Annotated in this window: 54 protein-coding genes (2 of these 54 only partly in view); 34 read left to right on the top strand and 20 right to left on the bottom strand. The window is 67.5% G+C overall.

Annotated features, from left to right (window positions below; translation table 11 throughout):
- Both ACSFBF_RS19885 and ACSFBF_RS19880 read right to left on the bottom strand, forming a co-directional pair.
- A protein-coding gene (locus tag ACSFBF_RS19885; RefSeq protein ID WP_435469908.1) for an NAD(P)/FAD-dependent oxidoreductase crosses the window boundary here: on the bottom strand, window positions 1–481 show its 5' portion. 422 nt of this gene lie to the left of the window's left edge; 481 of the gene's 903 nt are visible here — the first part of the coding sequence; its start codon is at window positions 479–481; its stop codon lies beyond the left edge, outside the window.
- On the bottom strand, window positions 471–932 hold the full coding sequence (locus tag ACSFBF_RS19880; RefSeq protein ID WP_258351981.1) for an RrF2 family transcriptional regulator: 462 nt from the start codon (window positions 930–932) through the stop codon (window positions 471–473). Before ACSFBF_RS19880 ends, ACSFBF_RS19885 begins: the two co-directional genes overlap by 11 nt.
- A 118-nt stretch (window positions 933–1,050) precedes the next feature.
- On the opposite strand from ACSFBF_RS19880, the gene ACSFBF_RS19875 reads away from it, so the two are divergent.
- The 3 genes from ACSFBF_RS19875 (at window position 1,051) to ACSFBF_RS19865 (ending at window position 3,904) form a co-directional block, all read left to right on the top strand.
- Complete coding sequence (locus ACSFBF_RS19875; protein ID WP_435469906.1) at window positions 1,051–2,148, top strand: AraC family transcriptional regulator; 1,098 nt, start codon at window positions 1,051–1,053, stop codon at window positions 2,146–2,148.
- 107 nt (window positions 2,149–2,255) lie between these two features.
- Complete coding sequence (locus ACSFBF_RS19870) at window positions 2,256–3,284, top strand: alpha/beta hydrolase family protein (RefSeq protein ID WP_435469904.1); 1,029 nt, start codon at window positions 2,256–2,258, stop codon at window positions 3,282–3,284.
- Window positions 3,285–3,460: 176 nt separating this feature from the next.
- Window positions 3,461–3,904 carry an adhesin gene (locus tag ACSFBF_RS19865; RefSeq protein WP_435469902.1) on the top strand — a complete coding sequence of 148 codons (444 nt, stop codon included), beginning with the start codon at window positions 3,461–3,463 and terminating at the stop codon, window positions 3,902–3,904.
- A gap of 73 nt (window positions 3,905–3,977) precedes the next feature.
- On the opposite strand, the gene ACSFBF_RS19860 is transcribed toward ACSFBF_RS19865, so the two are convergent.
- The 5 genes from ACSFBF_RS19860 to ACSFBF_RS19840 form a co-directional block, all read right to left on the bottom strand.
- Complete coding sequence (locus tag ACSFBF_RS19860) at window positions 3,978–4,421, bottom strand: MaoC family dehydratase (protein ID WP_435469900.1); 444 nt, start codon at window positions 4,419–4,421, stop codon at window positions 3,978–3,980.
- A 10-nt stretch (window positions 4,422–4,431) separates the two neighbouring features.
- Entirely contained in the window at window positions 4,432–5,724 is a 1,293-nt protein-coding gene (gene boxA, locus ACSFBF_RS19855) for a benzoyl-CoA 2,3-epoxidase subunit BoxA (protein ID WP_435469898.1), read from the bottom strand.
- 50 nt (window positions 5,725–5,774) lie between these two features.
- Window positions 5,775–7,202 carry a benzoyl-CoA 2,3-epoxidase subunit BoxB gene (boxB, locus tag ACSFBF_RS19850; RefSeq protein WP_093174765.1) on the bottom strand — a complete coding sequence of 476 codons (1,428 nt, stop codon included), beginning with the start codon at window positions 7,200–7,202 and terminating at the stop codon, window positions 5,775–5,777.
- Between the two features lie 31 nt (window positions 7,203–7,233).
- Window positions 7,234–8,910, bottom strand: coding sequence for a 2,3-epoxybenzoyl-CoA dihydrolase (boxC, locus tag ACSFBF_RS19845; protein WP_435469895.1), 1,677 nt, complete (start codon window positions 8,908–8,910; stop codon window positions 7,234–7,236).
- Between the two features lie 139 nt (window positions 8,911–9,049).
- Window positions 9,050–9,994: a helix-turn-helix transcriptional regulator gene (locus ACSFBF_RS19840; RefSeq protein ID WP_435469893.1), complete on the bottom strand. Its 945-nt coding sequence runs from the start codon at window positions 9,992–9,994 to the stop codon at window positions 9,050–9,052.
- Between the two features lie 163 nt (window positions 9,995–10,157).
- Between ACSFBF_RS19840 and ACSFBF_RS19835 the strand changes: the two genes are divergently transcribed.
- The 11 genes from ACSFBF_RS19835 to ACSFBF_RS19785 all read left to right on the top strand — a co-directional run bounded on the left by ACSFBF_RS19835 (window position 10,158) and on the right by ACSFBF_RS19785 (window position 22,088).
- The gene (locus tag ACSFBF_RS19835; RefSeq protein ID WP_435469891.1) at window positions 10,158–10,649 is read left to right on the top strand and encodes a DUF4863 family protein; all 492 of its coding nucleotides are present in this window, start codon (window positions 10,158–10,160) and stop codon (window positions 10,647–10,649) included.
- On the top strand, window positions 10,646–12,196 hold the full coding sequence (locus tag ACSFBF_RS19830) for a 3,4-dehydroadipyl-CoA semialdehyde dehydrogenase (RefSeq protein WP_435469889.1): 1,551 nt from the start codon (window positions 10,646–10,648) through the stop codon (window positions 12,194–12,196). The genes ACSFBF_RS19835 and ACSFBF_RS19830 overlap by 4 nt, the downstream gene beginning before the upstream one ends.
- Window positions 12,197–12,230: 34 nt before the next feature.
- Window positions 12,231–13,784 carry a benzoate-CoA ligase family protein gene (locus ACSFBF_RS19825; protein WP_435469887.1) on the top strand — a complete coding sequence of 518 codons (1,554 nt, stop codon included), beginning with the start codon at window positions 12,231–12,233 and terminating at the stop codon, window positions 13,782–13,784.
- Entirely contained in the window at window positions 13,781–14,587 is an 807-nt protein-coding gene (locus ACSFBF_RS19820) for an alpha/beta fold hydrolase (RefSeq protein WP_435469885.1), read from the top strand. The genes ACSFBF_RS19825 and ACSFBF_RS19820 overlap by 4 nt, the downstream gene beginning before the upstream one ends.
- Window positions 14,584–15,768, top strand: coding sequence for an ABC transporter substrate-binding protein (locus tag ACSFBF_RS19815; protein ID WP_435469883.1), 1,185 nt, complete (start codon window positions 14,584–14,586; stop codon window positions 15,766–15,768). Before ACSFBF_RS19820 ends, ACSFBF_RS19815 begins: the two co-directional genes overlap by 4 nt.
- 105 nt (window positions 15,769–15,873) lie before the next feature.
- Entirely contained in the window at window positions 15,874–16,746 is an 873-nt protein-coding gene (locus ACSFBF_RS19810; RefSeq protein ID WP_093057064.1) for a branched-chain amino acid ABC transporter permease, read from the top strand.
- On the top strand, window positions 16,743–17,702 hold the full coding sequence (locus tag ACSFBF_RS19805; RefSeq protein WP_435469881.1) for a branched-chain amino acid ABC transporter permease: 960 nt from the start codon (window positions 16,743–16,745) through the stop codon (window positions 17,700–17,702). Before ACSFBF_RS19810 ends, ACSFBF_RS19805 begins: the two co-directional genes overlap by 4 nt.
- Window positions 17,699–18,448 carry an ABC transporter ATP-binding protein gene (locus tag ACSFBF_RS19800; RefSeq protein ID WP_435469879.1) on the top strand — a complete coding sequence of 250 codons (750 nt, stop codon included), beginning with the start codon at window positions 17,699–17,701 and terminating at the stop codon, window positions 18,446–18,448. Before ACSFBF_RS19805 ends, ACSFBF_RS19800 begins: the two co-directional genes overlap by 4 nt.
- A 1-nt stretch (window position 18,449) precedes the next feature.
- Window positions 18,450–19,151, top strand: a complete 702-nt coding sequence (locus ACSFBF_RS19795; protein ID WP_435469877.1) for an ABC transporter ATP-binding protein — start codon at window positions 18,450–18,452, stop codon at window positions 19,149–19,151.
- A gap of 41 nt (window positions 19,152–19,192) precedes the next feature.
- Window positions 19,193–20,071: a helix-turn-helix domain-containing protein gene (locus tag ACSFBF_RS19790; protein ID WP_435469875.1), complete on the top strand. Its 879-nt coding sequence runs from the start codon at window positions 19,193–19,195 to the stop codon at window positions 20,069–20,071.
- 106 nt (window positions 20,072–20,177) lie between these two features.
- Window positions 20,178–22,088, top strand: a complete 1,911-nt coding sequence (locus ACSFBF_RS19785) for a tannase/feruloyl esterase family alpha/beta hydrolase (protein ID WP_435469873.1) — start codon at window positions 20,178–20,180, stop codon at window positions 22,086–22,088.
- 15 nt (window positions 22,089–22,103) lie between these two features.
- On the opposite strand, the gene ACSFBF_RS19780 is transcribed toward ACSFBF_RS19785, so the two are convergent.
- Both ACSFBF_RS19780 and ACSFBF_RS19775 read right to left on the bottom strand, forming a co-directional pair.
- Window positions 22,104–22,814, bottom strand: coding sequence for a Crp/Fnr family transcriptional regulator (locus ACSFBF_RS19780; RefSeq protein WP_435469871.1), 711 nt, complete (start codon window positions 22,812–22,814; stop codon window positions 22,104–22,106).
- Between the two features lie 51 nt (window positions 22,815–22,865).
- Window positions 22,866–23,252: a DUF1090 domain-containing protein gene (locus tag ACSFBF_RS19775; protein ID WP_435469869.1), complete on the bottom strand. Its 387-nt coding sequence runs from the start codon at window positions 23,250–23,252 to the stop codon at window positions 22,866–22,868.
- A gap of 154 nt (window positions 23,253–23,406) precedes the next feature.
- Here ACSFBF_RS19775 and ACSFBF_RS19770 point away from each other — a divergent pair, with 154 nt between their 5' ends.
- The 4 genes from ACSFBF_RS19770 (at window position 23,407) to ACSFBF_RS19755 (ending at window position 28,645) form a co-directional block, all read left to right on the top strand.
- Window positions 23,407–24,327: a beta-keto acid cleavage family enzyme gene (locus ACSFBF_RS19770; RefSeq protein WP_435469867.1), complete on the top strand. Its 921-nt coding sequence runs from the start codon at window positions 23,407–23,409 to the stop codon at window positions 24,325–24,327.
- A gap of 43 nt (window positions 24,328–24,370) precedes the next feature.
- Window positions 24,371–25,579 (top strand): ABC transporter substrate-binding protein, encoded by a 1,209-nt coding sequence (locus tag ACSFBF_RS19765; RefSeq protein WP_435469865.1) that lies wholly within the window; start codon window positions 24,371–24,373, stop codon window positions 25,577–25,579.
- Window positions 25,576–26,523: a 3-hydroxyacyl-CoA dehydrogenase NAD-binding domain-containing protein gene (locus ACSFBF_RS19760; RefSeq protein ID WP_435469863.1), complete on the top strand. Its 948-nt coding sequence runs from the start codon at window positions 25,576–25,578 to the stop codon at window positions 26,521–26,523. The genes ACSFBF_RS19765 and ACSFBF_RS19760 overlap by 4 nt, the downstream gene beginning before the upstream one ends.
- A 310-nt stretch (window positions 26,524–26,833) precedes the next feature.
- Window positions 26,834–28,645, top strand: a complete 1,812-nt coding sequence (locus ACSFBF_RS19755) for a feruloyl-CoA synthase (protein WP_435469861.1) — start codon at window positions 26,834–26,836, stop codon at window positions 28,643–28,645.
- Here the strand turns inward: ACSFBF_RS19755 and ACSFBF_RS19750 are convergent, their stop codons facing one another.
- Window positions 28,646–29,563, bottom strand: coding sequence for a LysR family transcriptional regulator (locus ACSFBF_RS19750; protein WP_093057074.1), 918 nt, complete (start codon window positions 29,561–29,563; stop codon window positions 28,646–28,648).
- A gap of 118 nt (window positions 29,564–29,681) precedes the next feature.
- Here ACSFBF_RS19750 and ACSFBF_RS19745 point away from each other — a divergent pair, with 118 nt between their 5' ends.
- From ACSFBF_RS19745 to ACSFBF_RS19735, 3 genes are read left to right on the top strand one after another with little or no spacing between them, the layout of a single operon-like run.
- A complete protein-coding gene (locus ACSFBF_RS19745; protein WP_435469859.1) occupies window positions 29,682–31,049 on the top strand; it encodes an MFS transporter in 1,368 nt (455 codons plus the stop codon).
- Between the two features lie 12 nt (window positions 31,050–31,061).
- Window positions 31,062–31,571 (top strand): GAF domain-containing protein, encoded by a 510-nt coding sequence (locus tag ACSFBF_RS19740; RefSeq protein ID WP_435469857.1) that lies wholly within the window; start codon window positions 31,062–31,064, stop codon window positions 31,569–31,571.
- Window positions 31,568–32,827 (top strand): metal-dependent hydrolase family protein, encoded by a 1,260-nt coding sequence (locus ACSFBF_RS19735; protein ID WP_435469855.1) that lies wholly within the window; start codon window positions 31,568–31,570, stop codon window positions 32,825–32,827. Before ACSFBF_RS19740 ends, ACSFBF_RS19735 begins: the two co-directional genes overlap by 4 nt.
- 4 nt (window positions 32,828–32,831) lie before the next feature.
- Here the strand turns inward: ACSFBF_RS19735 and ACSFBF_RS19730 are convergent, their stop codons facing one another.
- Window positions 32,832–33,638 (bottom strand): PaaX family transcriptional regulator, encoded by an 807-nt coding sequence (locus tag ACSFBF_RS19730; RefSeq protein WP_435469853.1) that lies wholly within the window; start codon window positions 33,636–33,638, stop codon window positions 32,832–32,834.
- A 77-nt stretch (window positions 33,639–33,715) separates the two neighbouring features.
- On the opposite strand from ACSFBF_RS19730, the gene ACSFBF_RS19725 reads away from it, so the two are divergent.
- Window positions 33,716–34,498 carry a crotonase/enoyl-CoA hydratase family protein gene (locus tag ACSFBF_RS19725; protein WP_435469851.1) on the top strand — a complete coding sequence of 261 codons (783 nt, stop codon included), beginning with the start codon at window positions 33,716–33,718 and terminating at the stop codon, window positions 34,496–34,498.
- Here the strand turns inward: ACSFBF_RS19725 and ACSFBF_RS19720 are convergent.
- Window positions 34,488–35,873, bottom strand: coding sequence for an aminotransferase-like domain-containing protein (locus ACSFBF_RS19720; protein WP_435469849.1), 1,386 nt, complete (start codon window positions 35,871–35,873; stop codon window positions 34,488–34,490). The two genes, ACSFBF_RS19725 and ACSFBF_RS19720, sit on opposite strands and share 11 nt — an antisense overlap.
- 137 nt (window positions 35,874–36,010) lie before the next feature.
- On the opposite strand from ACSFBF_RS19720, the gene ACSFBF_RS19715 reads away from it, so the two are divergent.
- The 3 genes from ACSFBF_RS19715 (at window position 36,011) to ACSFBF_RS19705 (ending at window position 39,248) form a co-directional block, all read left to right on the top strand.
- Window positions 36,011–37,297 carry a hydroxymethylglutaryl-CoA reductase, degradative gene (locus ACSFBF_RS19715; protein ID WP_435469847.1) on the top strand — a complete coding sequence of 429 codons (1,287 nt, stop codon included), beginning with the start codon at window positions 36,011–36,013 and terminating at the stop codon, window positions 37,295–37,297.
- Window positions 37,298–37,410: 113 nt separating this feature from the next.
- Window positions 37,411–37,863: a hypothetical protein gene (locus ACSFBF_RS19710; protein ID WP_435469845.1), complete on the top strand. Its 453-nt coding sequence runs from the start codon at window positions 37,411–37,413 to the stop codon at window positions 37,861–37,863.
- Window positions 37,863–39,248 (top strand): tripartite tricarboxylate transporter permease, encoded by a 1,386-nt coding sequence (locus ACSFBF_RS19705; protein ID WP_435470067.1) that lies wholly within the window; start codon window positions 37,863–37,865, stop codon window positions 39,246–39,248. Before ACSFBF_RS19710 ends, ACSFBF_RS19705 begins: the two co-directional genes overlap by 1 nt.
- Here the strand turns inward: ACSFBF_RS19705 and ACSFBF_RS19700 are convergent.
- On the bottom strand, window positions 39,232–40,584 hold the full coding sequence (locus tag ACSFBF_RS19700) for a hypothetical protein (protein ID WP_435469843.1): 1,353 nt from the start codon (window positions 40,582–40,584) through the stop codon (window positions 39,232–39,234). The genes ACSFBF_RS19705 and ACSFBF_RS19700 overlap by 17 nt on opposite strands.
- 93 nt (window positions 40,585–40,677) lie before the next feature.
- Between ACSFBF_RS19700 and ACSFBF_RS19695 the strand changes: the two genes are divergently transcribed.
- The 5 genes from ACSFBF_RS19695 to minE all read left to right on the top strand — a co-directional run bounded on the left by ACSFBF_RS19695 (window position 40,678) and on the right by minE (window position 44,551).
- On the top strand, window positions 40,678–41,100 hold the full coding sequence (locus ACSFBF_RS19695) for a hotdog fold thioesterase (protein WP_435469841.1): 423 nt from the start codon (window positions 40,678–40,680) through the stop codon (window positions 41,098–41,100).
- A 94-nt stretch (window positions 41,101–41,194) separates the two neighbouring features.
- Window positions 41,195–42,478, top strand: a complete 1,284-nt coding sequence (locus tag ACSFBF_RS19690) for a solute carrier family 23 protein (protein WP_435469839.1) — start codon at window positions 41,195–41,197, stop codon at window positions 42,476–42,478.
- A gap of 129 nt (window positions 42,479–42,607) precedes the next feature.
- Window positions 42,608–43,381: a septum site-determining protein MinC gene (minC, locus tag ACSFBF_RS19685; protein ID WP_435469837.1), complete on the top strand. Its 774-nt coding sequence runs from the start codon at window positions 42,608–42,610 to the stop codon at window positions 43,379–43,381.
- A 72-nt stretch (window positions 43,382–43,453) separates the two neighbouring features.
- Window positions 43,454–44,269, top strand: coding sequence for a septum site-determining protein MinD (minD, locus tag ACSFBF_RS19680; protein WP_435469835.1), 816 nt, complete (start codon window positions 43,454–43,456; stop codon window positions 44,267–44,269).
- 3 nt (window positions 44,270–44,272) lie between these two features.
- Window positions 44,273–44,551, top strand: coding sequence for a cell division topological specificity factor MinE (gene minE / locus ACSFBF_RS19675; protein ID WP_093057088.1), 279 nt, complete (start codon window positions 44,273–44,275; stop codon window positions 44,549–44,551).
- On the opposite strand, the gene ACSFBF_RS19670 is transcribed toward minE, so the two are convergent.
- Both ACSFBF_RS19670 and ACSFBF_RS19665 read right to left on the bottom strand, forming a co-directional pair.
- Entirely contained in the window at window positions 44,508–46,169 is a 1,662-nt protein-coding gene (locus tag ACSFBF_RS19670; protein ID WP_435469833.1) for a rhodanese-like domain-containing protein, read from the bottom strand. The two genes, minE and ACSFBF_RS19670, sit on opposite strands and share 44 nt — an antisense overlap.
- Before the next feature lie 19 nt (window positions 46,170–46,188).
- Window positions 46,189–47,169 (bottom strand): Bug family tripartite tricarboxylate transporter substrate binding protein, encoded by a 981-nt coding sequence (locus tag ACSFBF_RS19665; protein WP_435469831.1) that lies wholly within the window; start codon window positions 47,167–47,169, stop codon window positions 46,189–46,191.
- 157 nt (window positions 47,170–47,326) lie between these two features.
- Here ACSFBF_RS19665 and ACSFBF_RS19660 point away from each other — a divergent pair, with 157 nt between their 5' ends.
- Window positions 47,327–48,262 carry a fatty acid desaturase gene (locus ACSFBF_RS19660; protein WP_435469829.1) on the top strand — a complete coding sequence of 312 codons (936 nt, stop codon included), beginning with the start codon at window positions 47,327–47,329 and terminating at the stop codon, window positions 48,260–48,262.
- 9 nt (window positions 48,263–48,271) lie between these two features.
- Here ACSFBF_RS19660 and ACSFBF_RS19655 read toward each other — a convergent pair whose 3' ends face one another.
- A complete protein-coding gene (locus ACSFBF_RS19655; protein ID WP_435469827.1) occupies window positions 48,272–49,189 on the bottom strand; it encodes an alpha/beta fold hydrolase in 918 nt (305 codons plus the stop codon).
- A gap of 218 nt (window positions 49,190–49,407) precedes the next feature.
- Window positions 49,408–50,010 carry a TetR/AcrR family transcriptional regulator gene (locus ACSFBF_RS19650; protein ID WP_435469825.1) on the bottom strand — a complete coding sequence of 201 codons (603 nt, stop codon included), beginning with the start codon at window positions 50,008–50,010 and terminating at the stop codon, window positions 49,408–49,410.
- A gap of 169 nt (window positions 50,011–50,179) precedes the next feature.
- On the opposite strand from ACSFBF_RS19650, the gene ACSFBF_RS19645 reads away from it, so the two are divergent.
- Both ACSFBF_RS19645 and ACSFBF_RS19640 read left to right on the top strand, forming a co-directional pair.
- The gene (locus ACSFBF_RS19645) at window positions 50,180–51,124 is read left to right on the top strand and encodes a CysB family HTH-type transcriptional regulator (RefSeq protein ID WP_435469823.1); all 945 of its coding nucleotides are present in this window, start codon (window positions 50,180–50,182) and stop codon (window positions 51,122–51,124) included.
- A gap of 127 nt (window positions 51,125–51,251) precedes the next feature.
- Complete coding sequence (locus ACSFBF_RS19640) at window positions 51,252–51,515, top strand: hypothetical protein (protein ID WP_081269719.1); 264 nt, start codon at window positions 51,252–51,254, stop codon at window positions 51,513–51,515.
- A gap of 89 nt (window positions 51,516–51,604) precedes the next feature.
- Here ACSFBF_RS19640 and ACSFBF_RS19635 read toward each other — a convergent pair whose 3' ends face one another.
- Window positions 51,605–52,042: an RcnB family protein gene (locus ACSFBF_RS19635; RefSeq protein WP_435469821.1), complete on the bottom strand. Its 438-nt coding sequence runs from the start codon at window positions 52,040–52,042 to the stop codon at window positions 51,605–51,607.
- A gap of 133 nt (window positions 52,043–52,175) precedes the next feature.
- The gene (locus ACSFBF_RS19630) at window positions 52,176–52,766 is read right to left on the bottom strand and encodes a dihydrofolate reductase family protein (protein WP_435469819.1); all 591 of its coding nucleotides are present in this window, start codon (window positions 52,764–52,766) and stop codon (window positions 52,176–52,178) included.
- A 114-nt stretch (window positions 52,767–52,880) separates the two neighbouring features.
- Here ACSFBF_RS19630 and ACSFBF_RS19625 point away from each other — a divergent pair, with 114 nt between their 5' ends.
- Window positions 52,881–53,303, top strand: a complete 423-nt coding sequence (locus ACSFBF_RS19625; protein WP_435469817.1) for a winged helix-turn-helix transcriptional regulator — start codon at window positions 52,881–52,883, stop codon at window positions 53,301–53,303.
- A 39-nt stretch (window positions 53,304–53,342) separates the two neighbouring features.
- Here ACSFBF_RS19625 and ACSFBF_RS19620 read toward each other — a convergent pair whose 3' ends face one another.
- Window positions 53,343–53,938, bottom strand: partial view of a VOC family protein gene (locus tag ACSFBF_RS19620; RefSeq protein ID WP_435469815.1) — the 3' portion only. The gene runs 307 nt beyond the window's last position; the window shows 596 of its 903 coding nt (coding positions 308–903); its start codon lies off the right edge, out of view — the gene reads right to left on this strand; its stop codon occupies window positions 53,343–53,345.

The following is a 53,938-nucleotide window of genomic DNA, read 5'->3' as shown; positions in this document are numbered from 1 at the left end:
TCAGCAGCGAATGGTCCGGTGGGTGTCCGCTGTGAAAGAGCACGCCCAGTGGACGCCCGCTGAACTCGTAGCCGTGGCAGTAGGGACAGTGCAGCACGCTCGCGCCCCAGCGCTCGCCGATGCCGGGAATGTCCGGCAGGCCATCCTGGATGCCGAACGCCAGGAGCAGCTTGCGGGTCTGGATCTTCTCGCCGTTGTTGAGGGACACCGTGAACCCCTCGGCACCCTCGGCATTCGCGGCCACCGCACTGGCGCAGACGAACTTGACTGACGGGTACGCAAGCAGCTTGTCGCGCGCGTCGGCAATCATCTTCAAGGGCGGCACGCCGTCCTGCCCGAAGAAGCCGTGCGACGCCGCGGCGAAGCGGTTGCGCGGTGCGCCCGCATCGACGACGCACACGTTTCTTCGCGCGCGAGCCAGCTGCATGGCAGCGGAAAGGCCGGCAAAGCTGCCGCCCACGATCAGAGCGTCATAGCGCATGTTCAATGTCCTTCGATGTGAAGCCGCCGCCCGTCATGCGGCGATGAAAGTCCCGGGAAAGATCGGCCAGCGTGATGCTGTTGAAGCGCTTGAGCAGCAGCGCCTCGGCCTCGTCGCATGCACCGTCGAGCGCCGCGTTCACGGCCTGCTCGACGATGCAGCCCGGGCTCTCGGTGCGGTTGCCCATCGCCAGCAGCGCGGGCGCGCCGACGGCGTTGTGGATGTCGCCCAGCGTCACCGCCGCCAGCGAACACGACAGCACCCAGCCGCCGCCATGGCCCTTGGCCGAGCTGACGAACCCCGCCTGCCGCAGGCCGGCCATGAGGCGGCGCACGACAACCGGGTTGGTGTGCATCGCGGCCGCGAGCGACTCGGATGTGACGGGGTCGTTCATCTCGGCCATGTGCAGGAGCACGTGGAGAACGGCTGAAAGCTTGCTGTCTCGTTTCATGCAACATTATGAGTTGCATATGTTTGCCATGGCGAGCCGAAGGGTCTTGCAGGGCCGGAATGCCCGTCGGTTGTCACGACACAGAGGTGAGAATCGGGCCGGCCGCACCAACCCCACCATGACGCCCGCCCCGACGACCCTGCTCGACGCCGCTCTGCGCGGCGTGCTGCTGGCGTTGCTGCTCGTGCTCACGCTGGTCCTCGCCCGCGACCGCCCTCGCCTGCCGGTCGCGCGCGCCGGCGTGCTGCTCGCGCTGGGCCTGTGCATCCAGGTCATCGGCTCCGCGCCAGCATTCGAGGCACTCGTGCCGCGCCTGTGGCAGTCGCCACTGGTCGCGGTGGCGGTCGGCAACGCGGTGCTGTTCTGGGTATTCGTGCAGGCGCTGTTCAACGACGACTTCAGGCTGCGGCCCGTGCACGTCACCGCGTGGCTCGTGGTGGCCGCGGTGGCGGCGCTCAACTGCGCGATCGTGGCGGGCAGCGCCTCGGTGCTTGCGCCGGTGACGATGGGCGTGCAGCGCGCCGTGCCGCTGGTGTTCGCGGCGCTTGCCGCGATGGCGGCAGCCTCGCAGTGGCGGGCGGACCTGGTGGAGGGGCGGCGCCGGCTGCGCGTGTTCATCGTGGTGACGGGCGTCGGCTACAGCGTCGGGATGCTGGTCGTCCGGTTGGCCTCGCCGCACGGGCAGCTGTCCAGCCTGTCGGCGACGGCCGACGTGGCAATGCTGCTGCTGATCGTGGCGGTGGTGGCTTGGCGGATGGTGCGGCTGGCGGGGTCGGAGCTGTTTCCGGCCGCGGTGGTGATTCCGGATGCGCCGATCCCCACGGTCGAACCGACCCCTGTCGGACCTCCGGCGCCCGACCCCGCCGAAGACCGCCTCGCCGAATCCTTGCAACACGCCATGGCCGTCGACCGCGCCTATCGCAGCGAAGACCTGAGCATCGCCACCCTCGCCGCCCGGTTGTCGGCGCCCGAGTACCGCCTGCGCCGCCTCATCAACCAGCGGCTGGGCCACCGCAATTTCAACGCCTTCGTCAACGGCTTCCGGCTGGCCGAGGCGATGGCGGCGCTGGCCGACTCCTCGAAGCGCGAGCTGCCGGTGTTGACCATCGCCTTGACCGCGGGCTTCCAGTCCATCGGCCCGTTCAACCGCGCGTTCAAGGCGGCCACCGGCCTCACGCCCACCGAATTCCGCAAACAGAAGCTGGCCGAATCCTGAAATCTCTTGCCGAAAGCCGCGCTTGCGGCTTTCGGCAAGACGTGGCCGGCACGCCGCGGCATCGTCCGGGTCGCCGGGGGCATGGGCCTCCGATGACAAGGAGTTCGATGCGACGACGTTTCTATTTCATCTTCCTGCTGGCCTTGTGGTCCGGATGGGCGCAAGCCTCGATGGGCATGGCGGAGCTTGCGGCCGCGGCCGATGACGGCCCGGTCACGGTGTTCTATCCCTCCGCCGACGCTGCCCAGCCAACCCGGCGCGCCCGTTTCACGCTCGACGTGGCGGCGCAGGGCGCGCCGGTGCGCGGCAATGGCCGGCTGGTCGTCGTCTCGCACGGCTCCGGCGGCGCGCCGTGGGTGCACGTGGACCTGGCGCGCAGCCTGGTAGACGCCGGCTTCATCGTCGCCATGCCCGAGCACAAGGCCGACAACTACAAGGACGACAGTAACCCCGGCCCCGACAGCTGGGCGATACGCCCGGCCGAGGTGTCGCGCGCCATCGACGCAGTGGCGCGCGACCCGCGCTTCGCGCCGCTGCTGCAGCTCGACAAGGTCGGCATGTACGGCATGTCGGCCGGCGGGCACACGGCACTGAGCCTCGCGGGCGGGCGCTGGTCGCCGGCCGGGTTCAAACAGCATTGCGAGGCGAACCTGGTGGACGACTTCCAGTCCTGTGTCGGCCTGATCACGCGGCTGACGGGCGGGCCTTTCGACGGCCTGAAGAAATGGGCCGCGATATGGGTCATTCGCCATCGCTTCGACGACGATACCCCGCGCGAGCACACCGACCCGCGCATCGCTGCCATTGCGGCGGCTGTGCCTTCATCGGCCGATTTCGACATGGCCTCGCTGGCCAACCCGCGCGTGCCGCTGGGGCTGATCACCGCCCGGCAAGACCGCTGGCTGATTCCGCGCTTTCACAGCGACCGGGTGCTGGTGGCCTGCCTGCCGCGCTGCGAACTGATCGCCGACTTGCCCACCGCCGGACACGGTTCGCTGCTGTCGCCACTGCCGCCGGGCCTCACGGGGCTGATCGGCGACATGCTGAACGACCCACCGGGTTTCGACCGCGCCGGCGTGCTGCCGGAAGTGAACCGCAAGACAGCGGCTTTCTTCAGCCTGCATCTGCTGCCATGATGCTGGCTGGGGCCAACGCATGAGCCCCCGATCCCGCCGACAGCCGATTCCCACACGCGTGGGCGACTGTCGCGCACATGGCGACAGACGGCGGCCCGGCCATGGTTGCACCCGAACCAGCCGAACCTCGGTCGGTTCTTGAAATCGTGACCATGCTACGAAAGGAACAGTCACCCATGAAGCAACAACAACACAATCGCATCCTCCTCGGCGCCGTGCTCGCAGGCATCCTGGCCACCGGCGGCGCAGCCCAGGCGCAGAGCGTCGGGGTCGGCGTGGGGGTCAATGCAGACGTGAACACCTCGGGCGCCGTCGGCTCTCCACAGCGCAGCACCGCGGCAGGCGTCGGTGCCACGGGTACCGGCACTGCCGCCACCGACGCGGCCGGCAACCAGACGGGGGGCGTGGGTAACGCCGTTGGTGGTGTGCTGGGTGGCGCCACGGGCACTGTCAGCGGTGCCACGAATGCGGCTGGCGGCGTGGCAAACACCGCGGGAAGCACGCTGAACGGCGCAACCGGCGCCGCTGGCTCGGCCACCGGCGGCCTGGCGCCGATAGGCGCCGGCGGCAAGGCCCGCGCCAAGGCCCAGGGCTCGGGCGCTGTCGACGTCAAGAAGTAAGCAGCCAAACGGCCGAGCCAGAAAAAGCCCGCAGCGCTGGTGCGTTGCGGGCTTTTTCTTTTTTGATGAGACCTCAGTCGGCCAGCTTGAGCTTGAACAGGCTGGTGACTTCCGCGTCGAGCACCACCAGTTCACGCTGGTTGAAGAGCCGCCAGCGCCAGCGCAGGATGCCGAGCGTGGGACGCTTTTCGGAGCGGCGCACCTCGATCACGTCGGCCACCAGCCGCAGCGCGTCACCGGGCCGCACGGGGTTGGGCCAGCGCACATGCTCGAGTCCCGGCGATGCAAAAGACTCGGAGCCGGCGAGCGCCGCGCCGACCACCAGCCGCATCGCGATGGAGCACGTGTGCCAGCCGCTGGCGATCAGCCCGCCGAACGGGCTGCCGGCTGCGGCATCTGCATCGGTGTGAAACCACTGCGGGTCGTAGGCCCGCGCGAACTGCAGGAGCTCGGCTTCGGTGAGCACGTAAGGGCCAGCCTCGATGACCTGGCCCGCATGGAAGTCGGCGAACTTCATCCGCCGCAGCTTAGTACGTTTCGAGGTGCAGGCGGCCTTCGCGCTTCAGCGCGGCGCCCACGGTGTCCCAGTCGAGCCCCGCTTCCTTCGCCACGTCACGCAGTGCGAGCACCACGCCCTCTTCCATGCTCTTGAGGCCACAAACGTAGAAGTGGCTGCTGCCGTCTTTCAGCAGCGCGGCCAGGTCGGCAGCGCGCTCGCGCATCAGGTCCTGCACATAGCGCTTGGGCTGGCCCGGCGTGCGCGAGAACGCGAGGTTGATGTCGATGAAGTCCTTGGGCAGCGACTGCAGCGGGCCGAAGTACGGCAGCTCCTGCTGCGTGCGAGCGCCGAAGAACAGCATCAGCTTGCCACCCTCGAACTTGCCGCTCTTGCGCAGCCGGCGGCGCCATTCGGTCATGGCGCGCATCGGTGCGCTGCCGGTGCCGGTGCAGATCATCACGATGTGCGACCTGGGGTGGTTCGGCATCAGGAACGAAGCGCCGAAGGGCCCCACCACCTGCACCGTGTCGCCCACCTTCAGGTCGCACACGTAGTTGGAGCACACGCCGCGCACCGGCTCGCCTTCGTGGTCTTCGGTCACGCGCTTCACGGTGAGCGACACGTTGTTGTAGCCGGGCCGCTCGCCATTGCGCGGGCTGGCCACCGAGTACTGGCGCGCATGGTGGCGCTTGCCGATGGCGTCCACGCCCGGCGGCACGATGCCGATCGACTGGCCTTCGAGCACCGGGAAGGGCAACACGCCGAAGTCGAGCACGATGTGATGGGTCTCGCTGTCGAAGCCGGCCTCGGTGCAGTTGAAGTTGCCGACCACGGTGGCGGTCGTCGGTGTCTTCGGCGGAAAGAGGTTGGTGTAGGCGTGTGCGGCCGACCAGGGCGGCACGGTGGCGCCGTACTGCGCGGAGTTGAAGGCCGGCTCCACGGATTCGACCGCGGCCTGGGCTTGCGCCTGGGTCTGTGCGGGCGCGGCGGCCTCGGCATCGCCAGCGGCTTCGGCGGACACGCCGGCCGCTTCCAGCTCTTCGGGCGAGAGCTCGGCGGGCAGCGATTCCCAGGTGAGCTGTTCCTCGATGGTGTACGCGCGCACAAGCGGCATCGTGCGCCAGTTGTCGATCGAGCCCGTCGGGCACGGCGAGATGCAGGCCATGCAGCCGTTGCAAACGTCGGCACGCACGACGTAGTTGTTGTCGTCGTGCGTGATCGCGTTGACGGGGCAGGTGGCCTCGCAGGTGTTGCAGCGGATGCAGATCTCGGGGTCGATCAGGTGCTGCTTGATGACCCCGGCTTCAACGGCCATGTCCATGTTGTTCTCCATCCCCTCGCCGTGGGGACGAGGGATTCATATCCAGGCGCTCAGCCGAAACGCACGTATTCGAAGTCCACGGGCTGGCGGTTGATGCCCATGACAGGCGGCGAGATCCAGCCTGCGAACTTGCCCGGCTCCACCACGCGGCCCATCAACGATGCCACGAAAGCGAAGTCTTCGGCGCTCGGCAGCCATTCGTCGCGCTTGGCGGCCCATTCGACTTCGTTCACCACGCGGCCTTCGGGCGACATCTTGATGCCGGCGAGCGCGCCGATCTGGCGGTTGAAGGCCTTGTGCGGCACGACCAGGCGGGTCGGGATGCCGGCCTTTTCCAGCACCTTGTTCCAGCGGCCGACGCCGGCCACCGAGTCCTTGATGAAGTCGTCGCGCAGCACTTCGTTGAGCGCGTTGAGCATCGGCACGTCTTTCTCGACGAGCTGGCCTTCCTTCACTTCCAGCACCTTGTAGGTCTGGCCCTTGAGGATGTGGTCGTCGGTGCGCTTGCCTTCTTCGTAGCGGCCCTTCAGGCCCGAGCTGTAGAAGATGGCGGCGTTGCTCGACTGGTCGGCGCCGAACAGGTCGATGGTCACGCTGTAGTGGAAGTTCAGGTAGCGCTGGATGGTGCCCAGGTCGATGCAGCCTGCGGCGCGCACCTTCTGCGCGTCGTCGGTCTTCAGCTCGTTCATGACCTGCGCGGTGCGCGCGATGACGCGCGACACGCCGCTCTCGCCCACGAACATGTGGTGCGCTTCTTCGGTCAGCATGAACTTCGTGGTGCGCGCCAGCGGATCGAACGCGCTTTCGGCCAGCGCCGAGAGCTGGAACTTGCCGTCGCGGTCGGTGAAGTACGTGAACATGAAGAACGCGAGCCAGTCAGGCGTGCGTTCGTTGAAGGCACCCAGGATGCGCGGGTTGTTCTCGTCGCCCGAAGTGCGCTGCAAGAGCGCTTCGGCTTCCTCGCGCCCGTCGCGGCCGAAGTGCTTGTGCAGCAGGTAGACCATCGCCCACAGGTGGCGGCCTTCTTCCACGTTGATCTGGAACAGGTTGCGCAGGTCGTACATGCTTGGCGCCGTGAGGCCCAGGTGGCGCTGCTGCTCGACCGAAGCGGGCTCGGTGTCGCCCTGCGTCACGATGATGCGGCGCAGGTTGGCGCGGTGTTCGCCGGGCACGTCCTGCCAGGCCTTCTCGCCCTTGTGGTCGCCGAAGTGAACTTCGCGGTTGGCGTCGCCCGGGTTCAGGAAGATGCCCCAGCGGTAGTCGCGCATCTTCACGTGGCCGAACTGGGCCCAGCCCTGCGGGTCGACGCTCACGGCCGTGCGCAGGTACACCTCGTGGTTGGTGGAGCCTTCGGGGCCCACGTCGTCCCACCAGTTGATGAAGTTGGGCTGCCAGCCTTCGAGCGCGCGCTGCAGCGTGCGGTCTTCGCCGAGGTTGACGTTGTTGGGGATCTTCTCGCTGTAGTTGATCGTGCTCATCGTTGTTCCTTGGGTTGTACGGACTGCGGTATCAGACGCGGTTCATGTCGAAGCCGGCTTTCTCGCCGGTGCCGTAGACCTTGAGCGCACCCTTCTCGCCAACGGCGTTGGGGCGGTTGAAGATCCAGTTCTGCCAGGCGGTGAGCCGGCCGAAGATGCGGGTGGCCATGTTCTCCTTGCTCGCGAAGCGCAGGTTGGCTTCGAGGCCGGTAAGCGCGTCGGGCGACATGGCGGCGCGCTCCTCGATGACGATGCGGATCTCGTCGTCCCAGTCGATGTCGTCAGGTGCGGCGGTGACCAAGCCGAGCTTCAGCGCCTCATCGGCATCGAGTGCCTTGCCGGCGGCGGCGCGAGCGGCTTCGAGCGGCGCGGCCTCTTCATAGAAGCGGCGCTGCAGGCGGCTCTGGTCGTTCACCATCGGGAAGAAGCCGAAGTTGAATTCGTTCAGCACGAGCTTCGGCGCGCGGTCGGCATCGTCGGGCAGCGCGAGCATGTACGTGCGGTCAGCCGCGAAGGCCAGCTCGGCCAGCGTGCCGGCGAAGCACGAGCCGGCTTCGACCAGCGCGAACAGGCTGCGCGAAGAAACGTCCAGGCGCGCCAGCGTGCGGCGCAGCGCGCCGATGGTTTCGCGCACCAGCCAGTGGTCCTTGTTGGCGAGCATCACGGCGTCGGATGCGAGCACGGCGGCGGCGTCGCCTTCGGTCTTGAGCAGCCACGTGCCGATGTCGAGCTCGTTGGTGCGCAGATTGAGGATCGCGTCGTCGAGTTCGCGGCACACCGCGAGCGGCCACCAGGCGGCGCCCGCGGCTTCGATGGCGGCGATGTCCGCCGGCTGCGTGCCGGCCGGAGCCTTCACGGTGATCGTGGCGGTGCGCTTGCTGCGGTCGATCTGCACGTTGACGTGCGAGTAGGCGATGCCGTCTGCGCTGTCGGTGCGCTCGAGGCGGGTCAGGGCCACGCCCTTGCCGCCGGCCGGGCGGTCGCTGCCTGCGGCGAGTTGCGAGGCGCGCTCCTGCACAGCGGCAGCGAACTGCGCGGGCTTGGCCACGGCATCGACCAGGCGCCAGTCGACCGCGCGCTGGCCGCGCACGCCTTCGACGCTGGTGCAGAAGATGTCGGCGAGGTCATGGCGCACGTGGCGCTTGTCGGTTACGCGGGTCAGGCCACCGGTGCCGGGCAGCACGCCGAGCAGCGGCACTTCGGGCAGCGACACGGCCGAAGAGCGGTCGTCCACCAGCAAAATTTCGTCGCAGGCCAGTGCCAGTTCGTAGCCGCCGCCAGCGCAGGCGCCGTTCACGGCCGCGAGGAACTTCAGGCCCGAGTGCTTCGAGGAGTCTTCGATGCCGTTGCGCGTTTCATTCGTGAACTTGCAGAAGTTGACCTTCCACGCATGGCCCGAGACGCCGAGCATGAAGATGTTGGCGCCCGAGCAGAAGATGCGGTCCTTGCCGCTGGTAACGATCACACTGCGCACTTCGGGGTGCTCGAAGCGCACGCGGTTGAGCGCGTCGTTCAGCTCGATGTCCACGCCCAGGTCGTAGCTGTTGAGCTTGAGCTTGTAGCCGGGGCGGATGCCGCCGTCTTCCGCAATGTCGAGCACGAGGCGCGCGATGGCGCCGTCGAAGCTCAGCGACCAGTGGCGGTACTGGCCGGGTTCCGTGCGGTAGTCGACGCGCGGAGGCGCCTGGAGCGTGGTGGTGTCGGTCATGCGGAAGTCTCCTGTGGGGCAGTGTTCGGAAACCGTGAACAGGAAAGATAATGCACTTTCTTGCTCCGATGACATGCATCATGCTGCATGCGATAAGGCAAGTCAATGCCTGTAGCGCTTTTTTTCAGATTTCAGGCGCCTAGACCAGTCCCATGGACTGGCGAGCGACGGAGCGCAGCGCCTGGAAGCTCTGCGACAGCGTCTTGCCGCTGGTATCCACCGACAGGTCGGCCTTCGAATAGAAGGCGGCACGGCCGTTCAGGATGCGGCGCAGGTCTTCCATCGCTTCCTTGCTGGCCGCCATCGGGCGGGTGTCGCCCTGCGCGGCCACGCGGCCCATGTGCTCCTCGGGCGCGGCCTGCAGCCACACGGTGGTGCAGTGCGCGAGCAGTTCGTTGAAGGTGGCCGGGTCGGACACGATGCCGCCGGGCGTGGCGATGACCACCTCGCTGTAGATCTGCACGGCCTCCTCGAGCGCGCGGCGCTCGTAGCGGCGGTAAGCGTTGGTGCCGTACAGGTCGTGGATCTCGCGCACGCTGCAGCCCGCAAGCTTCTCGATCTCGCGGCTCAGCTCGATGAAGGGCAGCTCCAGGTCTTCGGCCAGCATCTGCCCCAGCGTCGACTTGCCCGCTCCGCGCAGGCCCACGAGGGCGATGCGCCGGTGCCGCGCCGGGTCGACCGAGGCGGTGCCCAGCAGCTCGCCGAGCGCCACGCGCACGCGGCGCAGGTCGGCTTCGCTGCGGTTCTCGAGCAGTTCGCGGATCAGCAGCCACTCGGGCGAGCTGGTCGTCACGTCGCCCACCAGCTCGGCCAGCGAGCAGTGCAGCGCACCGGCCACCTGCTGCAGCACCAGGATCGAGGCGTTGCCGATGCCGTATTCGAGATTGGCCAGGTGGCGCTCCGACACGTCGGCCGCAATGGCCACGGCCTTGCGCGTGAGGCCGCGTTGCGCGCGCAGGTTGCGCACACGATCGCCCAGCGCCACCAGCAGCGGATTCTTCGCCTCCCCGGCGACGGCGTGGCCCTGGGCGCCATTGCCGCTTTCCAGCGCGGCGGCCAGCCCCGCGTCTACATGCTCATTCATGCAATTCCTCGTTCTTCGCCGGGATTGTGCGCGCTCAGGGTAAACACCATAGATGCACTATATTGCTTGACACTCATTGTCTCGATGCTTATTGTTCGGCCACACGCAAGATACTGCACGCGCAGTGATCCTGCAAGGTAGTTCCAAAGTTCGAGGCCCCACGATGTCCGACAGCAGCACTCCCGCCACCGGCAAGGAAGCATTTCACCAGCTGATCGCCGGCCTGACCGCCGAGATTGCCGGCAGGCCGCTCGACGGCGCCCTCGACCAGTGGCTCAACGCCACCCACGGCGCGGGCAGCGCCAGCTTCGAACAACTGCGCCAGGCCTGCATCGGCGGCGTGGCCGAAGGCTGGTTGTGCGAGCGCGAAGGCGGCGGCATCAAATATGGCCGCGTCTTCAAGGCCGAAGACGCCCTGCACCGCTTCTCGGTCGACGTGGTCGACATGCAGGACATCGCCGGTCCGCACCACACGCATCCGAACGGCGAGATCGACCTGATCATGCCGCTCGACGACAGCGCTGCCACCTTCGACGGACGGCCCGCGGGCTGGTGCGTCTACGGGCCCGGCACAGCGCACCGCCCGACCGTGGCCAGTGGCCGCGCGCTCGTTCTCTATCTGCTGCCCGAAGGGCAGATCAAGTTCACCCAATGACCGAGCTTCTTTCCAACTACGTCGCCGGCCGCTGGCAAAGCGGGTCGGGCGCCGGCACGCCCCTGTTCGACCCGGTGCTGGGCACCGAGCTCGCGCGCGTCGACGCCACTGGCCTCGACCTGCCCGCCGCATTTGCCTTTGCACGCGAACAGGGCGGCCAGGCGCTGCGCGCCCTCACCTACCGCCAGCGCGCAGCCTTGCTCGCAGCCGTCGTGAAGGTGCTGCAAGCCAACCGCGATGCTTATTACGAGACCGCCACCGCCAACTCCGGCACGGTGAAGAACGACTCGGCCGTCGACATCGACGGCGCGATCTTCACGATCGGCCAGTACGCGAAGTGGGGCGACGCGCTCGGCGACGTGCGCGCACTGCGCGACGGCGAAGCAGTCAAGCTCGGCAAGGAGCCGGTGTTCCAGTCGCAGCACCTGCAAGTGCCGACGCACGGCGTGGCGCTGTTCATCAACGCCTTCAACTTCCCGTCATGGGGCTTGTGGGAAAAGGCCGCGCCCGCGCTGCTGTCGGGCGTGCCGGTGATCGTGAAGCCCGCCACGGCCACCGCCTGGCTCACGCAGCGCATGGTGAAGGACGTGGTCGATGCGGGTGTGCTGCCCGCCGGTGCGCTCTCCGTCGTCTGCGGCAGCTCGGCCGGTTTGATGGATGCGCTGCAACCCTTCGACGTGGCCTCGTTCACCGGTTCGGCCGAGACGGCAGCCGTGATCCGCTCGCACCCCGCCGTGGCCGAACGCTCGGTGCGCGTGAACATCGAGGCCGACAGCCTCAACAGCGCCCTGCTGCTGCCCAGCGCCGCGCCCGGCAGCGAAGCCTTCAACCTGCTCGTGCGCGAAGTGGTGCGCGAGATGACGGTGAAGTCGGGCCAGAAATGCACCGCCATCCGCCGCATCCTGGTGCCGGCGGAGCTGTACGACGCGGCCGCCGAAGCCATCGGCGCCAAGCTCGCGGGCATCACGGTCGGCAATCCGCGCAACGAGAGCGTGCGCATGGGCTCGCTCGTGAGCCGCGCGCAGCTGAACGCAGTGCGCGAAGGGCTCGACGCGCTGGCCGCGCAAACGACCGTGCTGCACGATGGCCGCAACAAGCCCCTCGTCGATGCCGATCCGGCCGTGGCCGCCTGCATCGGCCCCGTTCTGCTGGGCGCGCGCGATGCCGATGCGGCACAGCGCGTGCACGACGTCGAAGTGTTCGGCCCCGTCGCCACGCTGCTTCCGTACCGCGACCTCGCGCACGGCATCGCGCTCGCGCATCGCGGCCAGGGCTCGCTCGTCACATCTCTATATGGCAGCGACGACGCAGCTCTGGCGCAAGCCGCGCTGTCGGTCGCGCCAAGCCATGGCCGCGTGCACGTCATCACCCCCGAAGTGGCACAGGCCCACACCGGCCACGGCAACGTGATGCCGATGTCGCTGCACGGCGGCCCCGGCCGCGCGGGCGGCGGCGCCGAGCTCGGCGGGCTGCGCGCGCTCGATTTCTATCACCGCCGCAGCGCGGTGCAGGCGAGCCCCGGCGTCATCGCCGCGCTCGGCCTCTAGAACAAACAAGAACACGGCCGAAGGAGACAAGACCATGACCCTGCCCACACGATTCAACTTCGCCGAGCATCTGTTCGCCCTCAACCGTGGCCGCGCCGGGCGCACCGCCTACATCGACGACCGCGGCACGCTGAGCTACGGCCAGCTCGAAGAGCGCGCGCGCCGGCTGGCCGCCGCATTGAAGGCCGCAGGCATCCGCCGCGAAGAGCGCGTGCTGCTGCTGATGCTCGACGGCAACGACTGGCCTGTGAGCTTTCTCGGCAGCCTCTATGCCGGCGTCGTACCGGTGGCAGTCAACACACTGCTCACGCCAGACGACTACGCCTACATGCTCGACCACAGCCGCGCGCAGGCGGTGCTGGTGTCGGGTGCGCTGCTGCCCACGCTGCAGGAGGCGATGGCGCGCGGCGGGCATGAAGTGCACACGCTGATCGTGTCGCAGCCCACGGGCGCCTTGCCCGAGGGCGCGAAAGAATTCGATGCCGCGCTCGCCGCCGTCGAGCCCCTGGCATCGCCCGTGAGCACTGCCTCCGACGACCCGGGTTTCTGGCTGTACTCCTCCGGCTCCACCGGCAAGCCCAAGGGCACGGTCCACACGCACGCCAACCTGTGGTGGACGGCCGAGCTCTACGGCAAGCCCGTGCTCGACCTCAACGAGAACGACGTGTGCTTCTCGGCCGCGAAGATGTACTTCGCGTACGGCCTGGGCAATGCGCTGACCTTCCCGCTCTCCGTCGGCGCCACCGTCGTGCTGATGGCTGAGCGGCCCACACCCGACGCCACCTTCCGCCGATGGGTGGAGCACAAGCCCACCGTGTTCTTCGGCGCGCCCACGGGCTTCGCCGGCATGCTCGCATCGCCCAAACTGCCGGCCCGCGAGGCAGTGGCGCTGCGCATGTGCTCGTCGGCCGGCGAAGCATTGCCGGGCGAGATCGCTCAGCGCTTCAAGGCGCACTTCGGCTGCGAGATCATCGACGGCATCGGCTCGACCGAGATGCTGCACATCTTCATCTCCAACCGCCCCGGCGACATCCGCTACGGCACCACCGGCAAGCCGGTCGACGGCTACGAGGTCGAGCTGCGCGGCGAAGACGGCCGCCCGGTGCCCGACGGCGAAGTGGGCGACCTCTACATCCGCGGCCCCAGCTCGGCACTGATGTACTGGGCCAACCGCGAGAAGTCGCGCGAGACCTTCCAGGGCGGCTGGACCAAGAGCGGCGACAAGTACACCCGCGACGCCGATGGCTACTTCACCTACGCCGGTCGCAGCGACGACATGCTGAAAGTCAGCGGCATCTACGTGTCGCCCTTCGAGGTCGAGGCCACGCTGATGCAGCATCCGGCCGTGCTCGAAGCCGCGGTCATCGGCAAGGAAGACGCCGAAGGACTCACCAAGACCAAGGCTTTCGTGGTGCTGAAGGACGGCAGCGCGGCAACCGAGGAAGAGCTGAAGGCCTTCGTCAAGGAACGCCTCGCGCCATATAAATACCCGCGCTTCCTGGAGTTCGTGAGCGAGCTGCCGAAGACGGCGACGGGCAAGATCCAGCGCTTCCGGCTGCGCGAGCGCGAGCGCGAGAAACAGGCATGAGCACGCCCGAGTTCGCCACCATCGACTGGCGCGACCGCACGGTGCGCATCGAATGCCAGTGGATCGCCGCCGAACGCACCGACGCCCCGCTGATCGTGTTCCTGCACGAAGGCCTCGGCTCCGTCGCCATGTGGAAGGATTTCCCCGCGCAAGTCTGCGAAGCCGCCAACGCGCGAGGCCTGGTCTTCTCGCGCCCCGGCTACGGCCGCTCCACCCCGCGCGCCGACGACGAGATCTGGGACGTCGACTTCATGCACCGCCAGGCGCACGAGGTGCTGCCTGCCCTCTTCACCGCGCTGGGGCTCGACGACGTCAAGCCCTGGCTCTTCGGCCACAGCGACGGCGGCTCGATCGCGCTGCTGTACGCCTCGCGCTTTCCTGAAAAAGTCGAAGGCCTGGTCGTGCTCGCCCCGCACATCTTCGTGGAAGACAAGACCGTCGCGAACATCGAGATCGCCCGCACCGCATACCTGGGCACCGACCTGCCGAAGAAGCTGGGCCGCTACCACGACAGCGCCGACTCCGCCTTCTGGGGCTGGAACCGCATCTGGCTGCACCCGCCATTTCGCGACTGGAACATCGAGGAAGAGCTCGACACCATCCGCTGCCCCGTGCTCGCCGTGCAGGGCATCGACGACGAGTACGGCACGCTCGCGCAGATCCGCGACATCGCTGCGCGCGTCAGTGGTTGCGAGCTGCTCGAAATCCCTGAATGCGGGCATTCCCCGCATCGCGATCAGCCGGATCGTGTCATCGTCGCGGCCACTTCTTTCATCACCAAAAACAGGAGACAGACACCATGACCCTTCCCACCTCCGTGCGCACCGCCCGACTGGCTCTCACGGCCATCGCCTTCGCCGCGCTGGCCTCGGCCGCTGGCGCCCAGGGCACCGGCAAGCTCAAGGTCGGCCTGATGCTGCCCTACAGCGGCACCTACACCGCCCTGGGCGTGGCCATCGAGAACGGCTTCAAGCTCTACGTTGACGAGCAGGGCGGCAAGCTCGCCGGCCGCGAGATCGAATACTTCAAGGTCGACGACGAGTCCGACCCCGCCAAGGCCACCGACAACGTCAACAAGCTCATCAAGCGCGACAACGTCGACGTGATCGTCGGCACCGTGCACTCGGGCGTGGCCATGGCCATGGCCAAGGCCGCGAAGGAAAGCGGCACCGTGCTGATCGTGCCGAATGCCGGCGCCGACGCCGTGACCGGCCCGATGTGCGCGCCCAACATCTTCCGCAGCTCGTTCAGCAACTGGCAGCCAGCCTTCGCCATGGGCGAAGTGGCGGCCAAGCAGCAGGGCAAGAAGAAGGCAATGACCATCACCTGGAAATACGCGGCCGGCGACGAATCGGTCAACGGCTTCAAGGAAGGCTTCGAGAAGAACGGCGGCAAGGTCGACAAGCAACTCACGCTGCCCTTCCCCAACGTGGAGTTCCAGGCGCTGCTGACCGAGATCGCGGCGGCCAAGCCCGATGCGGTGTATGCCTTCTTCGCTGGCGGCGGCGCGGTGAAGTTCGTGAAGGACTACCAGGCCGCGGGCCTGAACAAGACCATTCCGCTGTACGGCCCCGGCTTCCTGACCGACGGCACGCTCGACGCGCAAGGCGAATCGGCGCAAGGCATGCTGACCACGCTGCACTACGCCGACGGCTTGAACACGGCGCGCGACAACGCCTTCCGCGTCGGCTATGCCAAGGCCTTCAAGCTGCAGCCCGATGTGTACGCCGTGCAGGGCTACGACGCGGCACAGATGCTGGGCGTGGGCCTTGCCGCCACCAAGGGCGACATCGGCAAGAAGGCCGAGTTCACCGCTGCCATCGAGAAGGCGAAGATCGACAGCCCGCGCGGCACGTTCACGATGAGCAAGTCGCACAACCCGGTGCAGGACATCTACCTGCGCAAGGTGGATGGCAAGGAGAACAAGCTGGTGAGCATCGCGCTGAAGGGCTTGGCCGACCCAGCACGCGGCTGCCGGATGTAAGCGGACCACAGGCCCTTCGTTTGTCTCGTTCCCTCGCGGCCCTCGACTGAGTTCACGGGCCGCGAGCCGCCTTGCGGCAACCACAATCAACTGGGATCTCACACGGTGGATTTCGGAACCTTCTTGGTCCAGTGCCTGAACTCCGTTCAGTACGGACTCCTGCTCTTCCTCGTGGCCTCGGGGCTGACGCTGATCTTCGGGATCATGGGCGTCATCAACCTCGCCCACGGCAGCTTCTACATGATCGGCGCGTACATGGCGTTCGCGCTCGCGCCGCTCTTCGGCGACCAGTTCCTGCTGATGCTGGTGGCCGGCGTGGTGCTGGCGGCCGTGTTCGGCTACCTGCTCGAATGGGCATTCTTCAGCTACCTCTACCAGCGCGACCATCTGCAGCAGGTGCTGATGACCTACGGCCTGATCCTGGTGTTCGAGGAACTGCGCTCCATCCTCGTGGGCAACGACGTGCACGGCGTGAAGGTGCCCGCGTGGCTCGACGGCAGCTTTGCGCTGGGCAACGTCATGAGCTACCCGTGGTACCGCCTCTTCGCCTCGGCCGCCTGCATCGTGCTGGCCGTGGGCCTGTACTGGGTGGTCAACCGCACGCGGCTGGGCATGATGATCCGCGCTGGCGCGAGCAACCGCGACATGGTGCGCGGCCTGGGCATCGACGTGAAGCGGCTCTACCGCATCGTGTTCGCGGCCGGCGTTGCGCTCGCGGCGCTGGCCGGCATGATCGCCGCGCCGATGTCCTCGGTGTATCCGAACATGGGTGCGAGCGTGCTCATCATCTGCTTCGTGCTGGTGGTGATCGGCGGCATCGGCTCGATCACGGGGGCGCTGGTGGCCTCGCTGCTGGTGGGCTTCGTCGACACCTTCGGCAAAGTGTTCTTCGCTGACCTGAGCGGCATCGGCATCTATCTCCTGATGGCCATCGTGCTCATATGGAAGCCCGAGGGGCTGATGGGGAGGCGGCCATGACGACCATGAAAAAAGGCGCGTTCCTCCTGCCCTTGGCCTGCGCAGTGGCCATCGGCATTGCCGGCCCGTTGCTGGGCAACTATGCGTCGGACTTCATCGTGAAGGTGATGATCCTATCGATCTTCGCGCTGAGCCTGGAGCTGCTGGTCGGCATGACGGGCCTCGTGAGCCTGGGCCATGCGGCGTTCTACGGCATCGGCGCTTACGTGACCGTGCTCGCCTCGGGCAGCGAGGGCGGCAACTTCGCGCTGCTGCTGCCGCTGGCCATGGGCGCGGCGGCGCTCTACGCTCTCTTCGTCGGCGCCCTGAGCCTGCGTACGCGCGGCGTGTACTTCATCATGGTGACGCTGGCCTTCGCGCAGATGGCCTTCTTCGTGTTCCACGACACCAAGGTCGGCGGCGGCAGCGACGGCATCTACATGTACGTGCGCCCCGCCATCGGCGCGCTCGACATGGAGAACCGCACGGTGCTGTTCTACGTGGTGCTGGCGTCGCTGGTGTTCACCTACGGGCTGCTGGCGCTCATTCGCCGCTCGCGCTTCGGCGCGGCGCTGGCGGGCATCCGCGTGAACGAGCAGCGCATGCGCGCGGCGGGCTTCGCGGTGTACGGCTACAAGCTCGCGGCCTTCGTGCTGGCAGGTGCGCTGGCCGGGCTCGCGGGCTTTCTGCTGGCCTCGCGCGACGGCGTGGTCAACCCGGAGCTGATGGCCTGGCACAACTCGGGCGAAGTGCTGCTGATGGTGATCCTCGGTGGGCTCGGCCATCTGCGCGGCGCGGTGATCGGCGCCATCGCGTTCACGCTGCTGAAGGAAATCTTCTCGACGCACGCGGTGATGGGCCCGCTCGCGGACCACTGGCAGCTGACGCTGGGGCTGACGATCATCGTGTTCGTGGCTCTGCTGCCCAAGGGGCTGATCGGACTCGTGCAACGCCTGTCGCCGAAGGGGGCCGCATGACGACCGCACTGCTTTCCGTCGAAGGCCTCACGCGCCGCTTCGGTGGCCTCACGGCCGTCAACGCGGTCACGCTCGACCTGCACGTCGGCGAAGTCCACGCGGTGATCGGCACCAACGGCGCGGGCAAGTCGACGCTCATCAACATGCTCTCCGGCGAGATCGAGGCATCCGAAGGCCGCATCGCGCTCGACGGCGTGGACATCACCGGCCGCGCCCAGTCGAAGCGCGCGCGCGACGGCGTGGGCCGCAGCTACCAGCGCACGACGATCTTCCCGGAGTTCAGCGTGCACGAGAACTGCCGGCTCGCCGCGCAAGCCGCAACGCCAAAGCCCTGGGCGTTCTGGCAATCGTCGCAAGACTGCGCCACCAGCAACGCATCGGCCGATGCAGCGCTCGAAGCCGCCGGCCTCGCCCACGAAGCGCACCGCATCGCCGGCACCATGAGCCACGGCGCGCAGCGACAGCTCGAAGTGGCGATGTGCCTGGCCACCAACCCGCGCGTGCTGCTGCTCGACGAGCCGCTCGCCGGCATGGGCGCGGAAGAAACCGACCGCATGCTCACGCTGCTCGCGCGGCTGAAGACCACGCATGCCATCTTGCTGGTGGAACACGACATGGACGCGGTGTTCCGCATTGCCGACCGCATCACGGTGATGGTGAATGGCACCGTCATCGCCACAGGCAACCCCAAAGAGATTCGCGAGAACCCCGAAGTGCGCACCGCCTACCTCGGAGAAGACCACTGACATGCTCATCGTCCGCGACCTCAACACCTACTACGGCAACAGCCACATCCTGCGCGGCGTGCACGCCGGCATTCCGGCGGCCACCTCGGTCGGCCTGCTCGGGCGCAACGGCATGGGCAAGACCACGCTGATCCGCACGATGATGGGCTACGTGCGCCCCGCCTCCGGCGAAGTGCAGGTCGACGGCCGCACCGTCACCGGCCTGCCGCCCGAGAAAATGGCGCGACTGGGCATCGGCTACGTGCCCGAGGGGCGCGGCATCTTCCCGAACCTGTCGGTGCGCGAGAACCTCGTGATGAGCGAGCGCGCCGGCATCGACGGCCGGCGCGAATGGACCTTCGACCGCGTGATGGCGACCTTTCCACGCCTGTCGGAGCGACTGTCGCACGGCGGCCAGCAGCTGTCGGGCGGCGAGCAGCAGATGCTGTCCATCGGCCGCGCGCTCATGACCAACCCGCGCCTGCTGATCCTCGACGAAGCCACCGAAGGCCTGGCCCCGCTGATCGTGGCCGAGATCTGGCGCGTGATCGGCGAGATCCGCGCGACCGGCATTGCGACGCTGATCGTGGATCGCGACTACCGCAAGGTGCTGGCGCACACCGATCTTGCGGTGGTGATGGAGAAGGGGCAGATCGTGCGGCACGGAGCCTCGGCCGACTTGCTGGCCGAGCCGCATGTGCTGGAGGAACTGCTCGGCGTGTAGGGGCCGCGCACGCGGTTTCTTGCGCCCTCGCAGGCAATGCAATGACACGCGAAATCTGCCTCCTGGACGCCTCGGGCAAGCCCCTGCGCCACGACGGCAGGATGCTGGTGAACGCGCAGGCCACGCCATGGCAGGGCTTCGCGCTGGAGGTGCGCGAGATAGCGGGCGACGGCGAGAACCCGGCCTGCTACAACCCGCATCCGCTGCTCGGCCTGTGCGTGCGCGGCCACGTGAAGGGTGCGATGACGCGGGGCCGCCGCATCCATCCTTTCGAGGCCCGCCCGGGTGACATGTTTATCTTCGAGCAGGGCTACGAGGTCGACCGCGCAGCGTGGACCGGCGAGCTCGCCGAGACGATCGGCATCGAGATCCGCCCAGAGGCGCTGCGCAGCCTCATGCCCGAGGGCGACGGCGAGCTGCACCTGCAGACACACCTGTCGACCACCGACGCGACGCTGTCGGCGCTGATCGTCGCCATGCGCGACGAAGTGGAGCGCGGCTGCACTTCGGGCCGCCTGCATGCGCAGGGCCTGTCGATGGCGCTCGCGAGCTATCTGCAGAACCGCTATGGCTGCGCGGGGAACAGCCGGCGCCCGCGCGGGCGGCTCTCGCAGAGCGACCTGCGCAGGGTGTACGACTGGGTCATGCAGCACCTGGCCGAGGACTTCGGCATCGACGAGCTCGCGGCCGAGCTGCACATGAGCGCGGTGCATTTCACGCGGCTCTTTCGCGCCAGCACCGGCGCGACGCCATACCGCTACGTGACGGAGCAGCGCGTGCGCCATGCGCTGTCGCTGCTCGGCGGCAGCCTGTCGCTCGCGGAGATCGCGCAGGTCGTGGGCTTTTCGAGCCAGGCGCATTTCACGCAGGTGTTCCGCCAGCTGGTGGGCACCACGCCGGCACGCGCGCGGCGCGGGTAAGTCCCGGTGCGGAGTGAAAGGATCCCGCAAGCGGTGATCGCATGTCGATAGACCGCCGCGAGGTGCGAGGGCAAATTCATGTCTCTACACAACAGGAGACGAGAAGATGCCCACGCCAATGCCCATCCCCAACGAACGAGAGCAACGCGGTGCAGCGCATATGGCGGCCGCCTGCTGCCTGAGCGCGATCGCCGCCGCGGCGTTGCTCGCCGCATGCGGCGGCAGCGGTTCGTCGGGCACCGCGGTGCTGCCCTTCGTTCCCGCAGCGCCGCCACCGCCCGCCGCGCCGGTGGCCCTGGCCTGCGACGAAAGCCTGAAGACCGCCTTCAAGCCCGACGCCGACACCACCGTGACTGTGGTGAAGCAGTTCAGGAAAGGCGACGACCTGAACCTCGACGGCAAGGCTTCGGGCACGCTGGCGGCCAGCGACGTGTGCATGGTTAAGCTCAACGTGGGGCCGGGTCATGCCGGGCCAGCCGATGCGCCCTCGACTTCGCCGGGCATCGGCATCGAGGTGTGGCTGCCGTCCGCGGCGCAATGGAACAACCGCGTCCGCGTGCTCGGCGGCGGCGGCTTCGTGGGCGACTCGGGCATCAGTGCCACGACCAGGATCGGCGGCGGGAACGCGGCCGCGATCGCGGTGGGCGAAGGCTCGGTGAGCGCGGTGACCGATGCGGGCCACGCCTCGAAGGCGCCGGTGCCTTCAGTCGATGGCTCCTTCGCCATGAACCCCGACGGCACCGTCAACACCACGCTATGGACCGACTTCGCGAGCCGCGGCATCCACCAGATGGCCGTCAAGACCAAGGCGCTTGCGGCCGGCTTCTACCAGCGCGACGCGAAGTACGCCTACTGGGACGGCTGCTCCACCGGCGGCCGCCAGGGCCACATGCAGGCACAGGTGAACCCCGACGACTTCGACGGCATCCTGGCCGGCAACAGCGCGATCAACTGGACCACCTTCATCACCGGCGAGCTGTACCCGCAGGTCGTGATGCAGCGCGACCTCGGCGGCACGCCACTCACGCCGGACCAGATGACGCTCGTGTCTTCCGCGGCGGTGAGTGCCTGCGACAGCACACTCACCGGACAGCACGACGGCTTCATCAGCGACCCCGCCGCCTGCAAGTACGACCCCGCGCAAGACACGGCCGTGCTGTGCACCGGCAGCGGCGGCACCAACGCCACCGCCGCCTGCCTGAGCACGGTGCAGGCGCAGGCCGTCAACAAGATCTGGTACGGCCAGACGCGCGACGGCAGCGTGCCGGCGCCCGCAAGCGACGTCGGCTACGGCGCCACGCTGGCATCGAACCAGCTCTGGTACGGCCTCACGCGCGGCACTTCACTCAACAGCCCCGGCGCGCCCGGCCTCTCGCTGGCCGACTCGACGGGCGGCGTGCCCAACCCCTTCCCCATCGCCGCGCACCAGGTGGCGCTGAACCTGCAAGACCCGACGATCGCAACGCCGAGCTTCATCAACGCCACGGGCAACGGCGCGGACAAGTGGAAGGGGCTCTCGTACGCGCAGCTTGCCAACGCCAGCGACCGCGGCAAGGCGCTGCAGACCGCGTTCGCGAACATCAACGCCGACAACCCCGACCTCGCGCGCTTTCGCGACCGCGGCGCCAAGCTGCTGACGTACCACGGGCTGGCCGACCCGCTGATCGCGAACTCGGGCACTGCCAACTACTACGAGCGCGCGGCCAAGGCGATGGGCGGCATCGACGCACTGCAGAAGTTCTACCGCTATGTGGAGATCCCGGCGATGGGCCACTGCGCAGGCGTGGGCTCGGTCAACGGCCTCGCGGGCACGAGCCCCGCGGCCAACCCGCCGCTGCCGGCGCCGAATCAGCTGTTCACGGCACTGACCGACTGGGTCGAGAAAGGCGTGACGCCGGACGGCCTGGTGCTGCAGAACGCCGACAAGTCGACGAGCCGGCCGCTGTGCACCTATCCGAAGAAGATCGCGTACCTGGGTGGCGATGTGACGAAGGCTGCGAGTTTTGCCTGTCGCTGAGTGCGGCCGCCGCTGCTACTCCTGGATGAAGCGCCGCAGCCCTTCCAGATCGATCACGGTGATGCCCCCGTACTCGATGCGCAGAAAGCCCGCTTCCTTCAACCGGTTCAACGCCGCATTGCACCGCTGACGCGACACGCCCGAGAGATTCGCAATCTCTTCCTGCGAGGTCTGCAGATGCGGCTCGCTGCCCGGATGCAGCCACGGGTGGAACAGCCCCGCCAGTGCGCGCGCCACCTGGCTGTCGGCATCGAGCAGGCGGTGCGCCGCGTAGTTGCCCATGAACCAGTGCAGCCGCTCGTTGATCTGCTGCAGCAGGAAGTGGTCGAAGCCGCGCTGCGTGCGGTGCAGCCACTCGAAGGTTTCGAGCGGAAGCTGCGCCACGCGGCTCGGCCGCAGCGCGATGATGTCGGCCGAGCGCGGCAGCGCGCGCAGCAGCGTGCCTTCGCCGAACCAGCTGCCCACCGAGAGGCCGCCGAAGGTCACGGAGCGTCCGTCGCTCGAGGTGATCGACCACTTGAGCAGGCCTTCGAGCGTGCCGTACCAGTGCTCCGGTATGTCGCCGCGCCGGCACAGCGCGGCGCCGGCCGCGACCTCGACCTCGCGCATCTCGTCGAGCACGCGCTCGCCCGCGCTCACGTCGAGCAGCGGGAACCAGGCCGAGCCTTGCAGCAGTTGCGGAATCGTCAGCGATGCCGCCTGGGGGGTCGGCTTGGTCGTGGGCATGGGATTTGAAAACGGGGTGGCGCAGCGCGCCCCCTACAGCCTTCTGCTTTTTTACTGTGCGCCCTTGAGCTGCTGCAGTTCCGCCTGCGCTTCACGCAGCTTGTCTTCGCGCTTGGCCACCTTGTCGGCGCCGCTATTGCGCTGGGCGTCGCGCAGGTCGCGTTCACGTTTCGCCACTTCGCGCTCCTGGGCGCGGATGCGCTTCTGATGCTCTGCTGCCAGCTTCGCTTCGGTGCAGTTGCTGCGCACCTCGCTCAGCGCCTTTTCCAGCCCGCGCAGCCGCTGCTTCTGGCCCCTGGCCTTGGCGTCTTCGATGTCACGGCCGATGGCCTCGCGCTTGGCTTCGCAGGTGGTGGGGGCCGCTGCGGGTTGCGCAGCGGTCCATGTCGAGGCCAGCGCTGCCGAGGCAGCCAGAAGGATGGGCAGTAGTTTTTTCATTGGTTCTCCTTGGATGCGCTCGATGGCGCACGGGTGACTTTAGCCGCTGGCGCAGCGTAAACCCTGCCCCCAAATGTCGTCGCGATGACTGAGTACAAACGCGTTCAAAAAAATAATTGCGCGCCCCCATGACAGACACCAGGAGCCCCCGACCATGTCGAAGCGCAAAGTGATCGTGACCATCGCCCCCACCGGCGGCATGGCGCACAAGTCGCAGAACCCCCACCTCCCCACCCAGCCCGCCGAAATCGCCGCCGATGTGCTGCGCTGCTGGAACGCCGGTGCCAGCGTGGTGGCCATCCATGCGCGCCGCCCGGACGACGGCGCCACCTGCAACGCCGACGTGTACCGCGACATCAACAGCCGTATCCGCGCAGGCGGCAGCGACATCGTCATCAACAACTCCACCGGCGGCGGCGTGCACGGCGACATGGTGAAGCCGCTGGCCGGCGAGCGCTGGGAAATCGCGTGGGAAGAGCGCATCAAGGGCATGGACGCCGGCGCCGAGATGTGCACGCTCGACGCCACCACGCTCAACCTGAGCTTCGAGGGCAAGCAGATCCTGATGGACACGCCCATCACCCGCGGTCGCGAGCTGGCAGCCGGCATGAAGGCGCGCGGCATCAAGCCCGAGTGGGAGGTGTTCAGCCCCACGCACATCCTGCAGGACACGACCACGCTGATCGACGAAGGCCACGACGACGAGCCCTACTTCGTCAACCTGGTGATGAACGTGCATCGCAACTTCCAGAACGCGATGCCCTACTCGCCGCGCTTTTTGCAGATGATGGTCGACACCCTGCCCAAGGGCAGCATCTTCTGCGTGAGCGGCATCGGCCCCTCGCAGCTCGAAGCCAACGTGGCGGCGCTGCTGCTGGGCGGCCATGCGCGCGTGGGGCTGGAAGACAACCTCTACTTTCGCCAAGGCGAGCTGGCCACCAACGTTCAGCTCACCGAGCGCATCGTGCGGGTGATACGCGAGCTCGACATGGAGGTAGCCACGCCGGCCGAGGCGCGGCAGATGATGGGCCTGCCGCGCGTGGGCACGCCGCGGCCCGAGTTCGCACTGGGCTGACGACGAAGAAACACCCGAACAACGAACGAACGGAGACAAGCACATGAACATTTCCCGCACCGCTTTGGCCCTCGCCCTGGGCGCGGCTTTCGCAGCAAGCGCCTCGGCCCAGGTGTCCGACGACACGATACGCATCGGCTTCATCAGCGACATGTCGGGCATCTACCGCGACTACGACGGCCCGGCCGGCGCCGAGGCCATCCGCATGGCCATTGCAGACATGGGCGGGGCCATCGACGGCAAGAAGATCGAGCTGGTCACGGCCGACCACCAGAACAAGCCCGACATCGCCGCAGCGAAGGCACGCGAGTGGTTCGACGTGCAGAAGGTCGACATGCTGATCGCCGGCGTCAACTCGGGCGCTGCCATTGCGATGGCCGGCGTGGCGGCCGACAAGAAGAAGCCGTACTTCGTGGTGGGCTCCGGCGCGTCGAGCCTCACCAACGAGTACTGCTCGCCCTACACGGTGCACTACGCCTACGACACGGTGGCCATGGCGCGCGGCACCGCGAGCGCGGTGGTCAAGGCGGGCGGCAAGAGCTGGTACTTCGTGACGGCCGACTACGCCTTCGGCGCGGCGCTGCAGAACGACGCGGCCAAGATCGTGCAGGCCAGCGGCGGCACGGTGGCGGGCTCGGTGAAGCATCCGCTGGGTGCGAGCGATTTCTCGTCGTTCATGCTGCAGGCGCAGAGCTCGAAGGCACAGGTGCTGGCACTCGCCAATGCGGGCGGCGACACGGTGAATGCCATCAAGTCGGCGGCGGAGTTCGGCATCAGCAAGAACATGAAGCTGGCCGGCATGATCATCACCATCAACGACGTGCATGCGCTGGGCCTGAAGAGTTCGCAGGGCATGTACCTCACCGACAGCTGGTACTGGAACCAGAGCCCCGAGGCGCGCGAGTGGGCGCGCCGCTTCTTCGACAAGCACAAGCGCATGCCCTCCTCCTTCCATGCCGGCGACTACTCGGCCGCGCTGCAATACCTGCAGGCCGTGAAGGCCGCGGGCAGCGACGATGCCGACAAGGTGATGGCGCAGTTGCGCAAGACGAAGTTCAATGACATGTTCGTCAAGGGCGGCTGGCTGCGCGACGACGGGCTGATGGTGCACGACATGCACCTGATGCAGGTGAAGACGCCGGCCGAGTCGAAGGAACCATGGGACTACTACAAGGTGGTCGAGCCGATCCGCGGCGAGGCCGCATGGACGACGAAGGCAGAGAGCCGCTGCGTGCGGTGGAAATCGACATGAGCACATCCTTGGACGTCAAACGCGTGGCGGTGGTCGGCACCGGCGTGATCGGTGCGAGCTGGGTCGCATACTTTCTCGCGCACGGGCTCGACGTGAACGCGACCGATCCCTCACCCGGTGCCGAAGACCGGCTGCGCGCTGCGGTGGCGCAGCACTGGCCGACGCTGGAGCGCTTCGGTTTGTCCGAAGGTGCTTCGGTGGATCGCCTGCGCTTCCACGACAGCCTGGAAGACGCGGTGTCCGTGGCCGACTTCGTGCAGGAGAACGGCCCCGAGCGCATGGATTTCAAGATCGACCTGTTCCGCCGCATGGACGCGGCCGCGCCGCCGGACACCATCCTCGCGTCGAGCTCGTCGGGCCTGGCGATCAGCGGCGTGCAATCGGGCTGCGCGCATCCGCAGCGCGTGGTGCTGGGGCATCCGTTCAACCCGCCGCACCTGATTCCGCTGGTGGAAGTGATCGGCGGCGAGCAGACCTCGGCCGAGGCCATCGAGCGCACGATGGCGTTCTATGCTGCCATCGGCAAGCGGCCGATCCACGTGAAGCGCGAGGTGAAAGGCCACATCGCGAACCGGTTGCAGGCCGCGCTGTGGCGCGAGGCCTTCCATCTCGTCGACGAAGGCGTAGCGAGCGTGGCCGACATCGACACGGCCATCGCGCACGGACCGGGCCTGCGCTGGGCGGTGATGGGACCGTTCATGAACCTGCATCTCTCGGGTGGCACGGGTGGCATCGAGCATGTGCTCGCGCACCTGGGTGGGCCAATCGAAGACTGGTGGAAGGACTTGGGCGCGCCGTCGATGACAGCCGAGCTCAAGCAGAAGGTGGCGGAGGGCGTGGCCGAGGAACTGGGCACTCGACGTACGGCCGACCTCGAAGCCGCGCGCGACACCCTGCTGTTAAACCTGATTCGCGCGAAGGCAGACACCGGCAAGCTCGACTAGATGAAAGCTTGCTTTTCGATTTGTCGCGCTGTTCGTTCGGGGTGCGATCACGCCGACGGGGTGCCTTGCTCCGCGAATGTCCCCCGGCCTGCGGCCTCCTCCTTTATTTCGCTGCGCAAGGCACCCCATCGACGTGATCGATGGACGCACTGGTTGATCGGACGGCACAACGACTGCGTCCATGTGCGAATGGCATCGGGTGCTCCCCGCAGCGAAATAAAGGAGGAGGCCGAAGGCCGAGGGACATTCGCGGAGGGGAGTACCCGGTGTCATTCGCACGCACCCCGAACAAGAAAACCGGAACACTGAAATGACCGACTTCCTCCAGGACGAGAGCCTGATCGCCCCACCCCGCACAGTGCGCATCGACTTCGACGACGGCTCCTTCGCGCTGCGCTCGCCGATGGCGCTGAAGCCTTACGCACGCTGCATCGGCGAATGGCTCGAACGGTGGGCCACAGAAACGCCCGATGCACTGGCCTTCGCCGAGCGCGACGAAACAGGCGAAGGCTGGCGCAAGCTCGACTACCGCACGCTGCGGCGGGCCGTCGGCTCGGTGGCACAAGCGCTGCTCGACCTGAACCTGCCAGCAGACCAGCCAGTCGTGATCCTCTCGGACAACGCCATAGACCACGCCGTGCTGATGCTCGCGACCATGCACATCGGCCGTACCGCGTGTTCGCTCTCAAGCGCCTACTCGCGCATGGCCAAGGACCCATCGCGGCTGCACGGCATGCTGCAGGCGCTGAAGCCGGGGCTGATCTACGCATCCGACGCGAGGGTGTACGGCGCATCGCTCGCGGGCTGCGGCGTGGAAGCGGTCACGGTGTTCAGCCGCAACGCCGATGCGCATCCCGGTGCGATGCCGTTCGAGCAATTGCTCGCGGTGAAGGAAACGCCCGCCGTCATGCAAGCCTTTGCCAACGTGCTGCCCGACACACACGCCAAGTACCTGCTGACCTCCGGCTCCACCGGCAAGCCCAAGGTGGTCATCAACACGCATCGCATGCTGTGCGCCAACCAGCAGATGATGGCGCAGACCTGGCGCTTCCTCGCGCAGGAAAAGCCGGTGCTGGTCGACTGGCTGCCCTGGAGCCACACCTTCGGTGCGAACCACAACCTGCACATGGTGCTGTGCCACGGCGGCGCTCTCTACATCGACGAGGGCCGGCCCGCGCCGGGCCTGATCGAGAAGACGGTGCGCAACCTGCGCGAGGTGAAGCCCACGCTGCTATTCAACGTGCCGCGCGGCTTCGACATGCTGCTGCCCTTTCTCGAAGCCGACGACGCGTTGGCCACCGAGGTGTTCTCGCGGCTGCGGCTTGCCTTCTACGCGGCGGCGGCGCTGGCACCCTCCACCTGGCAGCGGCTCGAAGCGGTAGCCAAACGGGTGCGACCCACGCGGCCGCTGTGGCTCACCACCTCTTGGGGCGCGACAGAGACTTCGCCCGCCATCACCTCCGCGCACTGGAAGCTCGACGGCGCCGGCTGCATCGGCGCGCCGCTGCCGGGGCTGGAGCTGAAGTTCGTGCCCAACGGCGAGAAGCTGGAGATGCGCGTCAAGGGCGTCTCGGTGTTCCCCGGATACCGCGATGCACCGCGCGAAACGGCGCAGGCTTTCGACGAAGAGGGCTACTACCGCATCGGCGATGCCGGCTTTCTCGCGAACCCGGCGCAGCCCGCGCAGGGCGTGATCTTCAACGGCCGCGTGGCGGAAGACTTCAAGCTCTCCACCGGCACCTGGGTGTCGGTGGGAACGCTGCGCGTGAAGCTGGTGTCGATGCTCGCGCCGCATGCGCAAGACGTGGTGCTCACCGGCCACGACCGCGACGAGATCGGCATGCTGGTGTTCGCGAGCCCACAAGGCGCCGCGCTGTCACCGGAAGCCATGGGCGAACGCATCGCCGGGGTGTTGCGTTCGCTGCGCGACGAAGGCGCGGGCTCTTCGCAATGCCCGGCCTGCGCACTGGTGTTGGCCGAGCCGCCGAGCCTCGATGCGGGCGAGATCACCGACAAGGGCTACATCAACCAGCGCGCCGTGCTCACGCGACGCGCGGCGGACGTGGAACGCCTGCACGCCCGCGCGAGCGACGACCTGCAAGTGGTGCGACTGCGCGCCTGATCACGAAGGCTGCTCGAACAGCGCCAGCAGCGTGTTCTTCAGCCACTGGTGCAGCGCGGAGGTCTCGTGCCGCTGGTGCCAGAACAGCTCGATGACGCGCGCCGGCGCCTCCAGCGGCACGGGCATCCGGCGCAGACCGGCCAGGCGCGCGGGCTCGAACTTCTCGGACCACGGCAGCACCGCGATCAGGTCAGAGCGGCGCACCACTTCGTACGCCGCGCCATAGTGGTTCACCGTCGCGACCAGGTTGCGCTGCAGCCCGCGGCTGTGCAGGAACAGGTCGTAGGTCGGCGTGGTCTTGCCGACCAGGCTCACGTCCACATGGCGCGCCGCCAAAAATTTCTTCAACGGAATCCTGTCGGCGCGCGCCAGCGGATGCCCCGTGCGCATGACGCACACGAAATCGGGTGACCACAGCGCCCTCGACTTGAGAAACGCCGGCCGCTGCACTTCCTCGTTGTAGACGCTGATCGCGAAGTCGGCTTTGTTGTCGGCCAGCACCTTGTCGAAATCCACCAGCGTGTTGGGAATGGCGTGAATCAGCATCGACGGCGCCGCCTTGCTGAGCTTGCTTGCGAGCCTCGGCACCACGATGCCCGACACGTAGTCAGACATCGCGATGCTGAGGCTGGCGGTGCTGCGCAGCGCATCGAAACGCTCCAGGTCTAGCGTGCCGCGAATCGCATGCAGCGACTGCGACAGCGGCTCCCACAGGTCGATGGCCCGCCGCGTCGGGTTGACGCCAGCGCCGCTGCGCACGAACAGCGCGTCGTCGAAGGTCTCGCGCAACCGGCGCAGTGCATTGCTGACCGCGGGCTGGGTCAGCGACAGCTTGCTGGCTGCGCGCGTGACGTTGCCCTCGGTCATGAGGGCCTCGAACACCTTCAGCAGGTTGAGATCGGCGGAGCGGTAGTTCATCGTGCGGCCTGACCATTCACTGAATCAATAAACACAATCACACGTATAAATTTGTCGTGATATCCCCGCGATCCTACGATCTGCCGCTTCTGTGCACCACCGAAGTCGAGGGATTCACATGACCATGCTGTCGGCCCGCATCGAGCGCCTGCCGTTCTCCGGTTTCCATCGGCGCCTGCTCCTCATGGGAGGACTGGGCTACACCTTCGACGCGATGGACGCCGCGGTGATCGCCTTCGTGCTGCCGGTGCTGCGCACCGAATGGGGGCTCAGCAGCGTGCAGATCGGCGTGCTGGCCAGTGCGAACTTCATCGGCTTCTTCTTTGGTGCGCTCGCGTCCGGCACCTGCGGCGACCTGTTCGGGCGGCGCGTGGTGATGATGTCGGCGCTGGCCATCTACTGCGTGGCCTCGCTCTTCAGCGGCATGGTCGACAGCTGGACGGTGTTCCTCGGGCTGCGCATCGTGGCCGGCTTCGGCGCCGGCGCCGAGAGCGCGATCATCGCGCCCTACCTGTCGGAGTTCGTGGCGCGCCGCTACCGGGGCACTTTCACCGGCGCGCTGGCGGGCTTCTTTTCGTTCGGCTTCGTGGCGGCAGCGCTGCTGGGCTACTTCATCGTGCCGGCGCATCCGCAGGGCTGGCGCATCGTGATCTTCATCACCGCGATGCCGGTGGTGCTGCTGCTGTGGTGGCGCCGCGCGCTGCCCGAATCGCCGCGCTGGCTGGAGAGCCAGGGCCGGCAGGCAGAAGCCGGGACCATCGTGGACGCGATGGAGTCCGACACCATGCAGCGCGGCCTTGCGCTGCCCGCGCTCAACGCCGAAGACGTGGCCGCGCCGCCGCCCAGCAACAGCCGCGGCAGCCTGCTGAAGAACTACGCCACGCTGGTCTCCAGCAAGCTCATTCGCATCAGCACCATGACCTGGCTGATGTGGCTGGCGATCACCTTCAGCTACTACTCGTTCTTCACGTGGATTCCCAGCCTGCTGATCCAGAACGGCATGACGATCACCAAGAGCTTCGGCTACTCGCTGGTGATCTACCTCGCGCAGATTCCGGGCTACTTCTCGGCGGCCTGGCTCAACGAGAAGATCGGCCGGCAGGCCACCATCGTGAGCTACATGCTGCTGGGCGGCCTCTCTGCGCTGGGCCTGGCCTTCACGCACAGCGACTCCCAGATCATGGCGGCGGGCGTGCTGCTGTCCTTCTTCATGAACGGCACGTATGCGGGCGTCTATGCCTACACGCCGGAGGTGTTTCCGACGCAGGTGCGCGCAACCGGCTCCGGCCTGGCATCGGCGATCGGGCGCATCGGCGGCATCACGGCGCCGATCCTGGTCGGCTTCATCTATCCGGCGCTGGGCTTCGCGGGGGTGTTCGGCATGACGACGGCGGTGCTGCTGCTGGGCGCGGCGGCCGTCACCTTCATGGGCATTCCGACGCGCGGCCGTTCGCTGGAAGACATCGCGGCGGCCGAGCTTTCCTGACACAAGCCATCCATGCAACCCAAGCTTCTCGATGAATCGCTGTCGGCCGTCGCGCGTGCGCACGCCGACACGCAACAACCCCAGGCCACCTTCGACGCGCTCGAGAAGGCGGTGGCCGCGACCATCGGCCACCGGCTCTTCACCATCCTGGTGCACCACCGTGAGGCGCGCGAGTCGGAGCGCGTGTACACCAACATGCGCGAGGCCTACCCGGTGGGCGGGCGCAAGCCGATCACCGATTCGCCGTGGATGCAGCAGGTGATGCAGCGCGGCCTGCCCTACATCGGCCGCAACGCCGACGACCTGCGCGACGTGTTCTACGACCACGAACTCATCGTGTCGCTGGGCTGCCGCAGCGTGCTGAACATTCCGCTGCGCTGGCGCGGCGAGACGCTGGGCACGCTGAACATGCTGCACGAGGAAAACTGGTACGACACCGGGCACGTCGAGCTTGCGCGTGTGTTCGCGCAACTGGCGGTCCCGGCCGTGATGGCGCAACAGACCAAGGAGTCCATGGCATGACAAACACCGTGCTTTTCAGGAACGCCAACCTGCTCGACCCACAGCGCCCCGAGCTGCTGGAAGACCACCACATCCTCGTCGAGGGCGGCGTGGTTCGCGAGGTTTCCGACAAGCCGATCCGCAGCGCCTCGGCGCGCACGATCGACGTGAAGGGCAAGACGGTGATGCCTGGCCTCATCGACCTGCACGTGCACGTGATCGCGGTGGAGCTCAATCTCTCTCGGCAGGTGCACATGCCCAACGTGCTGATCACGCTGCGCAGCGTGCCCATGCTGCGCGGCATGCTGCGCCGCGGCTTCACCACGGTGCGCGACGCGGGCGGCGCAGGCTTCGCGTTCAAGCAGGCGGTGGAATCAGGGCTGGCGCAAGGGCCTCGCCTGTTCGTCTCCGGCCGCGCGCTGAGCCAGACCGGCGGCCATGGCGACATGCGCGCACGCTCCGACTACCTGATGAACAACGACGGGGCGTGCGCCACCTGCGTGCGCGTCGGTGCGCTGGCGCGCGTGGTCGACGGCGTGGATGCGGTGCGCCGTGCCGTCCGCGAAGAGCTGCAGATGGGCGCGGACCAGATCAAGATCATGGCTTCCGGCGGCGTGGCCTCGCCGACCGACCCGGTGGGCGCCTTCGGCTACAGCGAGGACGAGATCCGCGCCATCGTCGAAGAGGCCCGCGGGCGCGGCACCTATGTGATGGCGCACGCCTATACCGCCGAAGCCATCGCGCGGGCCGTGCGCTGCGGCGTGCGCACCATCGAGCACGGCAACCTTGTCGACGCACCCACGGCCGAACTCATGGCGCAGCTCGGCGCGTATGTGGTGCCAACGCTCGTCACCTACGACGCATTGGCCAGCGAGGGCGAGAGCTTCGGCCTGCCCGCGGAAAGCGTGGCCAAGGTGGCCAGCGTGCGCGAGGCCGGGCTGCGTTCGCTGGAGATCTACAAGGCGGCCGGCGTGAAGATGGGCTACGGCTCCGACCTGCTCGGCGAATCGCAACGCCTGCAGAGCGACGAGTTCCGCCTGCGCGCCGAAGTGCTGTCGCCGGCCGAAGCCATCGCCAGCGCAACGACGGTCGCAGCCGAGGTGCTGGGCATGAGCGAACGCCTGGGCCGGTTGGTGCCGGGCGCGCTGGCCGACCTGCTGGTGGTGGACGGCGATCCGCTGCGCGACGTCGGCTGCCTGCTGGGCCAGGGCGAACGTATTCCGCTGGTCATGAAGGAAGGCGTGGTGCAGTTCGACGAACTGGGCACCGCTCACTGAACGGCTACGGCAGCGCCAGCCACTTGCGCCAGAGGGCGAGCGCCTTGTCCTGGTAGCGCCGCGTGGCTGCGAGCAGCGCGGCGCGCGGTTCGGGCGACATGAGTTCGGCCGGCAGCAACGGATCGCGGATGAGGTGCGCGATCACGGCGCGCCCCAGCAGCAGCGACTCGCGCGTCGCGACTTCGAGCCGCTGGGTGTGCAGCCGCTTCTCGCTGCGTTCCAGGCCCGTTTGCAGGCGGCTGCAATCGGCCGCGAGGGTGCGCACGTTCCACAGCTTGCGCGCGGCAGCTTGCGCGGCATCGTCCAGATCGGCCAGCCGGAACACCAGGGCAGTACGCGACAGGCCCAGGGCCGCCAGCTGCACACGTTCGCCTTCCAGCCCACCCGCGAGGTTGTCGGGCCGGATGAGCAGCCCCGGCCGCAGTGCCGCAAAGCCGCGCAGCGACAGCGCAAGGGCGTGGTGGCGCCACGCTGTCTTGTCGGCACGCGGCACGCCCGCGTCGTGCACGGCGAGCCAGTCGCCGCGCCACGCCACGGCCTGCGCCTGCTTGTGCCGCCAGTCGTCGACCGCGCGCGACAGCGCCGGGCCCTTGCGGTTGAGCGCGTAGCTGCCTCGCTCGCCGCGCGCGATCTTGCCTTCGGCCGCGAGCCGCGTCAGGCCCACGCGCAGGGTCGATTCGCCAATGCCCATGAGTGCGCCCGCGCGGCACAGCGCCTGCGAGCTCAGCGTGCCGCCGTCGGCCACCAGCAGGTCGAGGATCAGCTCCGGCGCGCTGGGGATGGCGACCGGCACATTACATACTTTGTCCATAATTGCGAAAGAGAGAAATATTTCCTACGATGCAGCCGAGCGATCGCTAATGTAATTTAGCCCAAAAGGATGCATTCATGGCCATGCAGTACGTGGCGTACGACGTGGACCGCACGGTCTGCACCATCACGCTGAATCGCCCGGAAAAGCGCAATGCGGTCGACGGCGTCGTGGCCGCCGAACTGCGCGAAGCCTTCGAGCGCTTCGAGGCCGACGACGCGCTGCGCGTCGCGGTGCTGACCGGCGCGGGCGGCAATTTCTGCGCGGGCGCCGATCTCTCTGCGGTGGCCGACCCGGGCCGCCGCAACGAGCTCGACCCCGAAGGCGGCGGCAGCGGCCCGATGGGGCCGACGCGCATGGCGCTGTCGAAGCCGCTGATCGCGGCGGTGAACGGCTATGCGGTGGCGGGCGGCCTCGAACTCGCGCTGCTGGCCGACCTGCGCGTGGCCGACGACGATGCGGTGTTCGGCGTGTTCTGCCGCCGCTGGGGCGTGCCGCTGATCGACGGCGGTACGGTGCGGCTGCCGCGCATCGTGGGCATGGGGCGCGCGCTCGACATGATTCTTTCGGGCCGTCCGGTGGGCGCACCCGAAGCATTGACGATGGGCCTGGTCAACCGTGTGACGCCGCCCGGCGGTGCGCTGGCCACCGCGCAGGAGCTTGCCCACCAGCTCGCCGCCTTCCCGCAGCAATGCATGCTGGCCGACCGCCGCTCCGCCTACGCGCAGTGGGACATGCCGCTGGCAGAGGCGCTGCGCCGCGAAGGTGCCCAGGGAGTGCCGATGGTTTTCGCCGAAGGCGAAGCCGGCGCGGCGCGCTTCGCCGGTGGCGCCGGTCGCCACGGGGAGTTCAAGCGCTGAAGAAGCGCAGCGTGGTGCGCAGCGCCTTGGCGAAGCGCGGGTCGGCCATGGCACCCACGTTGAAGCGCGACCAACGCGACAGCTGCGTCGAGTCGACGCTGAAGATGCGCCCCGGCGCCATCACGATCTTGCGTGGCAGCAGCTCCTTCGCAAAGGCCAGCGAGTCGGCCACGCCGGGCAGCGCGGCCCACACGTAGAGCGACTGCGGGGTGCGCGCGAACACCTCTGCGTCGACCGAGTCGAACAGCTTGATCGCGTTGCGCGTGGCTTCGCCGAGCCGCGCCTGCAGGCGATTGAGATGCCGCTGGTAGTGGCCCTCGCTCAGGATGACGTCGACCGTGCGCTCGCAATACTCCGAACTGCTCACGTGGATCAACGCCTTCAGGTCCGCGAGGTCGCTCGCCAGGTCGGCGCCACAGGCGATGAAGCCCACGCGCAGCGCTGCCGAGAACGACTTGGAGAAGCTGCCGATATAGATGGTGCGCTCCAGCTGGTCGAGCGCGGCCAGGCGCGGCAGCGAGGTGGGCTTGAAGTCGGCCAGCGGATCGTTCTCGACGATCAGCAGGTCGTGCTTCTGCGCGAGCTGCAGCACGCGGAAGGCCTTGGCGGGCGAGATGTCGGAGCCCGTGGGGTTGTGCGCGATCGACTGCGTGAAGAACAGGCGCGGCCGCTCGGCAACGAGCAGGCGCTCCAGCGCTTCGAGGTCGGGCCCGTCGGCCAGCCGCGGCACGCCCAGCACCTGCGCGCCCGCAAGCTTGAGCTTGCCGAAGAGGGGGTAGTAGCCAGGGTCGTCCACCAACACCTTGCCGCCGGGCGGCACGAAGTAGCGGATGACGATGTCCATCGCCTCGTTGGCGCCGTGCGTCAGCACGATCTGCCGCGGCTCGGCGCCAATGCCGAAGTCGGCCAGCTTGCGCACGAGGTGGTCGCGCAGCGGCGCATAGCCGAAGCGGCTGCCGTAGCGGAACAGCGCGCCGAGCCCGGTGCGGACCACCTTGGGGTGGTACTTGTCCAGGCGCACGTCGGCCAGCCATTCGACCGGCGGAAAGCCATCGCCCACCGCGATGGCGTCGGGCTGCGTCTTGAGCTGCTCGCGCATGAGCCACACGATGTCCATGGCGCGGCCGAGACTGCCGGCGTCTTCTTCCACCGGCTTGACCACCTGCTGCGGCAACACGAAGTAGCCCGAACCGCGACGGGGCTCGACCAGCCCGCGCGACACCAGCAGCTCGAAGGCGGCCACGACGGTGTTCTTGGCGTAGCTGTGAAGCTGCGCGAGTTCGCGCAGAGAAGGAAGCTTGTCGCCGGCCTTGTAGGCGCCGCTGGCGATCTGGCGCGCGAGAGTCTCGGCGAGCGAATCGGCAATGGTGGTCATGGGCGCCGACTGTGACACAGCAGCCCGCTTTCGCGCACCACTGTCCGCACTGTCCCGCCAAACTGTGCCTTCCACCGACGGTACAGCCGACCTAAATTGCCTGCTCCCGAATTCATCTTCCGAAGAGACAAGCAACGATGGTCGCCGATTCCCGCATTCCCAACTTCCGCGCACTCACGCCCGCGCAGCGCTTGGCCCACATAGCGCAGGCCGCATCCCTGGGCGACGAAGAGGTCGCGCTGCTCGCCCACGCTGGTGCGCTGGGCGTGGACCGCGCCAACGGCATGGTCGAGAACGTGATCGGCACCTTCGAGCTGCCGCTGGGCGTGGCCGGCAACTTCACCGTCAACGGGCGCGACTACCTCGTGCCCATGGCGGTGGAAGAGCCCTCGGTGGTGGCCGCCGCCTCCTTCATGGCCAAGCTGGCGCGCGAGGGCGGCGGTTTCGAGGCTTCGAGCACCGGCCCGCTGATGCGTGCGCAGGTACAGGTAATAGGCATCACCGACCCGTACGGCGCGCGGCTGGCGCTGCTGCGCGCGCGCGACGAAATCCTTGCCGTGGCGAACAGCCGCGACAAGGTGCTGATCAGCCTGGGCGGCGGGTGCCGCGACATCGAGGTGCATGTGTTCGGCGACACGCCGCGCGGCGCGATGGTGGTGATGCACCTGATCGTCGACGTGCGCGACGCGATGGGCGCGAACACCGTCAACACCATGGCCGAGGCGGTCTCGCCGCTGGTCGAAAAGCTCACGGGCGGCACGGTTCGGCTGCGCATCCTGTCGAACCTGGCCGACCTGCGGCTGGCGCGTGCACGCGTGCGCCTCGCTCCCGCGGTGCTGGCCACACGCGAGCGCAGCGGCGAAGAGGTGGTCGAGGGCGTGATCGACGCGTACACCTTCGCGGCCATCGACCCCTACCGCGCAGCAACGCACAACAAGGGAATCATGAATGGCGTCGACCCGGTGATCGTCGCGACCGGCAACGACTGGCGCGCAGTGGAAGCCGGCGCGCATGCCTATGCCTGCCGCAGCGGGCGCTACACCTCGCTGACCACCTGGGAGAAGGACACCGCGGGCGCGCTGGTCGGCACCATCGAGATGCCGATGCCGGTGGGCCTGGTGGGCGGTGCGACCAGGACACACCCGCTCGCACGGCTCGCGCTGAAGATCCTCGACGTGAAGTCGGCACAGGAGCTGGGCGAAGTCGCGGTGGCCGTGGGCCTCGCGCAGAACCTCGGCGCGCTGCGCGCGCTCGCCACCGAAGGCATCCAGCGCGGCCACATGGCGCTGCATGCCCGCAACATCGCGCTGGTCGCAGGCGCCACCGGCGACGAGGTCGACAGCATCGCGAAGCAAATGGCGTCCGAGCACGACGTGCGCACCGACCGTGCTGTCGCACTGCTCGAGGCACTGCGCAAGAAGTAGGCAAACAGGCAACGCGGGAGAGCCCCGCACAACGAACCGCGGCCCAAACTGGGGCACAGCGCGGCGGCCACGCAAGGTGGCCGTCAGATAACCACAGACGGAGACATCGAAAAATGAGTGCAGACAGTGCAACGCCCGCCCGCTGGCGGCTGGTGGAGATATGGGGCGACACGGCCGACCTGGGCCACCTCGCGTGGTCGATCGTCATCGGCATCGCGGTGAGCCTCACGGGCTACCTCGTGGCCAGCCGCGTGCTCATGAGCACTGTCGGCACGCCTGAGCTGGCGCGGGCGTACGCCATGCTTGCCGGCCTGGGCGGCTGCGTGGTGTCAGGCCTGATCTGCGCGAAGCTCTTCACGCCGAAGCGCGAAGTCGTCGAAGGAGCGGCAGCCGATCCGCGCTGGCGCGAAGAAGTGCTGGCCGAACTGGCCGGCGAACACGGCGACCTCGGCTCGGTGGACGACCTGCCGCCGTCGGTGGTGCGCGAGATGAAGGAGCTGGAAATCTACGACCTGTTCGCGTCGTACAAGCCCCGCGCTCGCAGCACGGAAGGAGCCGCACCGTGATCGAAGCAGCCCTGTTCAACCAGATCCTCGTGGCCACCGGCATGGGCCTGGTCGGCGCCGTCGTGTTCGCGGCCATCGGCCTCGTCTCGGGCACCGACGAGACCACCACGCTCGCGCCGCTCACCCTGCTGGTGGTGCTGCTCGGCGTGCCGCCCGAAGGCGTGTTCACCTTCTTCCTGGCAGCGGCCGTGGCCAAGCACATGACGCATGCGGTGCCCACCGCGCTGCTGGGCATTCCGGGCGACACCATGGCCACGCCGCTGCTGCAGGATGCGAACGTGCTGCGCAACCTCGGTGTGCCGCACATCGCGCTGCGCAAGATGGTGTCGGGCGCGATCATCGCGGCCTTCATCGCGGTGCCGCTGGCCGTGCTGTTCGCGGTGCTGCTGGCGCCCTACAGCGCGGCCATCACCAAGGCGGCGCCGTGGATCTTCGTGGTGGCAGCCGTGGCCATCGCGTACTTCTCGAGCGGGCGCTGGGCCTCGGTGGCCACGCTGGTGCCGTTCGTGATGGTGATCGTGGCGCTGCAGGCGCTCACCGGCAAGTACGGCGTGAAGCTCGGCATCAGCTACTTCCTGGGCATCGCCATCGGGCCGCTGGTGGCCGACCTGTTCTCGGTGATCTCGCCGGCTGCGCGCGCACGCATGAAGCGCGAGAAGGTCCGCACCTTCTCGCTCGCCCCCGACGTGAAGGGCTGGTCGGGCTACTTCCCGAATCCGTTCAAGGTGCTGGACCGCACGCAGGTGAAATGGACCTTCGCGACGGCCGCAATCTCCAGCGCCACCTTCGTGTTCAGCCCAGTCGCGATGACCGTGGTGTTGGGCGAACTGGTGGGCTCGCGCATCAAGCATGCGTACCACCGGCTCACCACCACGCTGGCCGCGCGCAACGGCGTGACCGAGGCCACCTACATCGCCGAGGCGCTGATCCCGCTGATCGCCATCGGCCTGCCGCTGAGCCCCGTGGCGGCCGGCCCGGCTGCGCCGCTGTTCAACGCGCCGCCGGTGTTCACCATCGATGCGGCCACCGGCCAGACGCACAACCTGCACAACCTGCTGAACCACTGGGAGTTTCTGGGCTACGGCATGCTGGCGGTGGTGCTCGCTGCCCTGGTGGCCTATCCGTTCACGATGAACTTCGCGCGCCGCGCGGCGCTGTTCGTGTCGCGCAAGGTGAGCCACGAGGCGATCATCGCGACCTTCGTCGGGCTGATCGTGGTCATCAGCGTATGGGAAGGCCAGCTGCTCGGGCTGCTGGTGATCCTGACGATGGGGCTGCTGGGCGGGCTGCTGTCTCGCGCAATCGGGTTCAACACCGGCGTGCAGTTCATGGGGTACTACACGGCGGTGCTGACGGTGCCGGCGGCGATCAAGGCGTTTGCCTAGGGCCGGTGCGCGGCCTGGATGCCGGCTTGGGCTTGGGCTTCGGCTTGCTCCCGCCGAACATCTTCTCCACCTGCTGCCCCACGCGCGCCCCGATGGCCGTGCCCACGCCCGGCAGCACCGCGCTGCCAATGGCCGCGCCGGTGAGCGCGGCGCCGGTCAGCGACAGCTCGGGCTCGCTCGCGGTGCCGCCGATTTTCAGCGGCACGCCGATCACGCCGTCGACAAGGTCCACCGCGATCTCGCCGTCGAGCTTGCGGTTGAACAGCTTCAGGTTGCCGCTTGCCGTGAGCACGCCCGAGCGGGCCTTGAGGTTGGTGTACTGAATCACCACGCCGTCTTCGGTGCCCTGGGTGTCGAGCGTGCCGGTGAGTTCGTCCAGCTGCGTCGTGCCCCCGCGGCTGACGCCTGCGGTGGCGACGGCCTTGGCCACGTCCAGCTTGGTGAGCGTGGCGGGCTGCACCGAGAAGGTGGTGCGGGTGTGCAGGCTGCGGATCAGCGCGCCCAGTTCCTCGGCGCTCCCGGCCTCGGCCACGAGCGTGGTGTTGCCCGAGAACTTGCCGGCCACCGAGGTGCGGCGGTCGAAGGCCTGCACCAGGCTCTCGATGTCGATCTGGCGCGGCTCCAGCTCGGCCGACAGCTGCAGCTTTCCGCCCGGTAATGTCTCGAAGCGGGAGACGCCGTTCCAGGTGCCACCGCCCGCATCGATGCGGGTGCGCCAGCGGTCCTGTCCGGCTTGGCGGTCGAGGCGCAGGCGCACGGGTGGCGTGACACCGGCGCGCTCGAGCCGGGCCTGGCGCGGGCGCCAGCCGGGGTCGAAGCGGACGTCGCCGTCGTAGGCCAGCGAGATGTCGCGCCGGTCGATCCAGACCACGTCGCGCCAGCGCAGCAGTTCCACGGGCACGGGCGCGAGCGTCCATGGCGCGGGCAGCGCGACGACGTTGCCACTGCCCTCCTGCGGCTTGGGCCCCTTGCCGCGGAACGCCCGCACCGAGGCGCGCGGCAGCACCAGGCTTTCGATTTCGACGTCGTCCACGGCAATGACGCGCTGCAGCAGCGGCGCGAGCTGCAGCCGCACGGTGGCGCGGCGCAGGGTGATGGGGCGCGGCTGGTCGGTGGCGATGTCGGACAGCACCAGCACGGGCACCGGCAGCAGCGACCAGTGGGCGCCGCCGACCTTCAGGGCAACGCCGAAGCGCTTCTCGAAGCCTTCGGCGATTTTCGCGGCCACCTCGTCGTCGGTGGGCAGGCGCGCGCTCACCACCCACACCAGCGCGCCCACGCCCAGCAGCAGTGCAACGGCAATGCCAATGAGCCAGCGGCGGACAGGGTGCTTCATCGATTCAAGGTAACACGCAAAGGCGACTCGGTTTGTCAGTCGCCATCGCTATAGTTTTGGCCACTGTTACAGGCACAAAGAAAGAAGCACGCCATGCGTATCTGGAAAAAAGAAATCTCCGTCGAGGCGCTGACGCGCAACCACGTGGGCACCGTCGTATCGGTACTCGGCATGGAATTCCTGGAGGTGGGCGACGACTTCATCCGCGCCCGCTGCCCGGTGGACGAACGCACCCGCCAGCCCTACGGCATCCTGCACGGCGGTGTGTCGGTGGTGCTGGCCGAGACGCTAGGCTCCTGCGGCGCCCACTACTCGGCCCCCGAAGGCGACCGCGCCGTGGGGCTGGACATCAACGCCAACCACATCCGCTCGGTCACCAGCGGCTGGGTGATCGGCACGGCGCGGCCGGTGCACCGGGGGCGCACCACGCAGGTGTGGCAGATCGACCTGACGAACGAGGCGGGCGAGCTGACCTGCGTGTCGCGCATCACGATGGCAGTGCTGCAGCCTCGCTGACCGAGGCAGCGAGCCCGGGGTGACGGGTGTGTTCAGTGTGGGGTTCATCGACCACAATCACGCCCCACCAACAACCAACAAGAGGAGACAAGAAATGTTCAACTGGACTGAGCGGCCCGCGTCCTCGCTGGCCAACGGCGCGGTCATCGCGCCCGACGAGCGGCTGCCCTGGCTGCAGACAGGCGCGATGGGCGTGCAGCACGTCATCGCGATGTTCGGCGCCACGGTGCTGGCACCGATCCTGATGGGGTTCAACCCCAACATCGCGATCCTGATGAGCGGCGTCGGCACGCTGATCTTCTATTTCGTCACCGGCGGCAAGGTGCCCAGCTACCTGGGCTCGAGCTTCGCCTTCATCGGCGTGGTGATCGCGGCCAGCGGCTATGCGGGCAAGGGGCCCAACGCCAACATCGCGGTGGCGCTGGGCGGCATCGTGGCCTGCGGGGTGGTGTACATCCTGATCGGGGCCATCGTGCAGGCCGTCGGCACGGGGTGGATCGAGCGCTTCATGCCGCCGGTGGTCACGGGCGCGGTGGTGGCGGTGATCGGGCTCAACCTGGCGAGCGTGCCAATCAAGAACATGGCCGCCAGCAACTTCGACTCGTGGATGCAGGCCGTGACCTTTCTCTGCGTGGGCCTGGTGGCGGTGTTCACGCGCGGCATGCTGCAGCGCCTGCTGATCCTGGTCGGGCTGATTTTGGCCACCATCGTCTATGCGGTGCTGACCAACGTGATGGGCATGGGCAAGCCGGTCGACCTGAGCGGCATCGCCAATGCGGCATGGTTCGGCCTGCCGACCTTCACCACGCCGGTGTTCACGGCCAACGCGATGCTGCTGATCGCGCCCGTGGCGATCATCCTGGTGGCGGAGAACCTCGGCCACCTGAAGGCGGTGACGGCCATGACGGGCCGCAACCTCGACCCGTACATGGGCCGCGCCTTCATCGGCGACGGCATCGCCACGGTGGTGAGCGGCGCCGCGGGCGGCACGGGCGTGACCACCTACGCCGAGAACATCGGCGTGATGGCGGCCACGCGCATCTACTCGACGGCGGTGTTCGTGGTGGCGGCCGTCATCGCGCTGGTGCTGGGCTTCAGCCCCAAGTTCGGCGCGCTGATCCAGGCGATTCCGCTGCCGGTGATGGGCGGCGTGAGCATCGTGGTGTTCGGCCTGATCGCCATTGCCGGCGCCAAGATCTGGGTCGACAACAAGGTCGACTTCTCGCAGAACAAGAACCTGATCGTGGCGGCGATCACGCTGATCATCGGCACGGGCGACTTCACGCTGAAGTTCGGCGACTTCGCTCTCGGCGGCATCGGTACCGCGACCTTCGGCGCGATCATTCTTTACGCGCTGTTGGGCCGCTCGAAGAACTGACCCAAGCACCCTCGGAAAAGTGCAACCTCATGAAAGAAGTGTTCTCCGAGGGGCCTGAAGCGGGGGCGGTTCACCGGGGTTTGGCCCGCGCCCGTTAGACTCCAACGCTTTTCGCACCGACGTTTTCCAATGGCCGATGTCTCCGCCGCGCGCACCAAGGCGGTTTTCGAATTCAAGAGCGCCACGCTGCCGCTGATCGCAGTGATCCTCAAGACGTCCGACCTGGACGTGCTGGCCGAGGCACTCGACGCCCAGCTGGCCGATTCGCCCGACTTCTTCGAGCAGGAGCCGGTGGTGATCGACCTCTCGCTGCTGCAGGAAGCACAGGGCGAGGGTGGCGAAGCCGCCGGCGACATCGACTTTGCCGCCCTGCGCAGCCTGCTGGCGCGCCACCAGACCCAACCCATCGCGGTGCGCGGCGGCAATGCCGAGCAGAACGCCGCGGCCCGGGCTGCCGGCCTTTCGGTGGCGGCCATGCCCGCAGCCCCCGCTCCCCGCGCCCCGGCGCCGCCGGCCGAGGCCCCCGCCTCGGAAGCCCCGCAGATCGTGCGCGAAGTGCCGGTGCCGGCCAACGGCACGCTGCTGATCGACAAGCCGCTGCGCTCGGGCCAGCAGGTCTACGCCCGAGGCGGTGACGTGGTGGTGACGGCGGTGGTGAGCTTCGGCGCCGAGGTCATCGCAGACGGCAACGTGCATGTGTACGCACCGCTGCGCGGCAAGGCCATTGCCGGCGCGCGGGGCAACACCGAGGCGCGGATCTTCTCGACCTGCATGGAAGCGCAACTGGTGGCCATTGCGGGCATCTACCGGACCAACGAGGTGCCGCTGCCCGACACGGTGCTGGGCAAGTCGGCTCAGGTGCGCCTGGACGGCAAGAAAATTGCGATCGACGCTATTCCATGACCCGGTTCACCGGCTCACGGAACGCGGCGACCCTGACAAGCAACAACTGAATCGAAACAAGAAGGAATGGCCATGGCCAAAATTGTGGTGGTGACTTCGGGCAAGGGCGGCGTCGGCAAGACGACGACGAGCGCCAGCTTTGCGTCTGGCCTCGCGCTCGCGGGCAAGAAGACGGCGGTGATCGACTTCGACGTGGGCCTGCGCAACCTCGACCTGATCATGGGCTGCGAACGCCGCGTGGTGTACGACCTGATCAACGTCATCCAGGGCGAAGCCAACCTGAGCCAGGCACTCATCAAGGACAAGCAGTGCGACAACCTGTTCGTGCTGGCCGCATCGCAGACGCGCGACAAGGAAGCGCTCACGCAGGAAGGCGTGGAGAAGATCCTGGCCGACCTCGCCGCGATGGACTTCGAATACATCGTCTGCGACTCGCCCGCGGGCATCGAGACCGGCGCCATGATGGCCATGCACTTCGCCGACGAGGCGCTGGTGGTGACCAACCCCGAGGTTTCTTCGGTGCGCGACTCGGACCGCATCCTGGGCATGCTCAGCAGCAAGACCAAGCGCGCCAAGGACGGCAGCGAGCCCATCAAGGAGCACCTGCTGATCACCCGCTACAACCCGAACCGGGTGGCGGGCGGGCAGATGCTCTCGCTCGAAGATATTCAAGACATCCTGCGCATCAAGCTGATCGGCGTGATCCCGGAGTCGGAAAGCGTGCTGCATGCTTCCAATCAGGGCGTGCCCGCGATCCACGACAAGGAAACCGACGTGGCGCAGGCCTACAGCGACGTGGTGGCGCGCTTTCTCGGCGAAGACAAGCCGATGCGCTTCGTCGATGCCGAGAAGCCGGGCTTTTTCAGGCGCATTTTCGGGAGCAAGTAGTCCATGTCCTTTCTCTCGTTCCTGCTGGGCGAAAAGAAGAAGACTGCCAGCGTCGCGAAGGAGCGGCTGCAGATCATCCTCGCGCACGAGCGGTCCAGCCTCAGCGGCAAGAAGCGGCCCGACTATCTGCCCGAACTCCAGCGCGAGCTGGTGGCGGTGATTTCCAAGTACGTGTCCATCAACGCGGAAGACATCAAGGTGCACCTGGAGACCCAGGACAACCTCGAAGTGCTCGACATCAAGATCGAGCTGCCCGACCCGACTCCTGCGCCGGCGCGCTGAGCGGAAAGAAGCGAAAGCGCACGGACGGGTCCTGCAGGACCCGTTCTGCCAATGCGCGCTCCCACGCGAGGTAGTCGGCCCAGGCCGCATCGCGGCGCGGACCGAACACGCGCATTACCGAGCCCCAGTCGTCGTCGAAGGGGGTCAGCAGCTGGGCGGCCACGAAAGTGGTCGCGAGCGGCCTGCCAGAAGCCTTCCAGCCCTGTGTTCCGCCCTGGAGCCAGGTGAACACCGCCCCCGAACCTGGCCAGCGCTGGTGCGCATCGCGCGCCACGCGGGCGGCAGCCGTGCCGTCAGGCGAGGTGAAGACCAGCGTGCGGCCGGCCGCGGCGTGCGAGGCCAATGGCGCCAGCGAGGCCGGCAGCATGTAGAGCGCGCCCGGCAGGTGGCCGCGCTCGTAGTCGAGGCTGGGGCCCACGTCGATCACGGTGACGGTGCCGTTCCTGCGCAGTTGGGCCAACGCGTCGGGGGCGAGAGGCGAAGGGGCATCGTTCACCGTCACTGCGGTGGCGGGCGGTGCCTGATCCGGTGCCAGCTCGCCTTCATAGACGTAGATCTCGGCCTGGTTGAGTTGCGTGAGCCAGAAGCTGGTGATGGCGGCGCGTAGCCGATGCGCCGGATCGTCGAGCAGCACGATGCGCGCGCCACGCGTGCCGACGAGGTTCTCGAAGTGCATCAGCAGCTGGCCACCCGGTACCTGCTGCACGCCTGTGCCCGCGAAGGCCGGGTCGGCGGTAGGCCGCACGTCGAAGACGTAGAGGGTGCGGTCGTTGTCGTCGCGCCAGTGGGCGAGCTGTGCGGCGTCGGCCACGGGCAAGGCGAAGCGTTCGAGCAGGTCGTCTGCGATGCGGCGCAGCACTTCGGGGGATTCGGGCGGCAGTTCGTCGCTGGGGGCTGCGTTCTGCACGGTCGGTGCACCCTGCAGGCCCCAGGCCATGACGCCGTCCTCGACGAACACTGCATCGGGCGCGCGGCCCAGCAGCCGCAGCGTGGTCGCGCCGACGATGCCGCGTGTGCGGCTGAAGCAGTTGATGGCCCAGAGATGGTCATCAGCCCCGTGCTGCTCGAAGCGGCGCAGCGCCAGCTCGGTACCCGCGTGGTTGCGCGCGCCGGGCAGCGAGAGAAATTCGAACTCGGCGCGCGGCCGGGCATCGACCAGCGTGGTCGGCCGGCCTTCGCGCTGGCGCGCGCGCAGCGCCTCGACGGGCAGTGCCGGCGTGCCGTAGTGCAGCCGCGCACGGTCGCCGAAGGCCTTGACCAGCGTGCCGTAGCCGTCGATGGCGGGCAGGCCTTCGGTCACCCAGCGCTGCAGGCCGCCGTCGAGCGTGCGCACGTCGGTGTAGCCCAGGCGCGCGAGCACGGCTGTGGCCGCCTGTGCGACGCCGTCCGGCGCGTTGTAGTCGTCGTAGAGCACGACGGGCGTGGAACGGCGCAGCACCAGTGTGCCGACCTGCAGCTCGAGCCCGCTGAAGGGTGCGTTGCGCGCGAGGTTGAGGTGGTGCTGCACGAACCAGCGCGTTTCACGCACGTCGAGCAATGCGAGCTCCGGCACGGGCCCGGCCTGCAGCAGGGCCCACAGCCCGGCGGGTGCGACGGCGTTTCGGGAGGGCGGGCTCATGCGCGCATTCTCCGGTCGATCAGTTGGGCTGGATGCCCGCCTGCTTCACCACCGCCGTCCACTTGACGGACTCGGACTGGATGAAGCGCCCGAATTCCTCGGGCGTGTTGCCCACGGTGAAGGCGCCGATGTCGTCGTAGCGCTTTTTGAACTCGGCCGACTGCACGATGTCGCGCAGCTCGCGCGACAGGCGCTGCACCAGCGGCGCCGGTGTGCCGCTGCGCACCACCACGCCGTACCACGACGTGACTTCGAAGTCGGGCAGGCCGGCTTCGGCGGTGGTGGGCACGTCGGGCAGCCACGGCGCGCGCGTCTTGTAGGCCACGGCCAGCGGCTTGAGCGTGCCGGCCTTCACGAAGGGAATGGCGGTGACCACCTCGTTGAAGATGAACTGCGTCTGGCCCGCGAGCAGGTCGTTGATGGCCGGGGCGCTGCCCTGGTAGGGAATGGCGGTGAAGTCGGCGCCGGTCTGCGTCTTGAGCAGTTCGCCCGCCAGGTGCGAATACGCGCCCACGCTGATGCCGTAGTTGACCTTGCCGGGGTTTTTCTTCGAGTAGTCGATCAGCTCGCGCGGCGTGCCCACGGGCAGCTTCGGGTTCACCAGCAGCACCTGTGGCGTCTGCACCAGCAGCGACACGGGCGTGAAGTCGCGCGCGAGGTCGTAGCTCAGCTGCTTGAAGAGCGCCGGCTGCACCGTGAGGTTGGAGGCCGGCGCGAGCAGCAGCGTGTAGCCGTCGGCCGGCTGGCGCGCCACGTAGTCGAAGCCGATGTTGCCCGCCGCGCCGCTGCGGTTCTCGACCACCACCGGCTGCTTGAGCCGCTGCTGCAGCTGCTCGGCGACCTCGCGCGCGATCTTGTCGGCGATGCCGCCGGCCGGGTATGGCACGACGACGTGGATGGTCTTGCTCGGGTAGTTGTCCAAGGTGGCTGCGTGGATCTGCACATCGACGGACAGTGCGGCGAGCAACGCCAGTGCCAGGCGGGTAAGGAAGTTCTTCATGGGAGCGGGAAGCGCGGCCTTGTGCCGACAGGAGTGCAGCAAAGTCGTGGAGCGTAGGCCGCACCCCTCGCGGGTGGAACGAAGTTTCACGTCCATGCTTATGCGAAATGCGCGCATGCAAGCAGCCGCTTGCTACCTAGGATCGCAGTCCTTCACCATGACATCGACTGTCACACCCCTCACCGAGAAGCAGCCGGCGCGCCGCCACTGGTGGTGGCACTACGAAGTGCCCACGCTGCTGCTGGCCACCGTGCTCTATGCCGCATGGGCCGCGCTGCTGTGGTGGCACGCGGCGCTGCCGGGCTGGGCGCTGTTCCTTGCCGGCGGCTTTCTCGCGCAGCTGCACTTTTCGCTGCAGCACGAGAGCATCCACGCAATGCGCCATCTGCCGAAGTGGCTGCGCCACGCGGTGGTGTGGCCGCCGCTGAACCTGTGGCTGCCGTACCCGTTCTACAACCGCGGCCACAGCTCGCACCACGTCAACTTCCACCTCACGCACCCGGAGCGCGACAACGAAAGCGCCTACCACTCGGCGCCCGCGTGGGCAGGGTACGGCCCGGTGTGGCGCTGGATCTACATGGCCAACCAGACGATCGCGTTCCGCGTGGTGCTGGGGCCGTTCCTGCGGCTGTGGAAGCTGGTGCGCTTCGAAACCACCCAGGTGCTGTCGGGCAATTTCTCGCGCCTGCCGACGTGGTTCTGGCACGCGCTGAGCGTGGCGCCGGTGCTGTACTACGTGACCGCCGTCTGCAACATGGGCTTCGGCGAGTACCTGCTGTACTTCGTGTACCCGGGGATGATGCTGGGGTCGCTGCGCACCTTCACCGAGCATCGCTGGGCCGACACGCCGCACGAGCGCGTGGCCATCGTGGAGTCGAATCTCGTGTTCGGGCTGCTGTACCTCTTCAACAACCTGCACCACGTGCACCATCGCGCGCCCACCATGCCCTGGTACGAGATACCGGTGTACTTCCGTCGGCATCGCGCGGCGGTGTTGGCGGCGAACGGCAACTTCTACTACCGGGGGTACGGGGAGATCGTTCGGCGGCACCTGTTCAAGCCGGTGTTCACGCCAGTGCACCCCACCTGGTAGCGCGCAGGTTCAATCCGCCGCGACGAAGCGCGTGACCTGCGCCAGCACCTCGGCCTCCTTGAGGATGCGGCGATGCCCCCAGCCCTGCGTGGCCACGAGCCGTGCGCCGGCTATCGCGTCGCGGTACGCCTCGGCGTCGGCAAAGCGATTCACGCGGTCGTCGCGGTCATGCACGATCAGCGTGGGCTGCGCGATGCGCGGGCCCACCGCCGCCGGTTCGAGCTGCGGCATCAGCACGCCTTCGCGCGATTCGAACAGCCGCTGCATGGCCAGGCGCGTGGCTTCGTTGAGGCCGAAGGTGTGTGCGAAGTAGCGTGTGTACTCGCGCGGCGAAGCCGGCGGCGCGAGCAGCACGAGGCGCTCTGCCGGCAGGCCACGCGCGGCGGCAAGGGCAAGCCCGTTGGCGCCCAGCGAGTGCGCGACGGCGGCACGCACCGCATGGCCATCTGCCGCGAGCCGGGCCGTGACATAGGCAATGGCGCGCGCGAACTGCGGCGAGTTGCTCATCGTGCCCGCGCTGCGGCCATGCGCCGGCAGTTCGAGCAGCACGGGCCGCAGGCCCGCGGCCGCCACGGCCTGCGCGAGCGGCAGCATCTGCCCCGCGTGCCCGCCCCAGCCATGCACCAGCAGCACCACCGGCGCCGACTCGGCTCCCGAGTCTTGCGCGGCCAAGTGATAGATGCCGACGCTCGCGTCTTCGAAGGCCCAGCCCTCGCGCCGCCATTCCGCTCCGGGCCCCTGGCCGCGATAGAGCCACTTGGGCGGCAGCGGCGTGCCGAACAGGCGGTAGGCGGCGCGCACGCCCAGTGCAGGCCAGAGGCGCTGCGACGTGGTCAGGCCGAAGCGCAGCGCGCGCATCGTGCGGCTGGGCTTGTAGTAGTTCGACTGCGCGGCATGGCCGGCAGCCGGGGTGGAAGTGCTCGTCATGGCGTGGCGTTTCTTCAGGGCGTTCAGTACCAGACCCAATCGCTGTTGCTGCGGGGCAGGCTGCTCAGGGTGTCGCGAAGGCCCTTGGCGCCGAGGACGAGCGCGTAGGCGGCAAGAAAGAGGGCAATGATCAGCATGGTGCTTCTCCTGTTTATCGCACGACTGTGCGAAATTCTGGCAAATGGAAACGTGAGAGATCCGCCTGCTTCGTGAACGGATCAGGCGAGGTAGCTGGAAAGAAGCCGCTGCCAGGTCTGCATGGCGCGGTCGGCGGCCTGCGGATCGCGCAGGAAGCGCGCATCGTGCAGCTGGGTCATGGTCAGGCCGTTGATTTCGCTCACGAGCTGTGCGGGGTCGGTGTCGGCCTTGAGCTCGCCGGTCTCGATGGCTTGCAGCACGGTGCGGCGCAGCGCAGCGCGCCAACGGGTGATCTCGCCCAGCAGCATGTCGCGCAGCTCGCCTTCGCGGTCGTCGAACTCGAAGGCACCGGCTGTGTAGAGGCATCCGGTGTGCATTTCGACGTCGCGGGTGCGGGCGATCCAGCGCGCCATGATCTCGTTGAGCCGGGGCAGGCCCTTGGGCTTTTGCATGGCGGGCACGAACACCTCGGCCAGGAAGCCGCGGCCGTACTCCTCGATGACGGCCTTCTGCAGTGCCTCGCGCGAACCCACGCGCGAGAACACGCCGCTCTTGGACAGGCCCAGCCGGCTGGCCACGGCCTGCAGCGTGATCGCTTCCAGGCCTTCGGCCAGCGCAAGGTTCATCGCCGCGCCGACGATGGCGGCGCGGGTGAGTTCGCTTTTCTGGGTCTTGGCGTCCATGCGGCGAACTTTAGCACAGTCGTGCGAAATTTCAAGAAGCCGCCCCCGAAGCGCCTTAAAGATGTTTTACTCATGTGAAACCAACAAACGCATCGTTCCCCGAATAAGCACTTCTGCCGAGAATCGCCGGTCGGCCCCAACCGGGGCCCTGATGACTCCTCCGCGCCAGATGAACTTCCAACAACTGCGCTCGGTACGCGAGGCCGTTCGTTGCGGCTTCAACCTGACCGAAGTCGCCCACACCCTTCACACCTCCCAGCCTGGCGTGAGCCGGCAGATCCGCGAGCTCGAGGAGGAACTCGGCATCGAGCTCTTCGTGCGCGCAGGCAAGCGGCTCACGGGGCTCACCGAGCCCGGCGGGCACGTGCTGCCGATCATCGAGCGCATGCTGATGGAGAGCAGCAACCTGCGCCACGCGGGCCAGGAGTTCGTCGCGCAGCAAAGCGGCTTGCTCTCAGTGGCGGCCACGCACTCGCAGGCGCGCTATGCAATGCCGGTGGCAGTGCAGGAATTTCGCACGCAGTTTCCGAACGTGAAACTGCACCTGCACCAGGGCTCGCCCAAGCAGATCGCGCAGATGCTGCTCGACGGCGAAGCCGACGTGGGCATCGCCACAGAGGCTCTGGGCGACTATCCGCAGCTGGTTGCCCTGCCCTGCTATCGCTGGACGCATTCGGTGATCGTGCCGCCAGGGCATCCATTGCTCGATGCGCCGCTGACGCTCGAAGCGCTCACGCGCTATCCGCTGATCACCTACGACACAGGCTTCACGGGACGTTCGCGCATCGACGAGGCCTTCGAGCAGCGCGGGCTGCAGCCCAACATCGTGCTGGCCGCGATGGACGCCGACGTGATCAAGACCTACGTGCAGTTAGGCCTGGGCATTGGCATCGTGGCCGGCGTGGCCTACGAAGCCGAGCGCGACACCCAGCTGCGCGCGCTCGATGCGGGGCGGCTGTTCGGCATCAACCTCACCAAGCTCGCGGTGCGGCGCGGCACTTACCTGCGCAAGTACGTCTATGCCTTCATCGAGTCGTTCGCGCCGACGCTGACGCGCGCGGTCGTCGAGAAGGCGCTTGGAGACGAGGCCAGGGCCTCTCACTACGAAATCTAGAGCCTGTCCAGAGGCTGTGGTGCGGTGTGTACTGCGGACGACAGAATGGTTAAAAAAGAAGAATGCAGCTTCACACAAGGGGCGTACATTCGGGTTAATTCCCTGGCTTCCTGGAAACGGATCAGCAATGGCATCGACCCCGCAGCAGCAGCAACAGCAAACAAGGGCCGCCCTCAAGGCGGCCGATGCAGCCGAGCGGCGTGAGAGATTGAGACGAGCCTTGCCCGCAACGGTAGAGCTGCTGCAAAGCCGCCAGGCAGACCGCATCGACGACGCCGACATCGACGCGTATGTGAGCCTCAACTGGCTCGAGTGGCATGGTGGCGGCCTGCGGTTGACCATCACCGGGCGCAATGTGTGCGCCCAATCGGCGCCCACCGCGCTGGTCTGAAGACCGGCTCCGGCGTTCCATCAAAAGAAAAACCGCCACAGTTGCCTGTGGCGGTTTTGTGCTGGCTGTCTGCCCGGCTGGCCGGCTGTTTACTGGCCAGCGATGATGTTTGCGATCACACCGGTGGCGATTGCCGCGAGCACGAAGTCTCCGCCCACGCCAACCCATTGATAGCCACGGGGCGGCTGCTGCAGGCGGTAGGCACGCCAGTCTTGCACCACATAGTTGCGGCCACGGTACTCGGCCGGCACGCGGCCACCACGACGCCATTCGGCATGCGGCTGCGGGAAGCCACGGCGATCGAACTGGCGGCCGTCACGGAAATCCTGGTTGCCGCGGTAGTAGCCGCCTTGCGGACCACCCCGGCGATCGAAATTGCGGTCGCGCTGTTCATAGCGTCCGTCGCCTGGACGGCCATCGCCCGGACGACCATCGCCATGACGGTCTTGCGCAAAGGCGCCCCCTGCGGCCATGCACATCGCGAGCGCTGCTGCAGCGACTGCCATGCTCTTTGAATTGCTGATCATCTGGAACTCCTTCATGCGTTGATGACAGGTCCATTGTGGGCCGCACTTGTGTCCGCTTCGGACACTTCAGGTCGCGGTCAGGTGAAATCAGGTAAGTGCTGGTATCCACGCGGCGCCTTGTCCTTCAAACCGCTCAACCCGGCGCGTAGCGGTTGACCACCATGCCGCATTCGTAGCCCGTCGAACGCAGCAGCCGCAGCTTGTGGCCCTTGCGCTGGTCGTGGAACACCGAACGCCCCGCGCCCACCGCCGTGGGGTTCACGAAGAACTGGAACTCGTCGACCAGCCCCGCCGCAACCAACGCAGACGCGAAGCCGACACCGCCGATGGTGATGATGTCCTTGCCCGGTTCACGCTTCAGCGCATTCACCTCCTCGGCCATGTCGCCACGCGCGATGACGGTGCGCTCCCAGCGCGAAGCCGCGAGCTTGTCGGTAAGCACCACCTTGCGCGCATCGACGATCTTCTGCGCGAAGGCGTAGTGCGGGTTCGCAGGAAATTTCTTCGCCGCACGGCCCCAGTGGTCGAGGTAGCCCTCTTCCACGATCAGCCGGCTCAGCAGGATGGTGTCGATGCCTTCGAAGACGGCGTTGAAGTCTTGCTTCAGTTTGTCGTCCCAGCCCCAGCGCTCGCCCCAGCCCCACAGTTGCCAGTCGAGGTTGCCATTGGCCGGCGAGACATAGCCGTCGACCGACATCTGCATCTGGAGGATGAGCTTTCTCATACCGGTTCTTCTTCGTAAGGCCTGAAACAACCGCTTGTTAAATGCAAGCAGTTTCAGTATTCAGAAACCGATGCAAAATTGCAAGCAGTTTTTTAAAAGGATCGGAAAAAGATCATGGCCTCCAGCGAAAAATCGGCATGCCCGATCAACCTCGCGCTCGAAGTCTTCGGCGACCGATGGAGCCTGCTGATCATTCGCGACATGATGTTCGCGGGCAAGCGCCACTTCCGCGAGTTCCTGCAGTCTGAGGAAGGCATCTCCTCGAACATCCTGACGGAGCGCCTCGGCAAGCTGGTCGAGTACGGCGTGCTCAGCAAGACCGATGACCCGACCCACAAGCAGAAGGCCATCTACAGCCTCACGCCGATGGGCATCGACCTGCTGCCGGTGGTCGCGCAGATCGGCATCTGGGGGCGCAAGTACCTACCGGCAACCGAGGAAAGCGGCGCGCCGGCCGCAGCACTGGAAAAGGGTGGGACTGCTCTGCAGAAGAAGATGCAGGCCGAGCTGCGCAAGGCACATCTCGGCGGGCACTAACGTCAATACAAGACGCTCACGGGCACCGTAACGGCCGACTCATCCGCCGATCAGACTGTTGGCTTGATAGCTGCGCGAGCTGCTGCCGTGCTTCACGTGACGGTCCAGCGGCGGCAGGTCGAGTTCGATCAGCGCGCCATGCGCGCGAGCAAGGTCGAAGGTGCCGGTCGATTGCGGCCTGTCGGTATGCAACACCAGCGCATACGGGCCCTCACCGCGCGCCGCGATGCGTTGCGCGAGGATGCCGCTGCCCTCCTCCGCATCCGGCACATTGTTGTTCTCGCGCGGCGATGAAAGCACGAGCACGCTGCTTCCCAACGCGATGATCGCCACGCGCACGTTGCTGCCGGGCACCGCCACGGGCTCACCGATGTGCGTGTCGGCATCGTCGGACACGGTGCCGAGCAAGGCGCGATAACGCGCCAGCGTGGCGTCGAGGTCACGCACCGCGATGGCCAGGCTCGCCACGCCGAGTGCGCCGTTGGCATGCACGCGCACATCGCCTTCGGGCACGCGCAATGCGCGCGGCGTGAGGTCGCCGCACAGGAAGGGCAAGTCGGCCGAAGGCGCGCGCGCCGTCTGCCAGCGCAGGCGCTCGCCATCGGGGCGCACGCGGCCGCCGTCGAGCGGGCCAT

The organism is Variovorax nivicola (assembly GCF_051216475.1).
Classification (GTDB): Bacteria; Pseudomonadota; Gammaproteobacteria; order Burkholderiales; family Burkholderiaceae_C; genus Variovorax.
Note: the sequence above shows the minus strand (reverse complement) of the source record. Positions and strands in the feature narration are given on the sequence as shown.

What these genes read in the sequence shown, in the direction of transcription:
- minE (WP_093057088.1), top strand. Translation starts at nt 44,273, where the DNA reads ATGTCCTTTCTCTCGTTCCTGCTGGGCGAAAAGAAGAAGACTGCCAGC.
- ACSFBF_RS19715 (WP_435469847.1), top strand. Translation starts at nt 36,011, where the DNA reads ATGGTCGCCGATTCCCGCATTCCCAACTTCCGCGCACTCACGCCCGCG.
- ACSFBF_RS19815 (WP_435469883.1), top strand. Translation starts at nt 14,584, where the DNA reads ATGACCCTTCCCACCTCCGTGCGCACCGCCCGACTGGCTCTCACGGCC.
- ACSFBF_RS19670 (WP_435469833.1), bottom strand. Translation starts at nt 46,169, where the DNA reads ATGAGCCCGCCCTCCCGAAACGCCGTCGCACCCGCCGGGCTGTGGGCC.
- ACSFBF_RS19765 (WP_435469865.1), top strand. Translation starts at nt 24,371, where the DNA reads ATGAACATTTCCCGCACCGCTTTGGCCCTCGCCCTGGGCGCGGCTTTC.
- ACSFBF_RS19640 (WP_081269719.1), top strand. Translation starts at nt 51,252, where the DNA reads ATGGCATCGACCCCGCAGCAGCAGCAACAGCAAACAAGGGCCGCCCTC.
- ACSFBF_RS19775 (WP_435469869.1), bottom strand. Translation starts at nt 23,252, where the DNA reads ATGAAAAAACTACTGCCCATCCTTCTGGCTGCCTCGGCAGCGCTGGCC.
- ACSFBF_RS19805 (WP_435469881.1), top strand. Translation starts at nt 16,743, where the DNA reads ATGACGACCATGAAAAAAGGCGCGTTCCTCCTGCCCTTGGCCTGCGCA.
- ACSFBF_RS19820 (WP_435469885.1), top strand. Translation starts at nt 13,781, where the DNA reads ATGAGCACGCCCGAGTTCGCCACCATCGACTGGCGCGACCGCACGGTG.
- ACSFBF_RS19740 (WP_435469857.1), top strand. Translation starts at nt 31,062, where the DNA reads ATGCAACCCAAGCTTCTCGATGAATCGCTGTCGGCCGTCGCGCGTGCG.
- ACSFBF_RS19660 (WP_435469829.1), top strand. Translation starts at nt 47,327, where the DNA reads ATGACATCGACTGTCACACCCCTCACCGAGAAGCAGCCGGCGCGCCGC.
- ACSFBF_RS19650 (WP_435469825.1), bottom strand. Translation starts at nt 50,010, where the DNA reads ATGGACGCCAAGACCCAGAAAAGCGAACTCACCCGCGCCGCCATCGTC.
- ACSFBF_RS19785 (WP_435469873.1), top strand. Translation starts at nt 20,178, where the DNA reads ATGCCCACGCCAATGCCCATCCCCAACGAACGAGAGCAACGCGGTGCA.
- ACSFBF_RS19755 (WP_435469861.1), top strand. Translation starts at nt 26,834, where the DNA reads ATGACCGACTTCCTCCAGGACGAGAGCCTGATCGCCCCACCCCGCACA.
- ACSFBF_RS19830 (WP_435469889.1), top strand. Translation starts at nt 10,646, where the DNA reads ATGACCGAGCTTCTTTCCAACTACGTCGCCGGCCGCTGGCAAAGCGGG.
- ACSFBF_RS19720 (WP_435469849.1), bottom strand. Translation starts at nt 35,873, where the DNA reads ATGACCACCATTGCCGATTCGCTCGCCGAGACTCTCGCGCGCCAGATC.
- ACSFBF_RS19695 (WP_435469841.1), top strand. Translation starts at nt 40,678, where the DNA reads ATGCGTATCTGGAAAAAAGAAATCTCCGTCGAGGCGCTGACGCGCAAC.
- ACSFBF_RS19710 (WP_435469845.1), top strand. Translation starts at nt 37,411, where the DNA reads ATGAGTGCAGACAGTGCAACGCCCGCCCGCTGGCGGCTGGTGGAGATA.
- ACSFBF_RS19870 (WP_435469904.1), top strand. Translation starts at nt 2,256, where the DNA reads ATGCGACGACGTTTCTATTTCATCTTCCTGCTGGCCTTGTGGTCCGGA.
- ACSFBF_RS19825 (WP_435469887.1), top strand. Translation starts at nt 12,231, where the DNA reads ATGACCCTGCCCACACGATTCAACTTCGCCGAGCATCTGTTCGCCCTC.
- ACSFBF_RS19690 (WP_435469839.1), top strand. Translation starts at nt 41,195, where the DNA reads ATGTTCAACTGGACTGAGCGGCCCGCGTCCTCGCTGGCCAACGGCGCG.
- ACSFBF_RS19875 (WP_435469906.1), top strand. Translation starts at nt 1,051, where the DNA reads ATGACGCCCGCCCCGACGACCCTGCTCGACGCCGCTCTGCGCGGCGTG.
- ACSFBF_RS19865 (WP_435469902.1), top strand. Translation starts at nt 3,461, where the DNA reads ATGAAGCAACAACAACACAATCGCATCCTCCTCGGCGCCGTGCTCGCA.
- boxA (WP_435469898.1), bottom strand. Translation starts at nt 5,724, where the DNA reads ATGGACATGGCCGTTGAAGCCGGGGTCATCAAGCAGCACCTGATCGAC.
- ACSFBF_RS19730 (WP_435469853.1), bottom strand. Translation starts at nt 33,638, where the DNA reads ATGGACAAAGTATGTAATGTGCCGGTCGCCATCCCCAGCGCGCCGGAG.
- ACSFBF_RS19800 (WP_435469879.1), top strand. Translation starts at nt 17,699, where the DNA reads ATGACGACCGCACTGCTTTCCGTCGAAGGCCTCACGCGCCGCTTCGGT.
- ACSFBF_RS19645 (WP_435469823.1), top strand. Translation starts at nt 50,180, where the DNA reads ATGAACTTCCAACAACTGCGCTCGGTACGCGAGGCCGTTCGTTGCGGC.
- minC (WP_435469837.1), top strand. Translation starts at nt 42,608, where the DNA reads ATGGCCGATGTCTCCGCCGCGCGCACCAAGGCGGTTTTCGAATTCAAG.
- boxC (WP_435469895.1), bottom strand. Translation starts at nt 8,910, where the DNA reads ATGACCGACACCACCACGCTCCAGGCGCCTCCGCGCGTCGACTACCGC.
- ACSFBF_RS19780 (WP_435469871.1), bottom strand. Translation starts at nt 22,814, where the DNA reads ATGCCCACGACCAAGCCGACCCCCCAGGCGGCATCGCTGACGATTCCG.
- ACSFBF_RS19745 (WP_435469859.1), top strand. Translation starts at nt 29,682, where the DNA reads ATGACCATGCTGTCGGCCCGCATCGAGCGCCTGCCGTTCTCCGGTTTC.
- ACSFBF_RS19630 (WP_435469819.1), bottom strand. Translation starts at nt 52,766, where the DNA reads ATGAGAAAGCTCATCCTCCAGATGCAGATGTCGGTCGACGGCTATGTC.
- ACSFBF_RS19835 (WP_435469891.1), top strand. Translation starts at nt 10,158, where the DNA reads ATGTCCGACAGCAGCACTCCCGCCACCGGCAAGGAAGCATTTCACCAG.
- ACSFBF_RS19860 (WP_435469900.1), bottom strand. Translation starts at nt 4,421, where the DNA reads ATGAAGTTCGCCGACTTCCATGCGGGCCAGGTCATCGAGGCTGGCCCT.
- boxB (WP_093174765.1), bottom strand. Translation starts at nt 7,202, where the DNA reads ATGAGCACGATCAACTACAGCGAGAAGATCCCCAACAACGTCAACCTC.
- ACSFBF_RS19655 (WP_435469827.1), bottom strand. Translation starts at nt 49,189, where the DNA reads ATGACGAGCACTTCCACCCCGGCTGCCGGCCATGCCGCGCAGTCGAAC.
- ACSFBF_RS19635 (WP_435469821.1), bottom strand. Translation starts at nt 52,042, where the DNA reads ATGATCAGCAATTCAAAGAGCATGGCAGTCGCTGCAGCAGCGCTCGCG.
- minD (WP_435469835.1), top strand. Translation starts at nt 43,454, where the DNA reads ATGGCCAAAATTGTGGTGGTGACTTCGGGCAAGGGCGGCGTCGGCAAG.
- ACSFBF_RS19790 (WP_435469875.1), top strand. Translation starts at nt 19,193, where the DNA reads ATGACACGCGAAATCTGCCTCCTGGACGCCTCGGGCAAGCCCCTGCGC.
- ACSFBF_RS19725 (WP_435469851.1), top strand. Translation starts at nt 33,716, where the DNA reads ATGGCCATGCAGTACGTGGCGTACGACGTGGACCGCACGGTCTGCACC.
- ACSFBF_RS19770 (WP_435469867.1), top strand. Translation starts at nt 23,407, where the DNA reads ATGTCGAAGCGCAAAGTGATCGTGACCATCGCCCCCACCGGCGGCATG.
- ACSFBF_RS19750 (WP_093057074.1), bottom strand. Translation starts at nt 29,563, where the DNA reads ATGAACTACCGCTCCGCCGATCTCAACCTGCTGAAGGTGTTCGAGGCC.
- ACSFBF_RS19665 (WP_435469831.1), bottom strand. Translation starts at nt 47,169, where the DNA reads ATGAAGAACTTCCTTACCCGCCTGGCACTGGCGTTGCTCGCCGCACTG.
- ACSFBF_RS19840 (WP_435469893.1), bottom strand. Translation starts at nt 9,994, where the DNA reads ATGAATGAGCATGTAGACGCGGGGCTGGCCGCCGCGCTGGAAAGCGGC.
- ACSFBF_RS19795 (WP_435469877.1), top strand. Translation starts at nt 18,450, where the DNA reads ATGCTCATCGTCCGCGACCTCAACACCTACTACGGCAACAGCCACATC.
- ACSFBF_RS19625 (WP_435469817.1), top strand. Translation starts at nt 52,881, where the DNA reads ATGGCCTCCAGCGAAAAATCGGCATGCCCGATCAACCTCGCGCTCGAA.
- ACSFBF_RS19880 (WP_258351981.1), bottom strand. Translation starts at nt 932, where the DNA reads ATGAAACGAGACAGCAAGCTTTCAGCCGTTCTCCACGTGCTCCTGCAC.
- ACSFBF_RS19760 (WP_435469863.1), top strand. Translation starts at nt 25,576, where the DNA reads ATGAGCACATCCTTGGACGTCAAACGCGTGGCGGTGGTCGGCACCGGC.
- ACSFBF_RS19735 (WP_435469855.1), top strand. Translation starts at nt 31,568, where the DNA reads ATGACAAACACCGTGCTTTTCAGGAACGCCAACCTGCTCGACCCACAG.
- ACSFBF_RS19700 (WP_435469843.1), bottom strand. Translation starts at nt 40,584, where the DNA reads ATGAAGCACCCTGTCCGCCGCTGGCTCATTGGCATTGCCGTTGCACTG.